General features: G+C 67.3%; 49 protein-coding genes (2 of these 49 cut by a window edge). 36 read left to right on the top strand and 13 right to left on the bottom strand.

From position 1 onward, the window contains the following. The 3 genes from ACW17Y_RS09725 to ACW17Y_RS09715 form a co-directional block, all read right to left on the bottom strand. On the bottom strand, positions 1–215 hold the 5' portion of the coding sequence (locus ACW17Y_RS09725; RefSeq protein ID WP_492038280.1) for a MaoC family dehydratase. 238 nt of this gene lie to the left of the window's left edge; the window shows 215 of its 453 coding nt (coding positions 1–215); the start codon lies at positions 213–215; the stop codon falls past the left edge of the window. Positions 216–256: 41 nt separating this feature from the next. Beyond that, complete coding sequence (locus tag ACW17Y_RS09720) at positions 257–1126, bottom strand: TIGR01459 family HAD-type hydrolase (protein WP_492038279.1); 870 nt, start codon at positions 1124–1126, stop codon at positions 257–259. A gap of 185 nt (positions 1127–1311) precedes the next feature. Then, entirely contained in the window at positions 1312–2415 is a 1104-nt protein-coding gene (locus tag ACW17Y_RS09715) for a DUF2855 family protein (RefSeq protein WP_492035514.1), read from the bottom strand. A 109-nt stretch (positions 2416–2524) separates the two neighbouring features. Between ACW17Y_RS09715 and lspA the strand changes: the two genes are divergently transcribed. From lspA to ACW17Y_RS09645, 14 genes are all read left to right on the top strand, one after another. Next, positions 2525–3031, top strand: a complete 507-nt coding sequence (gene lspA, locus ACW17Y_RS09710; protein WP_492035513.1) for a signal peptidase II — start codon at positions 2525–2527, stop codon at positions 3029–3031. A gap of 72 nt (positions 3032–3103) precedes the next feature. Beyond that, a complete protein-coding gene (locus ACW17Y_RS09705; RefSeq protein ID WP_492035512.1) occupies positions 3104–3670 on the top strand; it encodes a DUF3035 domain-containing protein in 567 nt (188 codons plus the stop codon). Positions 3671–3796: 126 nt separating this feature from the next. Continuing rightward, on the top strand, positions 3797–4246 hold the full coding sequence (locus tag ACW17Y_RS09700; protein ID WP_492035511.1) for a PaaI family thioesterase: 450 nt from the start codon (positions 3797–3799) through the stop codon (positions 4244–4246). Between the two features lie 75 nt (positions 4247–4321). Beyond that, positions 4322–5728 carry a serine--tRNA ligase gene (gene serS / locus ACW17Y_RS09695; RefSeq protein WP_492035510.1) on the top strand — a complete coding sequence of 469 codons (1407 nt, stop codon included), beginning with the start codon at positions 4322–4324 and terminating at the stop codon, positions 5726–5728. Between the two features lie 157 nt (positions 5729–5885). Continuing rightward, positions 5886–6257, top strand: coding sequence for a hypothetical protein (locus ACW17Y_RS09690; protein ID WP_492035509.1), 372 nt, complete (start codon positions 5886–5888; stop codon positions 6255–6257). A gap of 198 nt (positions 6258–6455) precedes the next feature. Beyond that, positions 6456–7247: a 5'/3'-nucleotidase SurE gene (gene surE / locus ACW17Y_RS09685; RefSeq protein ID WP_492035508.1), complete on the top strand. Its 792-nt coding sequence runs from the start codon at positions 6456–6458 to the stop codon at positions 7245–7247. Further along, positions 7244–7888, top strand: coding sequence for a protein-L-isoaspartate(D-aspartate) O-methyltransferase (locus ACW17Y_RS09680; protein ID WP_492035507.1), 645 nt, complete (start codon positions 7244–7246; stop codon positions 7886–7888). Before surE ends, ACW17Y_RS09680 begins: the two co-directional genes overlap by 4 nt. 102 nt (positions 7889–7990) lie before the next feature. Continuing rightward, a complete protein-coding gene (locus ACW17Y_RS09675; protein WP_492035506.1) occupies positions 7991–9052 on the top strand; it encodes a peptidoglycan DD-metalloendopeptidase family protein in 1062 nt (353 codons plus the stop codon). A gap of 113 nt (positions 9053–9165) precedes the next feature. Then, positions 9166–9483, top strand: a complete 318-nt coding sequence (gene yajC / locus ACW17Y_RS09670; RefSeq protein WP_492035505.1) for a preprotein translocase subunit YajC — start codon at positions 9166–9168, stop codon at positions 9481–9483. A gap of 31 nt (positions 9484–9514) precedes the next feature. Continuing rightward, on the top strand, positions 9515–11119 hold the full coding sequence (gene secD / locus ACW17Y_RS09665; RefSeq protein ID WP_492035504.1) for a protein translocase subunit SecD: 1605 nt from the start codon (positions 9515–9517) through the stop codon (positions 11117–11119). Then, positions 11116–12099 carry a protein translocase subunit SecF gene (secF, locus tag ACW17Y_RS09660; RefSeq protein WP_492035503.1) on the top strand — a complete coding sequence of 328 codons (984 nt, stop codon included), beginning with the start codon at positions 11116–11118 and terminating at the stop codon, positions 12097–12099. Before secD ends, secF begins: the two co-directional genes overlap by 4 nt. Before the next feature lie 47 nt (positions 12100–12146). Further along, positions 12147–12764 carry a hypothetical protein gene (locus ACW17Y_RS09655; protein WP_492035502.1) on the top strand — a complete coding sequence of 206 codons (618 nt, stop codon included), beginning with the start codon at positions 12147–12149 and terminating at the stop codon, positions 12762–12764. Continuing rightward, positions 12757–13389 (top strand): squalene/phytoene synthase family protein, encoded by a 633-nt coding sequence (locus tag ACW17Y_RS09650; protein ID WP_492035501.1) that lies wholly within the window; start codon positions 12757–12759, stop codon positions 13387–13389. Before ACW17Y_RS09655 ends, ACW17Y_RS09650 begins: the two co-directional genes overlap by 8 nt. Beyond that, positions 13389–14987, top strand: coding sequence for a phytoene desaturase family protein (locus ACW17Y_RS09645; RefSeq protein WP_492035500.1), 1599 nt, complete (start codon positions 13389–13391; stop codon positions 14985–14987). Before ACW17Y_RS09650 ends, ACW17Y_RS09645 begins: the two co-directional genes overlap by 1 nt. Here ACW17Y_RS09645 and ACW17Y_RS09640 read toward each other — a convergent pair. After that, positions 14959–15336, bottom strand: a complete 378-nt coding sequence (locus ACW17Y_RS09640) for a response regulator (RefSeq protein WP_492035499.1) — start codon at positions 15334–15336, stop codon at positions 14959–14961. The two genes, ACW17Y_RS09645 and ACW17Y_RS09640, sit on opposite strands and share 29 nt — an antisense overlap. Continuing rightward, a complete protein-coding gene (locus ACW17Y_RS09635; protein ID WP_492035498.1) occupies positions 15329–16840 on the bottom strand; it encodes an HWE histidine kinase domain-containing protein in 1512 nt (503 codons plus the stop codon). Before ACW17Y_RS09635 ends, ACW17Y_RS09640 begins: the two co-directional genes overlap by 8 nt. Positions 16841–16940: 100 nt before the next feature. Here ACW17Y_RS09635 and ACW17Y_RS09630 point away from each other — a divergent pair, with 100 nt between their 5' ends. After that, complete coding sequence (locus ACW17Y_RS09630) at positions 16941–18464, top strand: carboxylesterase/lipase family protein (protein ID WP_492035497.1); 1524 nt, start codon at positions 16941–16943, stop codon at positions 18462–18464. On the opposite strand, the gene ACW17Y_RS09625 is transcribed toward ACW17Y_RS09630, so the two are convergent. After that, positions 18461–19807, bottom strand: a complete 1347-nt coding sequence (locus ACW17Y_RS09625; RefSeq protein WP_492035496.1) for a GH1 family beta-glucosidase — start codon at positions 19805–19807, stop codon at positions 18461–18463. The two genes, ACW17Y_RS09630 and ACW17Y_RS09625, sit on opposite strands and share 4 nt — an antisense overlap. A 267-nt stretch (positions 19808–20074) precedes the next feature. Here ACW17Y_RS09625 and ACW17Y_RS09620 point away from each other — a divergent pair, with 267 nt between their 5' ends. The 8 genes from ACW17Y_RS09620 to ACW17Y_RS09585 all read left to right on the top strand — a co-directional run bounded on the left by ACW17Y_RS09620 (position 20075) and on the right by ACW17Y_RS09585 (position 32316). Continuing rightward, complete coding sequence (locus ACW17Y_RS09620; RefSeq protein ID WP_492035495.1) at positions 20075–21115, top strand: LacI family DNA-binding transcriptional regulator; 1041 nt, start codon at positions 20075–20077, stop codon at positions 21113–21115. After that, positions 21112–24135 carry a TonB-dependent receptor gene (locus ACW17Y_RS09615; protein ID WP_492035494.1) on the top strand — a complete coding sequence of 1008 codons (3024 nt, stop codon included), beginning with the start codon at positions 21112–21114 and terminating at the stop codon, positions 24133–24135. Before ACW17Y_RS09620 ends, ACW17Y_RS09615 begins: the two co-directional genes overlap by 4 nt. 98 nt (positions 24136–24233) lie before the next feature. After that, positions 24234–25676: a glucoamylase family protein gene (locus tag ACW17Y_RS09610; RefSeq protein WP_492035493.1), complete on the top strand. Its 1443-nt coding sequence runs from the start codon at positions 24234–24236 to the stop codon at positions 25674–25676. Beyond that, positions 25673–26935, top strand: coding sequence for an extracellular solute-binding protein (locus ACW17Y_RS09605; protein WP_492035492.1), 1263 nt, complete (start codon positions 25673–25675; stop codon positions 26933–26935). The genes ACW17Y_RS09610 and ACW17Y_RS09605 overlap by 4 nt, the downstream gene beginning before the upstream one ends. Next, positions 26932–27822, top strand: a complete 891-nt coding sequence (locus ACW17Y_RS09600) for a carbohydrate ABC transporter permease (protein WP_492035491.1) — start codon at positions 26932–26934, stop codon at positions 27820–27822. Before ACW17Y_RS09605 ends, ACW17Y_RS09600 begins: the two co-directional genes overlap by 4 nt. Then, on the top strand, positions 27819–28634 hold the full coding sequence (locus tag ACW17Y_RS09595; RefSeq protein WP_492035490.1) for a carbohydrate ABC transporter permease: 816 nt from the start codon (positions 27819–27821) through the stop codon (positions 28632–28634). Before ACW17Y_RS09600 ends, ACW17Y_RS09595 begins: the two co-directional genes overlap by 4 nt. 2 nt (positions 28635–28636) lie before the next feature. Continuing rightward, the gene (locus ACW17Y_RS09590; RefSeq protein WP_492035489.1) at positions 28637–31843 is read left to right on the top strand and encodes a discoidin domain-containing protein; all 3207 of its coding nucleotides are present in this window, start codon (positions 28637–28639) and stop codon (positions 31841–31843) included. A 38-nt stretch (positions 31844–31881) separates the two neighbouring features. Then, a complete protein-coding gene (locus ACW17Y_RS09585; RefSeq protein ID WP_492035488.1) occupies positions 31882–32316 on the top strand; it encodes a hypothetical protein in 435 nt (144 codons plus the stop codon). A 12-nt stretch (positions 32317–32328) separates the two neighbouring features. On the opposite strand, the gene ACW17Y_RS09580 is transcribed toward ACW17Y_RS09585, so the two are convergent. Then, on the bottom strand, positions 32329–33633 hold the full coding sequence (locus ACW17Y_RS09580; RefSeq protein WP_492035487.1) for a lytic murein transglycosylase: 1305 nt from the start codon (positions 33631–33633) through the stop codon (positions 32329–32331). Positions 33634–34014: 381 nt separating this feature from the next. Here ACW17Y_RS09580 and ACW17Y_RS09575 point away from each other — a divergent pair, with 381 nt between their 5' ends. Continuing rightward, positions 34015–34437: a cupin domain-containing protein gene (locus tag ACW17Y_RS09575; RefSeq protein WP_492035486.1), complete on the top strand. Its 423-nt coding sequence runs from the start codon at positions 34015–34017 to the stop codon at positions 34435–34437. Positions 34438–34452: 15 nt separating this feature from the next. Further along, complete coding sequence (locus tag ACW17Y_RS09570) at positions 34453–35556, top strand: acyltransferase family protein (protein WP_492035485.1); 1104 nt, start codon at positions 34453–34455, stop codon at positions 35554–35556. 36 nt (positions 35557–35592) lie between these two features. Here the strand turns inward: ACW17Y_RS09570 and ACW17Y_RS09565 are convergent, their stop codons facing one another. Together ACW17Y_RS09565 and ACW17Y_RS09560 are read right to left on the bottom strand one after the other, a co-directional pair. Then, positions 35593–37800: a methyl-accepting chemotaxis protein gene (locus ACW17Y_RS09565; RefSeq protein ID WP_492035484.1), complete on the bottom strand. Its 2208-nt coding sequence runs from the start codon at positions 37798–37800 to the stop codon at positions 35593–35595. A 75-nt stretch (positions 37801–37875) separates the two neighbouring features. Beyond that, positions 37876–38112 carry a hypothetical protein gene (locus ACW17Y_RS09560; RefSeq protein WP_492035483.1) on the bottom strand — a complete coding sequence of 79 codons (237 nt, stop codon included), beginning with the start codon at positions 38110–38112 and terminating at the stop codon, positions 37876–37878. Between the two features lie 90 nt (positions 38113–38202). Here ACW17Y_RS09560 and ACW17Y_RS09555 point away from each other — a divergent pair, with 90 nt between their 5' ends. Then, positions 38203–39189: a helix-turn-helix transcriptional regulator gene (locus ACW17Y_RS09555; protein ID WP_492035482.1), complete on the top strand. Its 987-nt coding sequence runs from the start codon at positions 38203–38205 to the stop codon at positions 39187–39189. 81 nt (positions 39190–39270) lie between these two features. Then, entirely contained in the window at positions 39271–40683 is a 1413-nt protein-coding gene (locus ACW17Y_RS09550) for a hypothetical protein (RefSeq protein WP_492035481.1), read from the top strand. Here the strand turns inward: ACW17Y_RS09550 and ACW17Y_RS09545 are convergent. Both ACW17Y_RS09545 and ACW17Y_RS09540 read right to left on the bottom strand, forming a co-directional pair. Further along, entirely contained in the window at positions 40677–43034 is a 2358-nt protein-coding gene (locus ACW17Y_RS09545; RefSeq protein ID WP_492035480.1) for a TonB-dependent receptor, read from the bottom strand. The two genes, ACW17Y_RS09550 and ACW17Y_RS09545, sit on opposite strands and share 7 nt — an antisense overlap. 141 nt (positions 43035–43175) lie before the next feature. Then, positions 43176–43862, bottom strand: a complete 687-nt coding sequence (locus ACW17Y_RS09540; RefSeq protein ID WP_492035479.1) for a DUF2306 domain-containing protein — start codon at positions 43860–43862, stop codon at positions 43176–43178. A 182-nt stretch (positions 43863–44044) separates the two neighbouring features. Here ACW17Y_RS09540 and ACW17Y_RS09535 point away from each other — a divergent pair, with 182 nt between their 5' ends. Beyond that, a complete protein-coding gene (locus tag ACW17Y_RS09535; protein WP_492035478.1) occupies positions 44045–45223 on the top strand; it encodes a helix-turn-helix domain-containing protein in 1179 nt (392 codons plus the stop codon). Positions 45224–45232: 9 nt separating this feature from the next. On the opposite strand, the gene ACW17Y_RS09530 is transcribed toward ACW17Y_RS09535, so the two are convergent. Then, positions 45233–46660, bottom strand: a complete 1428-nt coding sequence (locus ACW17Y_RS09530) for a helix-turn-helix domain-containing protein (protein WP_492035477.1) — start codon at positions 46658–46660, stop codon at positions 45233–45235. Positions 46661–46959: 299 nt separating this feature from the next. Between ACW17Y_RS09530 and aceA the strand changes: the two genes are divergently transcribed. Continuing rightward, positions 46960–48240 carry an isocitrate lyase gene (gene aceA, locus ACW17Y_RS09525; protein ID WP_492035476.1) on the top strand — a complete coding sequence of 427 codons (1281 nt, stop codon included), beginning with the start codon at positions 46960–46962 and terminating at the stop codon, positions 48238–48240. Between the two features lie 18 nt (positions 48241–48258). Then, positions 48259–48477 (top strand): hypothetical protein, encoded by a 219-nt coding sequence (locus ACW17Y_RS09520; RefSeq protein WP_309627955.1) that lies wholly within the window; start codon positions 48259–48261, stop codon positions 48475–48477. 102 nt (positions 48478–48579) lie between these two features. Here the strand turns inward: ACW17Y_RS09520 and ACW17Y_RS09515 are convergent, their stop codons facing one another. Continuing rightward, on the bottom strand, positions 48580–50871 hold the full coding sequence (locus ACW17Y_RS09515; protein ID WP_492035475.1) for a response regulator: 2292 nt from the start codon (positions 50869–50871) through the stop codon (positions 48580–48582). Positions 50872–51046: 175 nt separating this feature from the next. Here ACW17Y_RS09515 and ACW17Y_RS09510 point away from each other — a divergent pair, with 175 nt between their 5' ends. The 6 genes from ACW17Y_RS09510 to phoB all read left to right on the top strand — a co-directional run. Then, the gene (locus tag ACW17Y_RS09510; protein WP_492035474.1) at positions 51047–52447 is read left to right on the top strand and encodes a sensor histidine kinase; all 1401 of its coding nucleotides are present in this window, start codon (positions 51047–51049) and stop codon (positions 52445–52447) included. A 147-nt stretch (positions 52448–52594) separates the two neighbouring features. Continuing rightward, complete coding sequence (gene pstC, locus ACW17Y_RS09505; protein WP_492035473.1) at positions 52595–54037, top strand: phosphate ABC transporter permease subunit PstC; 1443 nt, start codon at positions 52595–52597, stop codon at positions 54035–54037. A 16-nt stretch (positions 54038–54053) separates the two neighbouring features. Next, entirely contained in the window at positions 54054–55343 is a 1290-nt protein-coding gene (gene pstA, locus ACW17Y_RS09500; RefSeq protein WP_492038278.1) for a phosphate ABC transporter permease PstA, read from the top strand. Between the two features lie 97 nt (positions 55344–55440). Next, positions 55441–56244, top strand: a complete 804-nt coding sequence (pstB, locus tag ACW17Y_RS09495) for a phosphate ABC transporter ATP-binding protein PstB (protein WP_492038277.1) — start codon at positions 55441–55443, stop codon at positions 56242–56244. Continuing rightward, the gene (gene phoU / locus ACW17Y_RS09490; protein WP_492035472.1) at positions 56241–56978 is read left to right on the top strand and encodes a phosphate signaling complex protein PhoU; all 738 of its coding nucleotides are present in this window, start codon (positions 56241–56243) and stop codon (positions 56976–56978) included. Before pstB ends, phoU begins: the two co-directional genes overlap by 4 nt. 13 nt (positions 56979–56991) lie before the next feature. Further along, positions 56992–57201 carry the 5' portion of a phosphate regulon transcriptional regulator PhoB gene (gene phoB, locus ACW17Y_RS09485; RefSeq protein WP_298161553.1) on the top strand. 480 nt of this gene lie beyond the right edge of the window, so 210 of the gene's 690 nt are visible here — the first part of the coding sequence; its start codon is at positions 56992–56994; the stop codon falls past the right edge of the window.

The raw sequence follows: 57201 nt of genomic DNA, 5'->3' as shown, positions 1-57201 counted from the left end.
GATCCGAACGAGGCCGAGAGCAGGCCGTGGGCGATGCGGCCGCGATAGGCGGTCTTCGACGCGAAGGCCTCGTCCATGTGGACCGGATTGAAGTCGTCGGAGGCCTCGGCGAACTGCTGGATGCGCTCTTCGGTGATGGTCACGTCCTTGACGGCCACCATGCCGGGCGAGAGTTCTTCGAGGATGTAGCCGCCCGAGGGGTGAGGTCCGGTAATCATGGCGTGGTGTTAGACGCGCTTCGCCGATTTGGCGAGAACTACCACTTCAGATCGAGCGCGGCGTAGCGGGCCCAGGCCGTCTCGGGCGTCAGAAGGGCGGCGGCGCGGGCCGGGTCGATCTGGCCGTCGTCGCCCCGGGCGGCGTCGCCGTGGATGCCCTGGGCGATGAACAGGCAGTCGAGCGCCTGCTGGTTGGCGCCGAGGACGTCGGTGATGACGCCGTCGCCGATGCAGAGGACGCGGGAGCGGTCGACCGGGCGGCCCATCAGTTTTTCGGCTTCGGCAAGAGACAGGGCGTAGATCGGACCATAGGGCTTGCCGGCCATGGTCACCCGGCCGCCGATCGATTCGTAGACATCGGCCAGGGCGCCGCCGCAGTAGATGATCCTGTCGCCGCGCTGGACGATGCGATCGGGGTTGGCGCAGATCAGCTCCAGGTCGCGGGCGGCGGCCTCGGACAGCTGTTCGACATAGTGCTGGGGCGTCTCGGTCTCGTCGTCGATCATGCCGGTGACGGACAGGAAGGCGGCGTCGGCGACTGTGTCCGCGCGCCGGAGGTTCAGACCTTCGTAGAGAGTGTCGTCGCGGGCCGGGCCGATGATCAGGGCCGGGCCCGGGGCGCGGCGGGCCAGCTCCATCCGGGTGGCGTCGCCCGAGGTGACGAAGGCCTTCCAGCTATCACGCGGGACGCCGAGGCCGTCGAGCTGGGCGATCACATCCGACGCCGGGCGGGGCGAGTTGGAGATCAGGACGACGTGACCGCCCTGTTCATTGAACTTCGTCAGGGCTTTGCAGGCCTCGGGCCAGCTCTCGCGGCCGTTGTGGATCACGCCCCAGACGTCGCAGAGCAGGATGTCATAGTCGGCGGCGACGGCGCCGAGGTTCGGCAGGGCGTGGGGCAGGGTCATGGCCTGCATATGGCGCGACGCGGACCCGAGGGCCAGCTTTGCCACCATCTCCGTGCACCCCGGCGAAGGCCGGGGTCCAGATCACGGACGCGGGGGCTGGGATCGCGCGCTGGTTTCAATGCTCGAACCAACGAGTCTTCCATCTGGACCCCGGCCTTCGCCGGGGTGCACGGTGGTAATGATGGCTAGCGCGCGATGACGCCGATCGCACCCTCCGCCGGGTCCGACGCCCCGTCAGCGAGGTCTCGGACAACTTCGGCGATGGCGTCGAAGCCGCGATGCTCGACGATGCGGATCCACGGCGAGGCCGGATCGACGACGCGTTCGAAGAAGGCGGCCTGGTCGGCGAGGAAGCGGTCGTAGAAGGCATGCAGCGTGTCGCGCTCGCGATGCTGGTCCAGGCAGGTGGCGGCGAAGAAGAAGACGGGTCTGGGGCCGACCAGAGCCGGATCGTTCATGGTGAAGCTGTCGCTTTGGGTCGAGCCGACAAGGCAGTCGTATTTCAGGTCATCGCCGAAATGCGCGTGGACGCGGCGGCGCAGGTCGGCGTCGCCGGCCAGGTCGAGATAGAGTGTCGGGACACCGATCGGCAGGCTCTCGACCTCGTCATAGCCGTGGACCGCATCGTAGGCGCCGAGGCCCTCGACGAAGGCGCGGTTGCGGGCGCCGGTCAGGGCGATGACCTCGACATCGTCTCCCGCCAGACAGTGGGCGGCGCCGTAGGCTGTCTTGGACGAGGCGCTGGAGACGACGACTCGTTTCGCGCCGAAGAAGCCGGCGTCCCGCAGGAAGTCGACGGCGGTGTAGGAGGTCACGAACAGGGGCCGGAACAGAGCCTCGGCGTTCTCCAGCGCCGGGGAGTAGTGGCGGTCGGCAGCGCACAGGACATAGCGGTTGTAGATGTCGGGCACGGCCTTTCGCCACGGCGAGGCGTCGGCGAATCCGCCCCGGCTGACCTTCTCGGCCTGGACCAGAAGCGTGTCGGCCATGGGGAAGTAGCCGAAGACCCGGGCCCCGACCTCCACGCCCGCTGCGCGGGAGGCGGCGACGTCGGCAAAGCCCCAGACGGGCATCATGCCGTGGGCGTCGTCGCCGGTCGGGAAGACCTTCCAGTAGCCGATGGCGTCGCCATAGGCGGCGTAGGTGATGTTGTTGGTGGTCAGGGAGAACCGGTCCAGCGCCAGGACGACCTCGCCCTCGGCCAGGTCGAACGGGGCCGGGTTCGGGGCGATCAGGGTCTCGCGCAGGGACGACTTCAGGGTCATCAGGCGGCGGTCGGTATCGGACATGGCGCTCTCCCGGTGGTTTGGCGGCGACCCTAGCGGCAAATCCGGTTGACGTAGGAGAAGGCGTGCGGCGGACGTTGGCGCGAGCGACGCGGCCTGCTAACCGACCCGCATGAAAATTCCTCGCATCGCCTGGGCGGCTTATGGATTCGCCCTCGCCGTCATCGTGCTGGACCAGCTGAGCAAGTTCTGGATCCTCGAAGGACTGGACCTGCGCGAAGTGGGCCGGGTGCTGATCGCCCCGCCGATCCTGAACTTTTCCTATGTCGAGAACGACGGCGTCAGCTTCGGCCTGTTCGGCGGCGGCTCCGGACGGTGGATTCTCAGCATCTTCCCCCTGGTCGTCGCGGGTTTTCTGGGCTGGTGGGCGTTGAAGGCCGAGCGGCGCACCCTGATCGCCGCGATCGGTCTGGTCATCGGCGGCGCGCTGGGCAACGCCATCGACCGGATCCAGTACGGCTATGTCGTGGACTTTATCGATTTTTCGGGCACCGGGGTCTTCCCCTGGGTCTTCAACGTCGCCGACAGCGCCATCAACATCGGCGTGCTGCTGCTGATTATCGACAGCGTGAGGTCGGAACGGAAGCAGGCCGTTGGCGCGGCCCACGAAAAGGCGTAATCACCCGCTCTTTCCTGCACTCAATACTCGTCTGACCTGGGCGCTGAATCCGCGCCGGAGCCGAACCGACCCATGCGAACCGCCCGTATCCTGACTGTTTCCGCCATCGCCGTCTCGGCCGTCGCCCTGACCGCCTGTGGGGGCCTGCGCCAGTCCATCGGCCTGACCAAGGTCGTGCCCGACGAGTTCCTGACCGTGGCCTCGGCCCCGCTGACCGTGCCGCCCGAATACGGACTGCGTCCGCCCGCGCCGGGCCAGCCGCGCCCGCAGGAGCTTGCTCCGGAAAGCGCCGCCCGCCAGATCCTGCTGGGTCAACGTCAGGCCGTGACCCGCACCCCGGGCGAACAGGCCCTGGTCGCCGCCGCCGGCGCCGACCGCGCCGACCCCCTGGCCCGCTATGTCGTCGACGATGAGTTCGGCGATCTGGCGCACAAGGAAGAAAGCTTCGCCAACCGCATCCTGTTCTGGCGTCGCGACGACTCGGCCACCCAGGCCCCGACCCAGTCGCAGACGGCCCGGGGCGCTGTGACCATCGACGCCGCCAGTGAAAACGCTCGCCTGCAGGCGCTGACCGGCACGACGAGCACGATCGTGATCGCGCCGCGCCGGTCGAGCGGCTTCAAGCTGCCGGGCCTGTAAGACCCCACTCTTCCAAGTCGATGAGGGGCGCGCCGGCGACGGCGCGCCCCTTTTCAATTCCAGCGTGCTTGCGTTGAGCGCGAGACAGTCCTTATTGTGAACTGACCTCTCCCCGGGACCTTTCGCATGACCGATCTCCGATCTCTCAGCCACCTGTCGGGTGTCGAACAGTTGCGGCTCAGCTTCCTGGCGGACCGCAACACCGCGCCGATCGCGCGGACGCTCGACTATCGGTTGACCGAGGTCGAGGAAGGGCGGGTGGTGTTCGAGGGCACGCCGACGCGGGCGGTCTACAATCCTATCGGCACGGTGCACGGCGGCTGGATGGCGACCCTGCTGGACTCGGCCTGCGCCTGTGCCGTGCATTCGATGCTGAAGCCGGGGCAGGCCTATACGACGCTGGAGATCAAGACCGTTTTCCACCGCGCCCTGACCGAGGGCGTGTCGGTCAAGGCCGAGGGACGGATCGTGCAGATCGGGCGGCGGGCCGGCTTCGCGGAGGCGGATCTGAAGGGCGTCGACGGCAAATTGTATGCGACGGCGACCTCGACCTGTCTGGTGATGGACGTCGGGTAGGCGGGGGCGTTTGCCCCATGCGGCGACGCCCGCTAGAGCATCCGCTCCCTTGAAGCCTGCCCAAAAGACCGCGCCATGCACGATATCCGAGCCCTTCGAGACAACCCCGGCCACTTCGTCGCCGGCTGGTCGTCGCGCGGCGTGGAGGATGCCCAGGCGCTGGTCGACGAGATCCTGAGCCTCGACACCGAACTGCGCGCCGCCCAGACGGCGGGGCAGGAGGCGCTGGCGAAGCGCAATGCGGCGTCCAAGCTGATCGGCGCCGCCATGGGCCGTAAGGACATGGAGGAGGCCGACCGGCTGAAGGCCGAGGTGGAGACGCTGAAGGGCGACATCGCCGGCCACGGCGAGGTCGAGGCGGCGAAGGGCAAGGCCCTGCGCGACCTGCTGGCGGCGCAGAAGAACCTCGCAGCCGACGACGTGCCGGACGGTGAGGACGAGGCGGGCAATGTCGAGACCTCGCGTTGGGGCAGGCCGCGCGCCGGCGGACCGGCCAAGGATCACGCCGACCTCGGCGAGGCCATGGGCCTGCTGGACTTCGAGGCGGCGGCGCGGATGTCGGGCGCGCGGTTCGCCGTGCTCAAGGGCGGGCTGGCGCGGCTGGAACGCGCCGTCGGCCAGTTCATGCTCGACGTGCAGACCACCGAGCACGGCTATCTGGAGGTTAATCCGCCCTATCTGGTGCGCGACGAGGCGATGTTCGGGACGGGGCAACTGCCGAAGTTCCAGAACGACCTGTTCTTCGCTTCGAGCTTCATTGATTTTGACACGTGGGACTTTTCGCAAGCGTCCAGCGGAGTTTATGCGCCGACGCTGACGAAGATCATCAACGAGGGCGGCGAAACGCTTCTTGGCGTGCCTTCCTATGAAGCGCTGGCTCGCCGCCACTGGCTCATCCCGACCGCCGAAGTCTCCCTGACCAACCTCGTGCGCGAGCAGATCACGCCGGAGGAGGAACTGCCGCTGCGGCTGACGGCCCTGACGCCCTGTTTCCGGGCCGAGGCAGGGTCGGCGGGGCGGGATACGCGCGGGCTGATCCGCCAGCACCAGTTCCACAAGGTCGAGCTGGTCTCCATCACCACGCCGGACCAGTCCGACGCCGAACACGAGCGGATGACGACCTGCGCCGAAGCGGTCCTCCAGAAGCTGGAACTGCCCTATCGCCGGATGCTGCTGTGCAAGGGCGACATGGGGTTCTCGGCGCGGAAGACCTTCGACCTCGAGGTCTGGCTGCCGTCGCAGGGGACCTATCGCGAGATCAGCTCGGTCTCGAACTGCGGGGACTTCCAGGCCCGGCGCATGGACGCGCGGTTCAAGCGCAAGGAGGGCAAGCCGGAGTTCGTCCACACCCTGAACGGCTCGGGCCTGGCCGTCGGGCGGACCCTGGTCGCGATCATGGAGAACTATCAGGACGAGAGCGGGAAGATCGCCGTGCCGGCGGCCCTGCTGCCCTATATGGGCGGGGCGACCCACGTCGGGTGAGTTTTCCTGTCCGCTCATTCCCGCAAAGGCGGGGACCCAGTGATTTTGCGGGTCACGGTGCATGGATCGGGCGACGGTGCGAATTCTGCCGCGTTGATCGCCTACAGAACTGGGTCCCCGCGTTCGCGGGGATGAGCGGAAACAAAGGGAGTCCCTGATGAAAATGATCCTTGCGGCCCTGGCCCTGTCGCTGGCCGCCCCTGTTGCGGCCGAGGTCCAGCCGGCCCCGACCCCGACCACCTTCGAAGGCTGGATCAATTTCTCGGGTGAGGAATTCCAGCTGGTCGAGAGCCAGAACCGCTATGTCGCGGGCACGCGCCGCCCCTGCGTCTCGGGCGCCCTGCCGCGCGACCTGCAACGGATGTCGGCCGCGACCATCGGCCGCCAGAAGGTGCGCGTTACCGGGACGACGATGGCATGGTCCGGCGACCTGCCGGGCGACCGCTATGATTACGAGGGATCGGTCCTGCGCAACGAGTGCGACGGCGCCTTCGTGATCCTGGGCACGGACATCGCCGTCATCCAGTAGGTTGTCGCCCTTGCGGATCAGCCCCGTTTTCGTCATTCCGGGCGCAGGCGCGCAGCGCCGCAGACCCGGAACCCAGCGGCGCGCAAGAGCGCGAAACTGTCGCGCACGCGCTCGCTGAGACATTTCGCCTTCGCTTCGCTTCGGCGCCGCTGGGTTCCGGGTCTCCGCTGCGCTTCGCCCGGAATGACGAAAGATAAAATGCGCATCCTGCTGACCAACGACGACGGCATCGAGGCCGAGGGCCTGGCCTGTCTGGAGCGGATCGCGCGCACCCTGTCGGATGACGTCTGGATCGTCGCGCCGCATGAGGAACAGTCGGGCAAGGGGAGGGGGATCACCCTGACCGAGCCGCTGCGGGTCAACCGGTTTTCTGACAAGCGGTTCTCGGTCACCGGCACGCCGACCGACTGCGTCGTTCTGGCCGTCAACGACCTGATGGACGCCAGGCCGGATCTGGTGCTGTCGGGCGTCAATCGCGGGCACAATGTCGGGGAGGACTGCTCCTATTCCGGCACGGTCGCGGGCGCCCTGCAGGGGATGGCGTTCGGCATTCGCTCGATCGCCCTGTCGCAGTCGCTGGAGCGGTTCCACGACGAGGTCAACGCCCACTGGGAGACGGCCGAGGCCTATGCCCCGCCGATCATCAGCCGCCTGCTCGCCGAGACCTGGCAGGACGGGGTGGTGATGAACCTGAACTTCCCGGCGCGACCGCCGGAGGAAGTGAAGGAGGTCGAGGTGACGGTGCAGGGCTTCCGGCAGGCTGGAGAGATGCATGCGGTCAAACGCACCGACCTGCGCGGGCGCGACTACTACTGGATGAGCTTCCGCGGGTCGAAACAGGACCATGCGCCGGGCACCGACCTGCGCGCCATGGACGACGGCAAGATCTCGGTCACGCCCCTGCATATCGACCTGACGCACAGGGCCAGCGTCCACGACCTGAAGGGCGTGCTGGGCGGGGCGCCGCCGAAGGCGCTGGTCGCCGAATGAACCTGAAGGACGACAGGGCGGGGCGGCTGATCCTGTCGCTGCGGCAGCAGGGGGTCACGGATCCCCGGGTGCTGGCGGCGATGGAATCGATCGACCGCGCCGTGTTCGTGCACGAGAAATTCCTCGATCAGGCGTGGGAGGATCAGGCCCTGCCTATCGACTGCGCCCAGACGATTTCCCAGCCCTACATCGTCGGCCTGATGACCCAGGCGTTGGAGGTTGAGCCGCGCCACCGGGTGCTCGAGATCGGCACGGGCAGCGGCTACCAGTGCGCGGTGCTGTCGCGGCTGGCGCGCTATGTCTATTCGGTCGAACGCTATCGCAGCCTGATGGTCGAGGCCGAGGCCAAGCTGCGGCGGCTGGAGATCGACAACGTCATCACCCGCCACTCCGACGGCGGGCTGGGCTGGCCGGAACAGGCGCCGTTCGACCGGATCATGGTGACGGCGGCCTCTCCGAACGAACCGACCGAACTGCTGAAACAGCTGAAGCCCGGCGGGGTGCTGGTCGCGCCGGTCGGGCGGACGTCCGTGCAGATGCTGCATCGCTATACGGGGCAGGAGGACGGGAGCTTCCGCCGCGAGAGCCTGTGCGAGGTGCGGTTCGTGCCCCTGGTCGAGGGGACGGCCAAGGAGGGATAGCCGGAGCCCCGTTAACCTCTCCGCCCCACTTTCGCGCGCTTTGGCGGGTTGGCTTATGAGCTTCGGCGGGGCATGTCGAACAAGGTGAACGGGGAGCGGCGGATGCGTCTTTCAAACTGGGTCAGGGCGGCGGCGATCGCCTTCGCGGGAATGGCGGCCACGGCCTGCGCCAGCTATCCGGAGGCTCCGCGCTATTCGACCCGGCCGATGGACGGCTATGGCGCGCCCGGCGTGCGCCCGGCCGATCCTTATGGGGCTCAACCCCAGCCCCAGCCGCCGGTCTATGAGGCGCCGCCGCCAATGACCGCGCCGACGGAGCGGATCGAGGGCGGAGCCCTGCCGCCGCCTTCGTCTATGCCTTCGAACAACTATCCGCCGCCACCGGCCTACAACCCGCCCCCGCCCGCGACCTCGCCCTCCTATGTGACGCCCAGCGCGCCGATGAGCGTCAATGCGGGCGCGGCCTATGTCATCCAGCCGGGCGACACGATTTCGGGCGTCGGGCGGCGTTTCCAGACGCCGGTGCAGATCCTGATCGACCTGAACGGCCTGGGGCCGCGCGGCGCGATCACCGTGGGCCAGTCGATCATCCTGCCCGACAGCGCACTGGACACCGGCCCGGATCCCTATGCGACCGGTCCCGCGCCCGTGGGCGTCATGGTGCCCGAGAACGGGGTGATTCCCCCGCCGCCTCCGCCGCCGTCCGGCAATCCGGCCGCGCCGCTGCCCGCGCGACAACCCGCTTCGACCGGATCAACGGGCGTAGCCCCCCCGGGACCCGCCGTGTTCCAGTGGCCGGTGCGCGGTGACATCCTCCGTCGGTTTGGCCCCGTCGGCATGGGCGAACGCAACAACGGCATCAACATCGGAGCTGCGGCAGGCGCCCCGGTGGTCGCGGCCGCCGGAGGTCGAGTTGCCTATGTCGGTGACGTCGTGGAGTTGGGGCTCACCGTCATCATCACGCACCGGGATGGCTGGCGCACGAGCTACAGCCATTTGGGCTCGGCCACGGTCGATGACGGCGACGACGTGCGGGCGGGCCAGCAAATCGGCACCGTCGGCCTGACCGCCGGCGACGGGCGGCCGTCGATGCATTTCGAGACCCGGCGGATGCAGGCCGATCAGCCGACCGCCATCGATCCGTTGACCGTTTTGCCACGGTAGCGACGTCGAACCATCACGCCGCGTTGCAATCACGGGGCCTCGGCCCTAGGTTCCGCGCCTTGTTTTAAACGGGCGCCCGGAAGCGGCTGCCTCATCCCCCGGGGAACGACCAAATGCAGCCCACTGGTGAAGGCGGCCTGATGGCCATGATCGTGCAGTTCCTGCCGTTCGTCGCGATCTTCGTCCTGTTCTACTTCCTGCTGATCCGTCCGCAGCAAAAGCGCGCCAAGGAACATGCGGCCCTGATCGCGGCCGTGAAGCGTGGCGACACCGTCGTCCTGTCGTCGGGCATGATCGGCAAGGTGACCCGCGTCGCGGAGACCGAGGTCAATGTCGAGATCGCCCCCAGCGTCAATGTCGCGGTGGTCAAGAGCATGATCGCCGAGGTGCGCAACCGCACCGCCATTGCCGCGAACGACGCCAAGGCCTGAGCCTCGGCTCGCTGAACCGGAACCACCGTCCATGATTCAGCTGTCGCGCTGGAAAGTCATCCTCGTCGTCCTGTCGCTCGTCTTCGGCGTGCTTCTGGCCTTCCCCAACGCCCTCAGCCCGTCGCAACGCGCGGCGCTGCCGGGCTGGCTTCCCAAGAACGCCCTGAACCTGGGCCTCGACCTTCAGGGCGGTTCCTATCTGCTGCTGGAAGTCGATGTGGAGGCGATGCGCACCAAGCGCATCGACAACCTGATCGAGGACGTCCGCGTCGCCCTGCGCGAAGGCGGCATCGCCACCAACCAGATCTCGCGTGAAGCGGGCGGCGCGACCATCACCCTGGCCGACCCGACCCGCCAGGACGCGGCCTATACGGCGCTGCAGGCCCTGGTCGGTCCGACGAACGCCAGCGGAGTTGCGGAACGCCAGGTCCAGCGTGTCGGCCCCGACCGCGTTCGTCTGGCTTTCACCGAGGCGACGCTGGATTCGATGGGCGCGACGGCGGTGGACCAGTCCATCGAGGTCGTGCGCCGCCGCATCGACAGCCTGGGCACCCGCGAACCCTCCATCACCCGTCAGGGCGCCGAACGCATCGTCGTCCAGGCTCCCGGCGAGAGCGATCCCGCCGCCCTGGAACGCGTCATCGGCCAGACGGCACAGCTGACCTTCCAGATGGTCGACAGCGAGAACTCGGTTCAGGACGCGGTCGCCGGCCGCGTGCCGCCGGACGCTCAACTGCTGCTGGGTCCGGACGGGATCACGCCCTATCTGGTCAAGAAGCGGATTCTGGTCTCGGGCGAGAACCTGACCCGCGCCGGCGTCGGCGCCGACCAGTCGGGCCGTCCCGCCATCGACTTCCGATTCGACGGCCAGGGCGCGCGCCGCTTCGGCGAAGCAACCGCCGCCAATATCGGCAAACCCTTCGCTATCATCCTGGACGGCAAGGTCATCTCGGCCCCGACGATCATCAGCCCGATCACCGGCGGTACGGGTCAGATCACCGGCAGCTTCTCGATCCAGGAGGCGTCTGAACTGGTGAACCTGCTGAACGGCGGCGCCCTTCCGGCCCCGCTGACGGTCGAGGAACGCCGGACCGTGACCGCTGAACTCGGCGCCGACGCCGTCAAGGCCGGCGCCCTGTCGACGATCATCGGCTTCGTCATCATCGTGCTGTTCATGCTGCTGGCCTACGGCTTCCTGTTCGGCGGCATCTCGGTGCTGGGGCTGATCCTGAACGGCATCCTGATCGTCGCGGCCATGTCCCTGACCCAGGCGACGCTGACTCTGCCCGGTATCGCGGGTCTGATCCTGACCTTCGCGGTGGCCGTGGACGCCAACGTGCTGATCTTCGAGCGGATGCGTGACGAGGCGCGGGCCGGACGGTCCGTGATCGCTTCGATGGACGCCGGATTCAACAAGGCCATGGGCACCATCATCGACGCCAACCTGACGACCCTTGTGGCGGCGATGATCATGTTCATCTTCGGCGCAGGCCCGGTGCGCGGCTTCGCCTGGACCCTGACCATCGGCGTGTTCACCTCGGTCTTCTCGTCGGTGCTGGTGGCGCAGATCCTGCTCGCCTACTGGCTGAAAATCGCCAAACCCAAATCCCTTCCGATCGCGGAGTCCGCCCGATGACCTGGTGGCCCCTTATCAAGGTCCTGCCGCAGAAGACGAACTTCCACTTCGTCAAATACGCGCGCCTTGCGGCCGCGCTGTCGGTCGTGCTGTGCGTGGCGTCCATCGTCGCCTGTTTCTATCCCGGGCTGAACATGGGCATCGACTTCCGGGGCGGCGCCTCGATGGAGGTCGCCAAGCCTGCCGGTCAGACCATCGACCTGGAGGCTGTGCGCAGTTCGGTCGGCGAGCTGGGACTGGGCGACGTCGGGGTGCAGGGCATCGCCCGACGCGACACGAACATCGAAGACGGCTCGACCGCCGTGCTTCGTTTCCAGATTCCGGAAGGCCAGGACCAGACCGCGGTTGTGAACCAGGTCGAAAGCGCCATCACCGGCGCGGTCGGCGAAGTCACCTATTCCGGCGTCAGCGTCGTCGGCTCAAAGGTCTCCGGGGAGCTGTTCACCTCCGGTTTGCTGGCCCTGGGTTCGGCCATCGTGCTCATGTTCGCCTACATCTGGTTCCGGTTCGAGCCGCAGTTCGGCTTTGGCGCCGTGGCCGGCCTGCTGCACGACGTGATCCTGACCTTCGGTCTGATCGTGCTGTTCAAGCTGGAGTTCAGCCTGAACATGGTCGCGGCCATCCTGACGGTCATCGGCTATTCGATGAACGATACGGTCGTGGTGTTCGACCGTCTCCGCGAGAACCTGCGCAAGTACAAGACCATGCCGCTGCGCGAGGTGATCGAATTGTCGCTGAACGAGACCCTGTCGCGAACCATCATCACCGGCATCACCGCCGTCATGGTGCTTGCGGCCCTGGCCTTCTTCGGCGGGGAGGCCCTGTTCGGCTTCTCGATCGCCCTGATGTTCGGGATTATCGTCGGCACCTACTCCTCGATCTACGTCGGGGCGCCGATCATCCTGCTGTGGGGCGTGAAGCGCGGCGAGATCGCCGAGGACGCCAAACCGGTCAAGCTGGGCATGGCGTCTCGCCCGTAGTCAGCTAGAGTTCGCCCCTTCACGATTCCCTGGGGAGGGGCGAACACATGGCCAATCTGCTTTCGAATTTCAGGAACACACTGATCCTCAGCTTCGTGCTGGCGGCTGTGATGATCTTCGCCTTCTTCCGTATCGCGGAGGTGGACGCGATCCAGTTCTGGCAGGCGGTGGCCCGCTGGTTCCACGTCGGCTTCGGCATCCTGTGGATCGGGCTGCTGTACTATTTCAACTTCGTCCAGATCCGCGTCATGCCGACCATCCCGGGCGAGCTGAAGCCGGCAGTGTCGAAATATATCGCGCCGGAGGCCCTGTTCTGGTTCCGCTGGGCGGCTCTGTTCACCGTTCTGGCGGGCCTCGCGGTCATGCTCCTCAAGGGCCACGCCTATTCGATGGAAGTGATGAGCTTCGGCTTCGCCGGAGGTCTGGTCCAGGGCGACCAGGGCTTCACCCTGATGGGCGTCGGCGTCTGGCTGGCCATCGTCATGTTCCTGAACGTCTGGGGCATCATCTGGCCGAACCAGAAGCGGGCGCTGGGCATTGTGGTCGTTGACGACGACAAGAAGGCTAGGGCCGCCCGCGTCGCCATGCTGGCCAGCCGCACCAACCTGTTGCTCAGCCTGCCGATGCTGACCTCCATGGCGATGTACCAGACCCTGTTTGGCTGAGCCGGCCACCAGTCTCGACGATCAGGTCCGCGCGGCCGATCCCGACCGCTGGCTGTCGAGCCGGTTCGTCGGCGATGCCCGGGCGCGCGCAGACCTGATCGCCCTCTACGCTTTCGAGGCGGAGCTGATGGGCATCCCCACGCGAGTGACCCAGCCCCTGCTGGCCGAGATGCGATACGCCTGGTGGCGCGAGCAGATGGACGGGGTATTCGCCGGGACCGCGCGCAAGGGCCATCCGGTGCTGGAGGCCCTGACGGATCTGGTCGCGCGCCGCAGTCTGGATCGCGCGCCGTTCGACGAGCTGATTGAAGCCCATATCGACCGGGTCCATGGCGAGCCGCACGATCTGGACGCCTTCTACCGGGGACCGATGCAGGTCGCCGTGCAGATATTGGTCGGCGCCGGGCACGATGCGACGGTCATCGAGGCCGGCCGTGTCTGGGGGCTCACCCAGGTGGGGCGTAGCGACGAGGCGGAGGCGTTGCGGGCAAACGCCAATCGCGAGCTGAAATCCCTGCCTGCGAATGCCTTTCCCGCCGTGGTCCACGCAGCGCTGAAGGTCGACACGCCCGAACCTGTGAAGCGTCTACGATTGATCTGGGCGACGCTGAGGGGCCGCATCTGATGGCCGTAACCCTGACCGATGTCGTCATCCTGGGCGGGGGGCACAACGGGCTGGTCTGCGCCTTCTATCTGGCGCGGGCGGGGCTGAAAGTCACGGTTCTGGAGCGGCGCGGCGTCGTCGGCGGGGCGGCGGTGACGGAGGAGTTCCATCCTGGCTTCCGCAACTCGACCGCCAGCTACACCGTCAGCCTTCTGAACCCCAAGGTCATCGCCGATCTCGACCTGGCCCGGCATGGGCTGAAGGTCGTCGAGCGGAAGATGTCGAACTTCCTGCCGCTGGACGGGAACTATTTCACCGCCGGCGAAGGGCGGACGCAGGGGCAGGTGGCGAGGTTCTCGGCACGGGATGCGGAACGGCTGCCGGACTATGAGGCGCGGCTGGAGGCGGTGGCGGCGGTGCTGAGGGCTCTTGTGCTGGAGACCCCGCCCAATCTTCCGACCGGCGGCTGGCTCGAGGCCCTGCCGGAGATGCTGAAGTCAGCGTCGCTGGCGAAACGGTTGGGCGGGCTGAACCTGACGGGGCGGCGCGATGTGCTGGACCTGTTCGCGAAGTCGGCGGGCGACTGGCTGGACGGCTGGTTCGAGAGCGACCCGATCAAGGCCCTGTTCGGGTTCGACAGCATCGTCGGCAACTATGCGTCTCCCTATACGCCCGGGTCCGCCTACGTCCTGCTGCACCATGTCTTCGGCGAGGTAAACGGGCGCAAGGGCGTTTGGGGGCACGCCGTCGGCGGCATGGGGGCCATCACCCAGGCGATGGCGGCTGCGTGCCTCGAACAGGGCGTCGACATCCGGCTTGAGGCCGACGTCGCGGAAGTCCTTACCGAGAAGGGCAGGGCGGTCGGGGCGGTGACGACGGCGGGCGACACGGTGCGGGGCCGCGCCGTCGTCTCGAACCTGCATCCTCGCCTGCTGTTCGACCGGCTGGTCGATCCAGCGGTCGTACCCGCAGACTTCACCGAACGGATGAGCCGCTATGCGTCGGGGTCGGGGACCTTCCGCATGAACGTGGCCCTGTCGGAATTGCCGCGGTTCACGGTCTTGCCGCAGCCGGGCGATCACCACACGGCGGGCATCATCATCGCGCCGAGCCTCGGCTACATGGACCGGGCGCATGCGGAGGCGCGGCTGAACGGCTGGTCGTCAAAGCCGATCGTGGAGATGCTGATCCCCTCGACCCTGGATGACAGCCTCGCGCCACCCGGACAACACGTGGCCAGCCTGTTCTGCCAGCATGTCGATCCGACGCTGGGCGACGAACATCGCGAGACGGTGGCGGACCTGATGATCGAGACGGTCGACGCGCACGCACCCGGCTTCAAGGCGTCGGTGCTGGGACGACTGGCGCTGGGGCCGCGTGATCTGGAGCGGCGGTTCGGTCTGGTCGGCGGCGACATCTTCCACGGCCGGCTGACGCTGGATCAGTTGTTCAGCGCCCGGCCGGTGCTCGGGCATGCCGATCACCGGATGCCGGTGCCGGGCCTCTACCTGTGCGGATCAGGAGCCCATCCGGGCGGCGGAGTGACCGGCGCACCGGGACACAATGCGGCCAGGGCGATCCTGAAGGATCTCAGACCTGGGCGACGCCCAGGGCCTTGAACAGGGCCGCTTTCACCGCATCCTCGGTGAAGGGCTTCTGGATGGTGGCCTGGCCGCGCCAGTGGTCGGGGAGGCCGCCCTCGCCGTAGCCGGTCGAGAAGACGAACGGTATGCCCTTGGCCTTCAACGCCTCGGCGACGGGGAAGACCTCCTTGCCCGCCACATTCACGTCCAGCAGGGCGGCGTCCAGCAGGGGATCGTCGGCGACGACGACCAGAGCTTCGTCCACGGTGGCGGTCGCGCCGACCGGGATCGCGCCCATGTCCTCGAGGATAGTCTCGAGCAGCATGGCGACCAGGGACTCGTCCTCGACGACGAGGATGCGGCGGCCCGTCAAACCTTCAGACATGCTGTTGCGTATCCTTATCAAGCGGGATCGAGAATTCCGCTATAAATCCGTCGCTTGGGTAGCTGAGTTTGGCCTCGCCCGCCAGATCGTGACGCACATTCCGTTCGATCAGCCGGCTGCCGAATCCGCGCCGGATCGGCGCTTCGACCGGCGGTCCGCCGATCTCGCGCCAGACGACGCCTAGCGTCCGGCTGGTCTGGTTGGCCACGGTCCAGTCGACGAAGATCCGGCCATCCGGCGCCGACAGGGCGCCGTATTTGGCGGCGTTGGTCGCCAGTTCGTGGAAGATCATCCCCAGCGACAGGGCCGCCGCAGGGCCGAGCGCCAGCGGGGGTCCGTTCAGGACGATGCGGGTCGGGCCATGGGCCGCGGTCTCATGCTCCAGCACGGCGCGCAGATCGGCGCCCTCCCAGTGGCTGCGGGTCAGAAGGTCGTGAGTGTGGGACAGGCTCATCAGCCGGGCCTGGAAGCTCTCGGCGAAGGTCTTGGGGTCCTCGTGCGAGCGGGCGGTCTGCATGGCGATCGACTGGATCGTGGCCAGGGTGTTCTTCACCCGGTGATTCAGTTCGTCGATCATCAGCTTCTGGCGCTGGGCCGCCTGAACGGTCTCGGTGACGTCATGACCCTGGACGAAGATGCCGACGACGGCGCCGTCATTGTTCCGGACCGGTTGATAGATGAAGTCGACGTAGCGACTCAGTGCGTGGTCGGCGCCGGCGGGCCGGAATGTGACGGAGACGCCCTTGCCTTCATAGGGCTCGCCTGTCGTGAAGACGGAATCGAGAAGTTCGTAGAAGCCCTGCCCCGCGAGGTCGGGAAGGGCGTCGTGGATCGTCTTTCCAGCGATGTCGTTGCGACCGACGATGCGGGCATAGGCGTCGTTGTGCATCTGAAAGACGTGGTCGGGGCCGGACAGGATGGCGACGAAGCCGGGCGCCTGCATGAACATCTCGACCAGGCGGTTTCGCTCGGTTTCGAGGCGGCGATTGTCCTCCTGGACCGCATGGGCCCGGGTCATGACGCCGCCGCCGAGGATCATGTCCAGGGCGCTGACCGTCGGTGCGTCGTCGCGCGCGCGACGCAGCAGTTCCAGTTCCGTGATGTCCGACGTGTGCTGGAGGATCAGCACGATCCGGCCTTCGGCGTCGTGCAGCGGCGTGTGGCTGGCGCTCCAGTAACGGTCCTCATGGCTGACCGTCCCGTCAGGGCGCGTGACCGGTATGGCGAAGTGGATCAGCGCCAGATGGTCTCTCTCGCCCGTCGTGAGCACCTTTTCGAAGGAGGCCCGAAGCTGTCGGACATTCTCGGCCGCCTCGGGGCCGTCACCTCCGGTGAAGATGTCGAAGATCGGTTGCCCGATCAGCCTGTCCCGCGGCATGCCCACAGCGGCGAGATAGGCGGCGTTCATTCCCGCGTAGCGCAGGTCCGGGGTGAGCAGCATGTAGGGGTTCGTGGAGGCCTCGAACGCCGCCGCGAGGTCGATCGCCTGTTCAAGTGCCTGCACGCGTGCCGTCTCCCCCGATCCGGGCGAGCGCGCGACGCAAAGAATGGTTCCCGACGACAGTGAAGTTTGTTTCACGGGCACGTCCCGCTAGGATCGGCTCATGTTCCTCGCAAGTCTTGCCTTGGCCGCCCAGATGACCCTGTCGCCCGTCCCCTCGGCCAATCCGCAAGTCCAGGTGGCGCAGGGACTGCTGGTCGGACGGCAGGCCGACGACATCGAGTCTTTCAAAGGGATTCCGTTCGCCGCGGCGCCCGTCCGGGACCTGCGCTGGCGCCCGCCTCAGCCTCCGGGCGCGTGGACCGGGGAGCGAGATGCCAGCCGCGTCGGGGCGATCTGCATCCAGGCGCCGGCCAACGGCGATCCGGGCGTGGGGCCGGGACCGGCGAGTGAGGACTGTCTGACGCTGAACGTCTGGCGGCCGTCGGCGCGGGCGGAAACGCTGCCGGTAATGGTGTGGATTCACGGGGGCGGATACAACAACGGGTCGGGCACGCCGCCGCTCTATGACGGGACGAATCTGGCGCGGCGCGGCGTGATCGTGGTGACGATCAACTACCGGCTCGGGCGGCTGGGCTTCTTCGATCATCCGGCGCTGGCGTTCGAGCGCGGCCCCGAGGAGCCGGCCGGGAACTACGGCGTGATGGACCAGATCGCGGCCCTCGAATGGGTCCGCGACAACATCGCGACCTTCGGCGGCGATCCGCAACAGGTCACGATCTTCGGCGAGTCGGCGGGCGGGGCGGCCGTGGCGCAGTTGATGGTCGCACCGGGAGCGCGGGGTCTGTTCCAGCGCGCCGTGATGCAGTCGGGTCTGGGGAGGCAACGGTCGGCCCTGCTGGACGACGACCGTCCGGCACGACCCTCGGCCCAGTCTCTGGGCGTGGCCTTCGCACGGTCGGCGGGGCTGCCGAATGCGACGGCGGACGACCTTCGCGCCTTGCCCGCCGAGCGGTTGCTGTCGCCCATGCCGGCCTTCTACAGCGACAACCTGGTCGTCGACGGCACGGTCGTGCCCGAGGATGTGGTCGAGGCCTTCGCGGCGGGGCGGCAGGCGCCCGTGCCTCTGGTCATCGGCACCAACAGCGCCGAGTTCTGGTGGATCCGGCCGACGGAGGCCGGCGCCTACGGCCGGACCGACGACGTGATGACCGACGCCGAGTATGACGCCCTGGTCGCGGCCTATTCGGGCCAGGCGGGCTACGACGCCAATGTCATCAGCGACCTGATCTTCAACGAACCGGCGAGGCATCTGGCGCGACTGCACGCGCGGGCCGGACAGCCCACATTCCTCTACCGGTTCGATGTCGTGCCCGAGTCGAACCCGGAGCCGAGCGGCGGCGCGACCCATGCGTCGGAGCGACCCTACGTGTTCGACAATCTCCACACCGTGGGGCGGCCGATGGGCGAGCGGGACGACCGGGCGGCGACCGCTATGGCCGATTACTGGACCACCTTCGGCAAGACGGGCGATCCGAACGGCGGCGACCGTCCGGCCTGGCCGGAATTCGGCGCCGCGCCTGACCGGTTGCTGGAGTTCACCAACGACGGGCCGGTCGCGAAGCAGGTCCCGTTCCCGGAGCGGCTGGACCTGATCGAGACCTTCTACGGACGGGTCAGGCCCTAGAGGCAGGCCCCGTTCGTGCTGATGACCTCGGCGTAGAGCAGACCCGAATCCTTGATCGTCCGCTCCTGGGTCAGGAAGTTGACGTGGGTGATGCCGAACCGCTTCGAATAGCCGAGCGACCATTCGAGATTGTCGAGCAACGACCAGGCCATATAGCCCTCCAGCTTCACGCCCTTGCCGAGGGCGTCATGCGCCGCCTTCAGATGGTTTCTCAGGTAGTCGACCCGCATCGGATCGTGGATGCGACCGTCGATGGCGTGGGGCGGGTCGTACCAGGCCGAGCCGTTCTCGGTGATCATCAGCGGCAGGCCGCCAGTCTGCTCATGCAGCCAGACCAGGGTGTCGGTCAGGGCAGGGGGGTAGACCTCCCAGCCGGTCTCGGTGTGGGCGTGCTGGACCTGTTTCACCGGCCGGGCGCGGACGGGCCAGGCGTCGGGCGCATTCTCGGGCACGGCGCGGGTGTACCAGTTCAGCCCCATCCAGTCGGTCGGGGTGGCGATCAGGTCGAAGTCCTCGGCCGGGAAGTCGCGCATCGCGTCGCCGTAGACCTCGTTCAACTCGGCCGGATAGCCGCGCCCCATCAGGGGATCCAGGAACCAGCGGTTCATCTGGGCCTCGGCGCGCTTGCGGGCGGCCTCGTCCTCGGGCCTGTCACTCGCCGGGTATTTGGGCTCGATGTTGAGGACGATGCCGATGCGGCCCTCGCCCACCTCACGGAAGCGGCGGACAGCGGCGCCGTGGGCGCGCAGGACGTTGTGGCCGGCGATCACGGCCTCGTAGTGGGACCGGTGGCCGGGGGCCAGGACCCCGTGCAGATAGCCGCCGTCGACGATGACCCAAGGCTCGTTGATGGTGCCCCAGGTCTTCACCCGACCCTTGAACCGTTCGAACAGAACCTGGCCGTAGTCAGCGAACCAGTCGGCGATGTCGGGGTTCAGCCAGCCGCCGCGGTCATCGAGCGCCGCCGGAAGATCCCAGTGGTAGAGGGTGCACAGCGGCTCGATGCCGGCCTCGATCAGGGCGTCGATCAGATCGTCGTAGAACTTCAGCCCCGCCTCGTTCAGCCGGCCTGTGCCGTCCGGCATGACCCGGCTCCAGCTGACCGAGAATCGGTAGGCCGTCAGACCCAGCCGCTTCATGATCGCGACGTCCTCGCGCCAGCGATTGTAGTGGTCGCAGGCCACATCTCCCGTATCGCCGTCCTTCATATTGCCCGGGATGTGGCAGAAGCGGTCCCAGATGGATTCTCCCGCCCCGTCGGCCATGGACGAACCCTCGATCTGATAGGCCGCCGTCGCCGCGCCCCACAGAAAACCGTCTGGAAACTGGTAGTTGGCGGTCATCAGAAGGCTTTCATCAGTGGTCGGAGCGAATGCGTCGGCGGGGCGGCGAGAAGCGATGCAGTGAGGTCACGCAGGCAGGATTCCGTCGTGTGTCCAAACTACGGCACTTGCGGGGCGCATTACCAGTGTGCGATGTAACCGATTACAGATTTTTGTCGACGGACCTTCGATAAAAGGAGGCCGGTACGATCGGGACGTTCAGGACACACGCGTGCATCGCATCTTGACCCACAGCTCAGACGGCCGGGCGCCGATCGGACGCGCGGCATGAAGCCGGCGACGATCCGTGATGTGGCGGAACGCGCCCGGGTCTCCGTGGCCTCGGTTTCGCGGGTTCTGACGGGCGCGGGCGCTGTGACCGAGCCCACGCGGCTGAAGGTTCTCGAGGCCGTCGAAGCCCTGTCCTATGTCCCCCATTCGGGCGCCCGCAGCCTTTCGACCAGCCGGACCGACACCGTCGGCGTGATCCTCCCGGATCTGTTCGGCGAGTTCTTCTCGGAGCTGATCCGGGGCATGGACGTGGCCGCGCGCGCCAACGGCCTGCATCTGATCGTGTCCAGTTCGCACGACGACGCCTCGGAAGCGGCGGCCGCGATCCGCTCCATGCGCGGCCGGGTCGACGGGCTGATCGTGCTGTCGCCCCATCTCGATTCGGCCAATCTGGCGCACAGTCTGGCGGGCCGCCTGCCGGTGCTGCTGATGAACGGCGGGGCCAACGACGCCGGGCGGCCGTCCATGGTCGTCGACAACGTCGGCGGCGCGGTCGCGGCGGTCGAGCATCTGCTGGCCCAGGGCCGCGAGCGGATCGTCCACATCGGCGGCCCGTCGGGAAACCTGGAGGCGCGCGAGCGTCAGGCCGGCTATGTCCAGGCCATGACGGCCGCCGGGCGGCAGCCGACGGTCGTCGACGGCCAGTTCACCCAGGCCTCCGGCCATGACGCGACGGCTGTTCTGCTGGCCGAGGGCGTGCGGCCTGACGCCATCTTCGCCGCCAACGACATGATGGCCATCGGCGCCCTGCTGGCCCTGCAGGACGCGGGCGTCCGCTGTCCCGAGGACGTCGCCGTGGTCGGCTTCGACGACGTGCCGATCGCCGCCCTGATGCGACCCGCCCTGACCACCTTGCGTATCGAGATCGCCGAGACGGGCCGCCGCGCCATGGACCGGCTGGTGGCCCTGATCGCGGCCTCCAACGACCCGCAGGCGACGCCCGACGCCGCCTGCGAAACCATTCGACCCCAACTCGTCGTCCGCCAGTCGTGCGGCGGCGCCTCATCCAGCATCGCCCTCAACGGAGAAACCCAATGACCCGCATGACCCTGCGCACCCGTGCGCTGGGCGCCGCCTCGGCCCTGGCCGTCGCGACCCTGCTGACGGCCGGAGCGGCCTCGGCGCAGTCGACCACGTCGACGCTGCGAGGCACTGTGTACGAGGGCGCGGCCGTCGAAGCGGGTGGCTCGATCGTGCTGCGCGACGTCGACAGCGGCTTTACGACGCGCGGCCAGATTTCGAGCACCGGCTCCTATGTCATCAACGGTCTGCGCCCCGCGACCTACGAGATCACCGTCACGAGCGGCGATGGTCAGACGGCGACCGACACCGTCACTCTTTCCGTTGGCCAGGTCGCCACTCTGGATCTGGACGTCGCAAACGCGACGTCCACCGTCGAGGCCGGAGAGGGCACGGACCTGGGAGATATCGTCGTCACCGGCCGTCGCATCTTTGAGGTTCGTACCTCGGAAGTCGCCACCAACGTCAGCCAGCAGCAGATCAACAACCTGCCCCAGGTCGATCGTAACTTCCTCAACTTCGCGGCCCTGGCCCCCGGCGTCGTCGTCAGCCAGGATCCGGCCGAACGTACGATTTACGCTGGCGCCCAGTCGGCGAACGCGATCAACGTCTTCATCGATGGTCAGAGCCAGAAATCCAATATTCTGGACGGCGGCTTCGCGGGGCAGGACGACAGCCGCGGCAACCCGTTCCCCCAGGGCGCGGTGCAGGAATTCCGGGTTCTGACCCAGAACTTCAAGGCCGAATACGAACAGGCCTCCTCGGCCATCATCACTGCAGTGACCCGTTCGGGCACCAATGAGTTCCGCGGCGGAGCCTTCGTCACCTATCAGGACTCCGACTGGCGCTCGCAGGACATCTTCTCGGAGCGTCGGGGGCAGGCGAAGCCGCAACTCGACCGGATGGAATACGGCTTCGATCTGTCCGGCCCGATCATCCAGGACCGTCTGCATTTCCTGCTGAGCTATGAGCGCAAGGACGAGACGCGTTCGAACGCCGTCTTCCTCAACCAGACGCAGTACACACCCCTGTTCGAGAACGAACTCGGCGTGTTCGAAGCGCCGTTCGAGCAGGACCTCTATTTCGGCAAGTTGTCCTGGCAGATCGATGAACGCCAGATCGTCGACCTGTCGGTCACGTATCGCACCGAGCAGGACATCCGGGACTTCGGCAACGGCGGCAGCGCCTTCTCGCGTGCCAATGCGGTGAACGTGGAAGATCGCAAGGTCGTCCTTCGTCACCAGTTCCAGGGCGACACTTTCCTCAACGAGTTCGCTGTCGACTACCGCGAGAACACCTACAATCCGCAGGCCCTGAACTTCGACACCCCCGGCACCCGGTTCATCGCCTATCGCGATGCCAGCACGACCATTCCGGGCTTCCAGTTCGACTACAATCAGGGCGACCAGATCTTCACGGGCGGCGGCGGGACCAACAACCAGAACATCCAGGACTCGGTCGTCACGATCAAGAATGACCTGACGTTCAACGCCCTGGAGTTTTACGGCTCGCACACGGTGAAGATGGGCGTGCGCTACGCCATGCACGACTACTTCGTGCAGAAGTTCTTCAACCGGAACCCGCAGTTCACCTACGACGTGACCGGGACCATCCTGGGCAGCACCACGATCCCGACGCGGGTCAGTCTGAACCTGCCGACCGATCCGGCCGATGTCTCCAACAACACCCTGGGCCTCTACATTCAGGACGACTGGCAGATCACTGACCGGCTGGAGCTGAACCTGGGTCTCCGCTGGGATTACGAAGACAATGCCGTGAACAACGACTGGGTGACGCCGACGGCCATCCGTCGCGTCCTGGCCGCGTTCCAGGCCACGCCGGGCTTCGTCTCGCCGGTTGACATCAACAACTATGTCTCCGATGGCGACCGGGAGGCGTTCAAGGGAGCCTTCCAGCCGCGGATCGGCTTCTCCTACGACCTGTTCGGCGATGAACAGTCCGTCCTGTTCGGCGGTGCGGGTCGCTACTACGACCGGATCGGCTTCAACTTCGCCTTCTCGGAGCGGTTCTCGCCCTTCAACCGCAGCCGCGACATCTTCTTCTCGCCGAACGGCGGGGCATTCGGCGGACGCACCGACACCATCGCCTGGCGTCCGGAGTACAATACGCCTGCGGGTCTGGACGCCCTGCTGGGCGGCACCCAGGGGCGTGGCGAGATCTTCCTGGTCCGCAACGACGCTCCCGTGCCCTACACCGACCAGTTCAATCTGGGCCTGCGCCAGAAGTTCGGGGACATCCAGACGGCGGTCACCTTCTCCTACGCCAAGACCAAGAACGAGTTCGGCTGGTACCGGATCAACGTCAACTCGGCGAACAGCGTCGTGGTCCGTCCGTCGCAGTTCACCGACCCGGCGACCGGCCAGCCCTTCGCTTTCAATGACGGCGTTTTCTACTCGGACCACGGTCGCGAGCGGACCTACAAGGCGATGTACGTCACGATCGACCGTCCCTACACCGAAGACAGCGGCTACGGCTTCAACGTCGCCTACACCCTCGCTGACGGCGAACAGAACGGCAGCCGCGACCAGGGCCTGTCGTCCTTCGACTTCGACTATCCGAACATCGCCGCCAGCCCGTTCTTCAACACGCCGGGCGTTGAACGGCACCGTGTCGTGGCGTCGGGCACCCTGCGTCTGCCCTATGACTTCCGTCTGTCTTCGGTGATCACCCTCGGGTCGGGCCGCCCGTTCACGATCAACAACGTGGGCGCCGGAGCCAAGCCGGACTGGTTCGCCGGCTACCCCGACCGCCGCGCCTTCCTGCCCGGCCTGAACTTCGCCACCCGTCAGGTCGATCTGCGCCTCAGCAGGGAGTTCACGATCTTCGGCGGGCAGACGGTCGAGGCGATGGTGGACGCCATCAACGTCTTCAATTTCCGGAACTATAACGGTTACAACACCAGCCTGAGGCTCAACAACAACACGCCGCTGGCGGACTTCAATCCGCTGTATGGCGCGCCGACCTCGCAGGCCTTGCCCACGCGTACGATCCAGCTTGGGCTGCGTTACCGCTTCTAGAAACCTCTCCTGAGACTGGCCGCCCTCGCTTCGGCGGGGGCGGCCAACTTTTTATTGGGGCATGATCGTCCCGACAGTTCCGAGTAAGAGGTGGTCCCATGGATCGTCGCAGCTTTCTGATGGGTTCCACCCTGGCCGGACTGGTCGCCGCCGCCGCATCGCCCGCCCTTGGCCAATCTGCCGCCCGACGCGGGTCCAGGGTCAACCCTGTGGATCCCGAGGTCGATGAGCTTCAGCGACGGACCTTCGACTGGTTCGTCCATGTCACGGACCGCGAGACGGGCCTGACGCCGGATCGCTGGCCGACCGAGTCCTTCTGTTCCGTCGCAGCCGTGGGCTTCGCCCTGACCTGCTGGCCGGTGGGGGTCGAACGCGGCTGGATGACGCGGGCCGAGGCGCGCGAGCGGACCCTGATCACGCTGCGCTTCTTCGCCGCCCTGCCGCAGGGCCCTGAAGCGACGGGCATCGGCGGCTACAAGGGCTTCTTCTACCACTTCCTCGATATGACGACGGGTCACCGGTACCGGACGACCGAACTGTCGACCGTCGACACCGCCCTGCTGCTCGGCGGCATGCTGTTCGCGGCGCAGTTCTTCGACGGCCGCCACGCGGAAGAGGTCGAAATCCGCCAGATCGCCCAGACCCTTTACGAACGGGTCGAGTGGGACTGGGCCGTGGTGCGGCCCAACCGTATCTCGATGGGCTGGCATCCGGAGACGGGCCACATCCCGCACGACTGGAACGTCTACAACGAAGGCATGCTGGTCCTGCTGCTGGCGATCGGCAGTCCGACCCATCCGGTCCCGACCGGGGTCTGGGACGAATGGGTCCATGCCTATGAGCAGAGCTGGACCGACCGCTGGGGCGACTGGCATCTGCAGTTCGCGCCGATCTTCGGCCACCAGTACAGCCACATGTTCATCGACTTCCGCGACATCCGCGACGCCTGGATGCGGGGCCAGTCGATGATGACGAACCAGTCGCTCGACTATTTCGAGAACAGCCGCCGCGCCGTCCACGCCCAGCGCAAATACGCCGTCGATAACCCTGGCGGCTGGGACGGTTATTCGGCCGATGTCTGGGGCCTGACGGCCTGCGACGGGCCGGGCGATTTCAAGCAGATCATCGACGCAAGGGAGCGGGAGTTCTTCAGCTACTCCGCGCGCGGCCCGGGCGACCGGGACGACGGCACGATTGCGCCCACGGCGGCCATGGCCAGCTATCCGTTCGCCCCGGCCGAGGTGACCTCCGCCCTGAAGACGATGAAGGCCCGCTATGGCAGGGACATCTACACCCAGTGGGGCTTCCTCGACTCGTTCAATCCGACCCTGACCGAGCGGGAAGGGCCACTGCAGCACGGCCGCATCGTGCCGGGCCTGGGCTGGGTCAATGGCGACTATCTGGGCATCGATCAGGGGCCGATCGTGGTCATGATCGAGAACGGCCGGTCCGAACTGGTCTGGCGCCACATGCACGGCGAGCCGAACCTGAAGCGCGGCCTGCAACGGGCCGGGTTCACCGGCGGCTGGCTGGACGCATGATCCATCGCCGGTCCGCGCTGGGACTGATGGCCGGGGCGGGCGCCGCCCTTGCGGGATGCGGCCGCGAGGACGGGATCACCCGGCTGACCTTCTGGGCGATGGGTAACGAGGGCACGCACGTGCCCCGGATTCTGCCCGCGTTCGAGGCGGCCAATCCGGGCATCAAGGTCGTCGTCCAACCCCAGCCCTGGACCGCCGCCCATTCCAAACTTCTGACCGCCTATGCCGGCGCGTCGCTTCCCGATGTCAGCCAGATCGGCAACACCTGGGTGGCGGAGCTGGCCGCGATCGGCGCCCTGTCGCCGACGCCAACGGCCGCCGCGGACCTACTGACCGATCAGTTCCCGGCGGTCCTTGAGACCAACGCCATTGCGGGGCACGCCATGGCCACGCCCTGGTATGTCGACACGCGGTTGATCTTCCTGCGCACCGATATTCTGACGCGCGCGGGCTTCGACGCCATGCCGACCGACTGGGCCGAGTGGAAGCGGGCGATGCACGCGGTCAAGCGCGTATCGGGCGACGGAAACTTCGCAATCCTGTTGCCGGTCAATGAGTTCGAGCAGCTTCTGACATTCGGTCTGCAGGGCGATCAACCATTGCTGCGGGATCAGGACACGCGCGGCAACTTCTCCAGCGAGTCGTTCCAGGCGGCGCTCGCCTTCTACAAGAGCCTGTTCGACGAAGGCCTCGCACCCCTGGCCTCGGCGGCCCAGATCTCCAACGTCTGGAACGAGTTCGCCAAGGGGTATTTCACCTTCTACTTCTCCGGCCCCTGGACCATCGGGGACATGAAGACCCGATTGCCGCCAGAGGTTCAGCCGCACTGGACCACGGCCGGCGTGCCCGGACCGACTGGCCCCGGCGCATCGGCGCCCGGCGGATCGTCCCTGGCCGTGTTCAAATCCTCACCGCATCAGGAGGCGGCCTGGAAGCTGGTGCGCTATCTGTCCGATCCGGCGGTGCAGGCCGAGTTCAACGTCATCAGTGGCGATCTGCCCGCGCGCCGCTCCGCCTGGGCCGCGCCCCGGGTGGCGTCCGACCCCTATGTCGCCGCCTTCAACGGCCAGCTGGCGCGCGCGAAAGCCGTGCCCAAGGTCCCCGAGTGGGAGCGGATCGTCACCGAGATGCAGATCGTCGCCGAACGGATGGTGCGCGGCGAGTTCACCGTGCAGCAGGCCGGCGCCGAGATCGACCGCCGCGCCGACCGCCTGCTCGAAAAGCGCCGCTGGATGATCGAACAGGGGCGGGCGGCATGATCTCTCGCCGGGAACGCGCCGCCTGGGGCTTCGTCGCCCCGTCGCTGATCGCCATCGCGGTCTTCTTCGTCATTCCTGTCGTGTCGTCATTGCTGCTCAGCCTGACCGACTTCGACATCTATGCGCTGGCCGACCTCGGCAATATGCGGTTCGTCGGTCTGCAGAACTACGAGCGGCTGCTGACCAATCCGCTGTTCTGGCAGGCGATGAAGAACACCGTCTGGTTCAGCGTGCTGGGCGTGCCCCTGTCGATCGTCGCGTCGCTCGCAGCGGCGGTGATCCTGAACGCGCGCACGATCAAGTGGCGACCGGTCTGGCGGGTCATGTTCTTCGCCCCCTATGTCACCACGCTCGTGGCCACAGCGGTGCTGTGGAACTACCTGCTGCACACCCGCTACGGCGTCATCAACTGGATGCTGACCAGCGTGGGCCTGCCCGCCTTCGACTGGCTGGGCAATCCCGACACCTCGATCCCGGCGATCCTGATCTTCGTCGTGTGGAAGATCTTCGGCTACAACATGCTGATCTTCCTGGCGGTGCTGCAGACCGTGCCGGACGACCTCTATGAGGCCGCGAGGATCGACGGCGCCGGGCCGTGGGCGCGGTTCACCAACGTCACCCTGCCGGCCATTGCGCCGACGCTGCTACTGGTGTCGATCATCTCGGTGGCGGGCTTCTTCCAGCTGTTTGCCGAGCCCTATGTTATGACGCAGGGCGGCCCCGCGCAGTCGACCGTGACCGTGCTCTACTTCATGTACGAAGAGGGCTTCAAATGGTGGAACCTGGGATCCGCCTCGGCCGTCGCCTTCATCCTGTTCCTGTGCATCTTCGCGGTGACCATGGTGCAACTGGCCGTGTCGCGGCGGCTCGGCGGAGAGCACACGTGAAGCCGCGGACCCTCCTGCTGAATATCGGCGTGGCCCTGATCGGGCTGATCGTGCTGTTCCCGCTGCTGTGGATGCTGTCGGTCAGCTTCATGGCGACCGGGGAGGCCGCCGTCTTCCCGCCACCGTTGCTGCCCAGCCGGCCGACGCTGGAGCACTATCGCGACCTGTTCGTGAACCAGGGCATGGGTCGCTACATGTGGAACAGCCTGGCCCTGGCGACGCTGGCGACCGGGCTGGCTCTCCTGTTCACCGTCCCCGCCGGCTACGCCTTCGCCAAGCTGACGTTCAAGGGTCGCGACCGGCTGTTCCAGCTGTTGATCGGCGCACTCGTGATTCCGGCACAGATCGGCACCCTGCCGCTGTTCCTGATGCTGAAGTCGATGGGGCTGGTGAACACCTATGCCGGCGCCCTGGTGCCGTGGCTGGCCTCGATCTTCGGCCTGTTCCTGGTGCGCCAGTACGCCCTGTCAATCCCGGACGAGATGCTGGAGGCGGCGCGCGTCGACGGCGCGACCGAAGGCCAGATCTTCCGCCGCATCGTCCTGCCGACCCTGACGCCGATCCTGGTGACGCTGGGCCTGTTCGTCTTCCTTGGCAGCTGGAACGACTTCCTGTGGCCGCTGATCATCCTGACGGACCAGTCAAACTATACGCTGCCGGTCGCGCTGGCGGCCCTGTCGCGCGAACATGTGCAGGATGTCGAGCTGATGATGGCGGGCGCCGTGATCACCGTGGCGCCTGTACTGATCCTGTTCCTGGCGCTGCAGCGGTTCTACATCCGCGGCATGCTGGCGGGCAGCGTAAAGGGTTGAGTATGCGTGTGTTCCTCGGGCTGATCGCCGCCTTGCTGTTGGCCGGTCCGGTTCAGGCCCAGTCGACCCGGACGCTGGATACGTTCGAGGACCTCGCGCCCTGGACCGCCGACGCCTCGACTGATGTGACCTCCACCCTGTCGAGCGCGCCCGGTCATCGCGGACAGGCGCTTCGGCTCGACTATGATTTCAATGGCCGGTCCGGCTACGCCTTCGCCGCGCGCGATCTGTCGTTCGAAGCCCCGGAAAACTACGAGATCCGCTTCCGGGTCCGGGGCGCGGGGCCGACCAACACCTTCGAGGTCAAGTTCACCGACGCCTCGGGCGAGAACGTCCACTGGCGCCAGACCACCCGCTACGATTTCCCCGACGGCTGGACCCTGTTCACGATCAAGAAGCGTCAGGTCGCCTGGGCCTGGGGCCCGAACGCGGATCGCACCTTCCGGGGCGCCGAGCGGGTTGAGTTCGTGGTCACGGCCGGAGAGGGCGGCCGGGGCTTCATCGAGATCGACGACCTGACCCTGCGGACCCTGCCGCCGGAGCCGTCGGTTCCGCCGCGCCCGGTCGCCGAGGCGACGAGTGAAGATGGAAACTCGGTCGCGTCCCTGAGTGTGGATGATGACCCTCTCAGCGCATGGACCACGATCGGTGCGGGCGAGCAGAGCCTGACGCTGGATCTCGGCTACGAGCGCGAGTTCGGCGGCCTGACCCTGCGCTGGACCGAGGGCCGGGCGGCGTCCGCCTATCGCGTCATGGCGTCCGGAGACCGCCGCCAGTGGCGTGAGATCGCCAGGGTGCAGCACGGCGACGGCGGGACGGACTGGCTCAGGACCCGCGAAGCGTCGGCTCGCTGGCTGAGGCTGGATCTGACCGCGCCCCAGACGGCTCCAGGATCGGGCCAGATGGGTGCGGGCTTCGGCACGACAGGGGCGGCGGCGACCGCCTATTCTCTGGCTGACCTGCGCATTGAGCCGTTGGCGTTCGGAGAAGACGAGACCGCCTTCCTGACCGCCATTGCGGGCCAGAGTCGGCGTGGTCTCTATCCGCGCGGCTTCCGGGGCGAACTGCCCTACTGGACCCTGGTCGGGGTCGATGGAGGCGGCGAGAGCGGCCTGATCTCCGAGGATGGCGCCATCGAGCTGAAGCGCGGTGGACCTTCGATCGAACCCTTCGTGCTGGACAACGGCCGGCTGGTGACCTGGGCCGATGCCCGGATTGAACAGGCCCTCGTCGAGGACGACCTGCCGATCCCGACGGTGACATGGATCCACGAGGACTGGAGGCTGAAGGTCACGGCGATGGCCGAGGGTTCGCCCGACGCGGCCGCCCTCTACGGTCGCTACGACCTGACCAACACCTCGTTACAGGAGCGGAACCTCACGCTGGCGCTGGCGGCGCGACCGATGCAGGTCAACGGGCCGGTGCAGTTTCTGGCGGTGCCGGGCGGCGCGAGCCCGATCCGACAGATGCAGTGGCACGGCGGAGAACTGGTGCTGGACGACGGGCTGCGGGTCCATCCGCTGGTGGCGCCCGACGCCGTGCGCACCGCGATCTTCGACGCCGGGGCCGATCCCCAGAGTCTGATCGCGCGGGCCGGCGAGGGCGTTCGCGATGGAGCCCTGACCGCAGACGCCACCGGCCTGATGGCGGGCGCGATGCTCTACACCGTGACCTTGCGGCCGGGCGAGACGCGGACCTTCGGCTGGGTTTCGCCGCTCGACGGGCCGCGACCGGCCCTGCCGGCGACGGCCTCCGTGGAGGCGGCGCTGGACACGATCCAGACCCGCGTCGCCGCCGGCTGGCGCGAGAAGCTGGACCGGTTCGACCTGACCACGCCGCCGGAGGGCCAGCGGATCGAGGACACGATGAAGACTTCGCTGGCCCACATGCTGATGTCGCGCCAGGGCCCGGCGCTGCAGCCCGGCACCCGCAGCTACAATCGGTCGTGGATCCGCGACGGCGCCATGATGGCCGAGGGATTGAACCGCCTGGGTCATGCTTCGCTGTCGCAGGACTATCTGCGCTGGTACGCACCCTATGTCTTCGACAACGGCAAGGTCCCCTGCTGCGTCGACAGCCGGGGCGCCGATCCGGTGCCAGAGAACGACAGCCACGGCGAGTTCGTCTTCCTCGCCGCCGAGACATACCGCTACACCGGCGACCTGACCCAGTTGCGCGCCGTCTGGCCCCAGGTGCAGGCCGCCATCGGCTATATGGATACACTGCGCGCCTCGACCCGCACCGAGGCGAACCGGACGCCGGCGACGCGCCACTTCTACGGCCTGTTGCCGCCGTCTATCAGCCACGAGGGCTATTCGGACCGGGCGGCCTGGTCCTACTGGGACGACTTCTGGGGCCTGCTCGGCTACCGCGACGCCATCGAGATCGCAGAGGCCCTGGGCGAGACCGAGGCGGCGGAGCGGTTCGGGGCGGCGCGGGAGGAGTTCGCGGCCGACGTGACCGCCTCCATCACCGGCACGGCCATCCATCACCGCATCGACTGGATCGCGGGCGCGGCCGACCGGGGTGATTTCGACGCCACCTCCACGACCATCGGCCTGTCGCCGGGCGGCCTTCAGGGCGAGCTCCCGCAGGGCCTGCTGATCCGGACGTTCGAGAAGTACTGGGAGAATTTCACGGCGCGCGCAGCGAACCGCACGGCGTGGCGCGACTATACGCCGTATGAGCTCCGCACCGTCGGCGCCTTCGTGCGGCTGGGTCAGCGCGAGCGGGCCATGGCGGCGCTGGACTTCTTCTTCGCCGACCGCAGGCCGCAGACGTGGAATGGCTGGGCCGAGGTGGTGGGGCGCGACCTGCGCGAGCCGCGCTTCATCGGCGACATGCCGCACGCCTGGATCAGCTCGGACTATATCCGGTCGGCGCTGGACCTGTTCGTTTACGACCGTGACGAGGATCATGCGCTGGTCCTCGCGGCGGGGCTGCCGATGAGCTGGATCGACAGCGCGACGGGCGTCGGAGTGCGCGAGGTGCGAACGCCCTACGGACCGCTGACCTACGCCCTGCGTCGCCGGGGGGACCTGACCACCCTGACGCTGTCGCCGGGCGTGACGCCACCGGGCGGCTTTGTCTTGCAATGGCCGGAGGGGGAGACCCTGCCCGCGCGCATTCGCATTGATGGGCGAAGCGGAGAGTGGACGGGGCGCGAACTGGTCATCCCGGCGGGGGCGCGGCGGGTGGAACTGCGCTGACGCTTTTCGGGAGGCCGGGGAGGGGATAGATCGTCGCCATGACCCAGACTCTCCGCCGCCTTCTCGACCTGCCCGGCGTCGCCGACCTCGAAGCCAAGGCGCTGATGAAGCCCGGCTATGCGGATCCGTCGCGCCGCGACGAGTTTCCCGAGGTGGACGAAGTCTTGGTCGCCGTCTTCGGCCTGACCGCCGAACAGGCGGAGGACACGGCGCGTCCCGAAGACTGGGACGGGGTCGAGCGGCTGTCGCCTCAGGATCAGGCGGACCTCTTCGAGGCCGAGGGCTGGGACGTTCGCGACGCAAAGCGCAAGCCGCTGCGGATGCTGGCCGTGATGGCCGAGCCGCTCGCCCTGGCCATGCGCGGTGTGGCGGGAACGCTGCCTGAAGCGGCCTTCGTGCCCGAGCCGGCCGTGGAGCAGAGCGACTGGGGCTCCGGCATGGCCGCCGAGGCGGCGCGGTTCAGGAAACGCTGACCACGGGTCTGGCTACATCCCGCGCATCAGCTCGTCGGCCAGGGCCGCCGTCAGATAGCCGTCGGCGATGCGGCCGTGGGCGATCTGCCATTGCTTGAGGGCGCGGCGGGTGCCCGAGCCGATGACTCCGTCAATGACGCCGGGGTCGTATCCGGCGCGGGCCAGGGCCGTCTGGGCGCCGAACCGCTGCTCGCGCGAGATCGGACCGTCATTGGGCCAGGTTCCGACCAGACCCGGACGTCCCGCGATGCCGTCGGCGGTCAGACCGATGGCGAGGGCATAGCTGACCGAGTTGTTGTAGCGGCGGATGATGTAGTGGTTGGGCAGGGCCAGGAAGGCCGGGCCGCGCGCGCCCTGGGGCAAGAGGATCACGCCGTTCTCGGCGGCCTCGTCCGATGACGGCGCGCCGCCGCGAGCGAGGCTGACGCCACGCTGGGCCCAGAAGCTCCACGGGCGGCCGTCGGCTTCGGCGAGGGTGTAGTCGAAGTTGGCCGGCAACTGGATCTCGTAGCCCCAGGCCTGGCCGCGCTTCCAGCCTGCCTGGGCCAGCAGGTTGGCGGCGGAGGCGAGGGCGTCGGCGTCCGAGCCCCAGATGTCGACATGGCCGTCGCCGTTCTGGTCCACGCCGAGCCTCAGATAGTTGTCCGGCATGAACTGGGTCTGGCCCATCGCGCCGGCCCAGCTTCCCAGCAGGCCCGACCGCTCGCGGCGGCCGTCGATGACGATGTCGAGCGCGTTCAGCAACTGGAGCTCGGCCCAATCGCGGCGGCGGCCTTCGAACGCGAGAGTGGCGAGCGAGCGGATCACGTCCTTGTCGCCCTGGACCTGGCCGAAGCTGGATTCATTTCCCCAGATGGAGACCAGGATCTCGGCCGGCACGCCAAACCTCTGGATCACGGCCCACGGAACGGCGTCGATGCGACGACGCGCTTCGGCAATGCGGGCGGCGGAGGCGGCGTTCGAGATATAGGCGCCGGCCGGGCGGCTGAACTCCGGCTGGTTGGTATCCAGGCGGATCACCTCCGGGTCGAACGTGAGACTGGCCAACTGCTGTTCATAGAGGGCGCGACGGGCGCCGCCCTTGCGGGCGAGGAAGCCCTGCTTCCAGGCTTCGAAACCGGCGGCGTCCTGCGAATAGGCGGTTGAAGGCGTCCCTGCGGCGTTGAGGCCCGGCGGCGGCGTCATGATCATGGGGCTACCGCCTTCAGTCCGCGGTGGAGGCGTCGTAGCCGCGCCTGCTACCACCGGCGGCGGCGGCAGCATCGGCGCGCAGGCCGAAACGCAGGCGATCAGGGCGAGGCGGTAGTCGAAACGCATGAGCCTAGGGTTTCCCGAATAGATCCGGCCGGATCAAGAGCCTGCAATTAGCGCGCGAGTATGGCGTGGCGTTGCGGCGAAAGGATGAATGCGGCTTCAACCGTGTTCGATTCCACGATCTTAGGAAATCTGCGACATTCTGTCATCGCTCTCGGACACGGCCTGGTGGCGGAGGGGCGACGCAACGGGTGTGCAAACCCGTAGACCCTCCGTTCAACTCGGAGGCCAGGCCTCCAAGCGCCTTTTTAGTGCGCTAACCCGAGCGACGCGGTCGCTCGCTGCTTGAGCTACTTTGTAGGGCGCTACCGTTCGACGCGCGGCGTCTCGCTGCTTGAGCGCGGACTCCCTCACATTCGACGATGAACGCGCTACGGTGCGGGCATGCTAACTGCCGCCGAAATCATCGCCCTGCTGGATCTGAAGCCCCACCCGGAGGGCGGTCACTATCGCGAGACGTTCCGCGATCCGCGCGAAGGCGACGGTCGGTCCGTTGGCACAGCGATCTATTTCCTGCTGGCCGAGGGCGAGAGTTCGCACTGGCACCGCGTCGATGCGGGGGAGGTCTGGCACTGGCATGCCGGCGCGCCGCTGGAACTGCGGATCGCTGATCCCCTCGAGCGCACTGTCGCGTTGGGGCCTGACCTGATCGCAGGCGAACGGCCGCAGGCCGTCGTGCCGACCGGCGCCTGGCAGGCGGCGCGCAGCCTGGGGCCGTGGACGCTCGTGGGCTGCACAGTCTCGCCGGGATTCGACTTCGCCGGGTTCGAGATGGCGCCGGAGGGCTGGTCGCCGAAGGGAGTCTGACTGTATCACGGCGTCGTGACCACCACCGCTCCCTCCGCGACAGCCGCGCCGCGCCGTTTCGAGGCGCTGGATTCCCTGCGCGGCATCTGCGCCGTGCTGGTGGTGATGTTCCACATGCCCGTGGCCAGCCACTGGCGCGACTGGGGTCTGGTCCAGCACGGCTATCTGTTCGTCGACTATTTCTTCGTGCTGTCGGGCTTCGTCATCGCCCACGCCTATGCCGAACGCCTGAACACCCCGCGTGAAGCGGGACGGTTCATGGTGCGCCGTCTGGGGCGCGTCTGGCCGCTGCATGTGCTTATGCTGGGCGCCTTCATCGGGCTGGAGCTGGCCCGGCTGTGGTTCCAGATCGACTTCGCCACGCCGTTTACGCGCGACCGGTCTGTGGAGGCGATCTTCGCCAACCTGCTGCTGATCCAGGCCTGGCATATCCTGCCGTCCCTGACCTGGAACGGACCGGCGTGGACGCTGAGCGCCGAGGTGGCCTGCTATCTGATTTTCGCCGGACTGGTGCTGGTCGCGCCGAAGCGGTTCCGCTGGATCGGTGCGGTGCTGGCGGTGATCGGCGGGATCATGGTTCTGATGTTCGCTCGCCGCTGGATGAACACGACCTACGATTTCGCCGTGCCGAGGGCGGTCTACGGCTTCTTCCTGGGCTGTCTGTTGCAGGGCGTCTGGATGGGAATTCCCCGCCTGAAGGGCTGGGCCGCGACCGCGCTGGAGGTGGCGACCGTCGTGGCGATCTGCGTCTTCATCGGCTGGGCCGAGGGGCCGGTCACGGTGGCCGTGACCCTGCTGTTCATCGGCGTGGTCTGGGTTTTCGCGGGCGAGGACGGCGCCCTGTCCAAGGGGCTGGACCATCCGGCGCTGGTGACTTTGGGACGATGGTCGTTCGCCATCTACATGGTGCACATGTTCCTGTTGACGGTGATGATGATCATCGCCCGCAAGCTGGACTGGATGCCCGGTGGCCGACGGATCGACTTCGGCTCCGTCTGGCTGAATGATCTGTTCGCCGTCGCGATGTTCGGCCTGATCGTCGTGGTGGCGGTGGCCGCCCATCGCCTGGTGGAGCGGCCGGCCCAGAGGCAGATCGATCGCTGGACGTCGAGCCGCTGAGCCTGGAGCCGGCGGAGTGACGGTCTGGCCTGTGTCTCAGGCCGCCAGACGCGCCGGGCGGGACGCGATCTTGTCCACGCGGAAGCGCGACACCAGTTCGCTGAGCTGATCGGCTTCTCCGGACAGGGCGTGGCTGGCGGCGCTCGTCTCCTCGACCATCGCGGCGTTCTGCTGTGTCACGGAGTCCATCTGGGTCACGGCTGTATTGACCTCATGCAGGCCGGTCGCCTGCTCCTGGGCCGAGGCGGCGATGGTCTGGATCAGGCCCTCGATACGGGTGACATGGCCCGCCATGGCCTTCAGCGTCGTGCCCGCCTGACCGACCAGGTCCACGCCGCTGGCGACCTGACTGGTCGATTGGTGGATCAGTTGCTTGATTTCCTTGGCCGCCTCCGCCGACCGCTGGGCCAGGCCGCGAACCTCCTGCGCCACGACCGCGAAGCCGCGACCGGCGTCGCCGGCCCGGGCGGCCTCGACCCCGGCGTTGAGGGCCAGCAGGTTTGTCTGGAAGGCGATTTCGTCGATCACGCCGATGATCTGGCTGATCTGCTCGCTGGACTTCTCGATGTCGGCCATGGCCTCGACGGCCTTGACGACTACAACGCCGGAAGTTTCGGCGGCGACACGGCTCTCGGTGACGACGCGACGAACGTCCTCCGCGCCCTTCGCCGTCTGGCGAACCGTGGCGGTGATTTCCTCCAGGGCGGCAGCCGTCTCTTCAAGGTTGGCGGCCTGCTGCTCGGTGCGCCGCGACAGGTCGTCGGTAGCGCCGGTGATCTCGCCCGCGCCGGACTTCACGGCCCCGGCGCTTTCAACGATGACCCGCATGGTGGCGCCCAGGTCGTTCACCGCCGCGTTGAAGTCCGCCCGCAGGGCCTCGTATTCCTCGGGGAAGACATCGTCGATCCGCGCGGACAGGTCACCCGCAGCCAACTGGCCCAGACCGGTCCCCAGCGTCGTGATGATCTTCTGCCGCGACGCCTCCTGGCTCTGCCGCAACTCCTCCTGGGCGCGACGGTCGCGTTCGATGGCGGCGGCCTGCGCTTCCTGGCGGTCGCGGGCCTGGCGGCGATCCAGGATGGCGCCGCGGAACACCTCGACCGACTGGGCCATTTCGCCGATCTCGTCGCCGCGCGCGGTGTAGGGGACGGGCTTGTCGTAGTCGCCGGCCGCCAGTCCGCCCATGTAGCGGGTCATCATCCTTACGGGCTCGACGATCAGCCTGGAGCCGAACCACAGCAGCGCACCCGCCAGCACGAGCAGCAGGAAGGCGGTGATGAGCATCTGGTTGAGGGCCTTGTTCGCCCCTGCCATCACGGCGCTTTGCGGCGCCTCGATGATCACCCACCAGCGGTCGGCCGTGCCGGGAATGACGATGGGGGCGGCGGCGCGAAGCAGCTTGCCGTTCGGGCCGGCGATGACTTCCTGGGCATAGTCGTCCTGGGCGGCCCGTGCGATCAGGTCCGTCAGGGTCTTGTCCTCGACGGGCTTGCCGAGCTTGGAGGCGTCGGGATTGGCGACCCACAGTTCGCCGCCGCCGATGATGCTGACCACGCCCTCGCCGAAGGGACGCAGCTGACTGGCGCGCGTCGACAGTTCGTCCAGAGCCACGTCGGTGGTCACCACTCCGATCGGGGCGCCGTTTCGGTGCACCACTGCGACGGCCGACGTCATAAGCACCGGCTCTCCGTTGACCGGATACACATACGGCGCCGTCAGAAGGGTCCGATCCTCGGTCATGGGCCTGGTGTACCAGGAGTCGATGCCGGACTCGGCGGTCATCACCAGCTTGTCCGTCAGCACCGTCCTGTCGGGACCCCAGTAGAAATAGGGCACGAAGCGGCCGGAGGCGTCGGAATACGGATGGGCGGTGAAGGCGCTATCACGGCCGTCCAGACCGTTGGCCTCGAACACGGGCGTCATGCCCAGGATATCGGGATTGCTCTTGACCAGATGGGTGAAGATGCGGCCGATCTCATCCCGATCGACGCGCGCCGGATTGGCGACCATGCTTTCGACGACGGCGGCGCCCACCGACACGTTCTTTACCGCCTGACCGATCTCCTTGCCGATCCGTTCGCCATAGCCTGCCATCAGGGCCTCGCCCTGATCGGAGGCGTTGCGCTGGGCTTCCGCTCGCATGGTGGACCAGCCGACCAGGGTCACGCCGACGCCGGACGCCAGAAGGACCGCGCCGACCGCCAGGACCAGAGTCAGGCGAAGCGAAAGTTTGGGCCGTAGCATCGAAATCCCTCTGAGATGTTCGATGGGTCTACGGCGCAGCTGTTAACGTTAAGTATGTCGCCCGACCTGACGTGATCAGGCCGCCATGCGGAAGTCGTCATAGCGGGCGTCCGCGGCGCGGGCCTCGTCCCACAGGGCGTCCTCGTCCGAGTAGCGGGCGCTGGCGCTGGCGCGGGCGTCGATGACGTCGACCACCTGTTCCTCCAGCCGATCCCAGATCACGGCAAGGTCGCCGCAGCCGTCGGCCTCGCACGGGACGATCAGGTAGCGCGAGGCGTTGGTCCGGGTCTGGGGAGCGAAAGCGCGGGCCATGGGGTGTCTCCGGTCTCGAAGCGGTTGCTGTTGATCCTGAGATAGGACAGTGTTGCGTCAGTTTCGGACGTACCTTTTGGAGGCGGGCGCTTGCGGCACGACAAGGCGGTGATGGTCATCGAACTGGCGCGGCGCATGGCGGCGTCGGCCGAGGGGCTGACGCTGGACGAGATGGCGTTCGAGACCCGCGTCGGGCGACGCACGGCCGAGCGGATGCGAGACGCCGTGATCCTGCTGTTCCCGTCGGTGGAGGAGGTTTCGGATCCGCCGACCAAACGCTGGCGCATCCGGGGCGGCCTGTCGGCCTTCGAACAGGCTCCGACGGCCACCGAACTGCTGGAACTGTCCAAGGCGGCGCAGGGCCTGCGGGCGGCGGGCGAGCCGGGCCGGGCGGCGGCGCTGGAGGGGCTGGAGCGCAAGCTGAAGTCGGCGATGCGATCGACGACCCTGAACCGTCTGGCGCCCGATCTGGAGGCCCTGGTCCGGGCCGAGACCATCGCCGTGCAGGCCGGCCCCCGGCCTCACGCCGACGAAGCCATGCTGGCCACCATCCGGGGCGCGGTCCTGGCCCAGTCGCCGCTGGGTTTCACCTATTCACGGCCGGGGGCGGAGGCGCGCCGGCGTTCTGTCGCGCCCTGTGGCGTCATGTTCGGTCGCGCCAACTATCTGGTCGCCGCGGATCGGGAGAGCGGGCGGATCCAGACCTTCCGCCTCGACCGGATGAGTGCGGTGGAGGCGCAGGACGGCTTCGCCCCGCCGCCGCCGGAATTCGACCTGTCCGGATTCGCAAGCCAGTCGTTCGGCATCTATCAGGACGAGATCGAGGACGTGGTCCTGCGCGTGTCGCCCGAAGGGGCGGCCGAGGCGCGGGGCTGGCGCTGGCACCCGACCCAGACGCTGGAGGATCAGGCGGACGGCGGCGTGGTCGTGCGCTTCCGGGCCTCGGGCATGCGCGAGCTGGCCTGGCACCTGTTCACCTGGGGCGAACAGGTGACGATCGTCTCGCCGCAACGGCTGAAGGCGGTCATGGCCGGGGAGCTCGCGGCGGCGCAGAGGGCGGTGGAAGCGGCGCCGTAAAATCGTCGGCTGAGTGAGCAAACCTTAAGGTGACCGCGTTCGCCAGCGCCGATACCCATTCGACGAAGCGAGGGGATAATCATGCGCGGACTTCTGGCGGCTACGGCCCTCATATTGGCGTTGGCGGTCTCTCCGACGCGGGCACAGACGAGCGATCCGGTCGCCGTGACGGTCGTGCGGGATGGCGACCGCTGGAGCGTCGAATACGTCCTGAACGCCGACGCGCCGGTGTGGATGTTCCAGCATTCGGCCCTGTTGCGGGTCGGGCGTGCAGCGTGGCGGCCGTCGCGCTGGTCGGTCGAGACGCCGGGCGTGATTCTGGATCGGCAGGGAAACTACGACGTGTTGCGAACCGCCGACGGCGGCTCCGTACCGCGCCATCTCCGGATCGCGATGCGGCCGGAGCCGGGCGATCTCGAGGCCGACTACGATCCGGCCCTGGTCTTTTCCGACGGAACTGTGGCCCTGTATTCGGACCAGTTCGATGCCAGCCCGCTGGTCTCACTGGCTCAGGTCCGCGCCCTGCCGATGGATCTGAACGGGATCGACCTGCCGGGAGCCCCGGCGGCGGTCACCTATCGCGACCGCGCCGGACCGGTGTTGTTCCGCGGCGAACGGTTGGCCGAGGTGACGGCTGCGGACGCCGGAACTTATGTCCTGTTCGGGGAGGCCAAGGTCGAGATTGGCGAGGGCGTCACCACGGTGATCGATCCTGGCCTGCCAGTCTGGCTGGGCGCGCAGCTGGCCGATTTCACGCCCCGGATCATGGAGTTCTACGGCAGCCGGCTCGGCCCCAATGAAGGCGGGCAGCCGACCCTGATGGTCAGTTGGACCGGCCCGACCGAAAGTCTGTCCAGCATGGGCGGGAGCGTTCTGCCGGGCATGATCTCGATGAATTTCGAGGGCGAGGGCGTTCTGGATCCGGAGCCGGCGGCCCTGGCGCGGGCGCGCTGGTTCATCGGTCACGAGAGCGCGCATTTCTGGATGGGATCGAACGGGCTGAAGTATGAGCGCGCCCGCGACGCCTGGATCACCGAGGGCGGCGCCGACCTGATGGCCGTGAGGGCGACCAAGGCAGTCGATCCTTCTTATGATTCGACAACCGAGCTGCAGCGCGAGGTCGACGATTGCATCGCCATGGCGACCGGCAAGCCGATCGCGACCGCCGGGGAGCGGGGCGACAATCGCGCCTACTACGCCTGCGGTGCCGTCTGGAGCCTGGCGCTGGAAGGGGCTCAGCGCGAGCGGACCGGCGGCGACTTTCTCGACGTCGTCGCCGAGTTCCAGCGCCGCAATGCCGACGACAAGACGGTCACGCGCGAAAAGTGGCTGACCCTGCTGACCGACCTGTCGCGCGATCCCTCGCTGCGGATCGGCATCGAGCGGATGCTGGACGAGGGAAGCGACAATCCCGCCGCCGAGATCGCGCGTCTGTTCGAACGCACCGGCGTGGATTTCCGCACGGAGGGCGACCGGCTCGTACTGGCTCAGTAGCGGGCGCGCAGGGTGACCCCGATCGTGCGCTCGTCGCCGGGGGCGCCGATGACGAGGCCCGAGTTGCCGGTCTGGACGCTGACGAACTGGAGGTACTCCTCGTCGAGGGCGTTCTTGACGAAGACCGACGCCTCCCAGCCGGTGTCGGACCGGAAGCCGGCGCGCAGGTTCAGCAGGCTGTAGCCCTCGATCTCGGTGTAGCGGGACACCGCGGCGTCGGAGTTGTAGGTCGAGCGATAGCTGGCATCGGCGCCGACGAAGACCTCGCCCGACAGACCCAGCGCACTGCCGGGGCCATGCAGTTCACCTCCCAACGCCACGGCCCAGGGCGAGACGCCGGGCAGGGCCTTGCCGCTGAGATCGCACGCTGCGGTCGAGGCGCCGACCCGTTCCAGCGGGCAGGGGCCGTTCGTGAACGACGTATACTCGCCATCGGTCCAGGCGACGTTGGCGTAGAGGTCGATCGCATCGGTCGGGCGGGCGTTGAGGTCCAGTTCGACGCCCTTGATCTCGACCCGTTCAACATTGGCCAGATAGCCGCGCAGGGCGCCGGGACCCGCGTCGACGACGTTGGCCTGGAAGTCGGCGATCCCGGTCGAATAGGCCGCGAGGTTGGCGGTCAGGCGTCGGTCGAAGGCCTGGGTCTTCAGGCCCAGCTCCCAGGTCGTGACCTCCTCGGGCCGGACCTCGGCGGCGGTCAGGGCCGGGAGCCCGGCGGCCGTGGTCGGCAGGCCCGCCATGTTAATGCCGCCCGATTTGAAGCCGCTGGCGTAGCTGACGTAGGTCAGGACGTCGGGCGTCAGTTCGTAGGAGACGGCGACCTGGCCTGACAGGCTGCCGTCCGAAATCTCGGCGGCGTACTGCTGGGGCCGCGCGATGCCGAGGCGGCGTGACAGCAAGGTCGCGTCGTTGGTGACGAGGCCGCCGGCGACGGTCGCCGTGTATTCGCCCGACTTCTCCTCGTGGGTGTAGCGCAGGCCGGGCGTGATCTTCAGCCGGTCCGTGACGTTCCAGGTCAGCTGGCCGAAGGCGGCGTAGCTGGTGGTCTCGATCGAGGAGACGTTGAAGACCTTGTAGCCGTCCAGCAGGGCGGCCGGCGTGCCGGCGGCCAATAGCCAGTAGGAGGCGTCGCGGCCGTATTCGGTCACGCCATTGGTCGCGACCGTCTGGTTGAAATAGTAGAGCCCGCCGACCCAGTCGATGCGGTTGTTTCCGACGGACGACAGGCGGAATTCCTGCGTCGTCTGGTCCTGATGCGAGGGGTTGGCGGACTGCCGGACGATATCGAGGCCGATATAGTCGCGGTCGTTGGCGGGCTCCCAGTCCCACTCGCGGTACGCGCTGATGGAGGTGAACAGCAGGTCGCCGAAGTCGTAGTCGACGATCAGCGATCCGCCCGCCTGCCACTGGTCGGCCTGGATGTCGCCGTCGACGTCGGCCAGCCGGTCATACGGGTTGGCGCCGGGCGCCGCATAGCCGCGACCGGCGGCGAGGGCGGCATACTGCTGCGCGAGGGGCTTCAGGGTCACGCCGGCGGTCACGAACACCTGGGTGCAGCACTCCAGAAGCTGGCGGTTCCAGTCGCCATAGGCCCGTACCGTCAGCTGTTCCGTGGGCTGCCACAGCAGCTGGCCGCGCAAAGCGAAACTGTTCTGGTCGTTCTGGGTGCGGCCGATGCGGACGTTCTCCAGCGTGCCGTCGCGGCGGGTCGAGACGATCGACAGACGCCCGGCCAGGGTGTCGTCGATGATCGGGCCGGTGACGGTCGCCTTGGCCTGGACGAAGCTGAGGCTGCCGACCGTGACCTCGGCCGTGCCCGACGGGGTGAATGAGGCGTCGCGGGTGGTGATGTTCAGGGCGCCGGCGGTGGTGTTCTTGCCGAACAGGGTGCCTTGGGGTCCGCGCAGGATTTCGATCCGCTCGAGGTCCACGAAGTCGAGCGTCGCCGTCGCCGGGCGGGCGTAATAGACCTGATCGACATAGATGCCGACCCCCTGTTCCAGACCGTCATTGGCCAGGCCGTAGCTGGCGCCGATGCCGCGGATGGTGATGGCGGTGTTGCGCGGGTTCGACGACAGGAGCTGAACACTGGGCGCCTGCTGGGTCAGCTGGCCGACGTTGTAGGTATTGGTGTCTTCCAGCTGTTGGCCGCCGATGACGGTCAGGGCGACCGGAACCTCCTGGGCGCGTTCCTCTCGCCTGCGGGCGGTGACGACGATGTCGCCGAGCTGGGCTACGCCGGGGGTCTGGGTCTGTGGCGCGCCGGCGGGCTCCTCCGCATGGACCGCAGTCGCGCCGCAGCCGAGGACGAGCGCCAGCGCGCCGGTTCGCAGTAAATGTTGTTTGGTCATGACTATCCCCAGTCGTGCAGTTTGACTGCAAGCTGGGCGATGTGCCCACCAGCGCCAAGCGGGATTTCCTGACGGCCGGTGGTAGATTTTCTATCGCGACGTCGGCCGGTTGCGAACGGAGAGGCTGACCGACGCGTTGCGTCAGGCCGCCGCTTTCGGCCCGCCGTACCAGCGGGTGAACAGGACCCGGGTCAGCCAGAAGATCATCAGGATAAGGACCAGGAGCGTGGGCAGGGGCAGAACGCCCGATTGACGGATCAACTCCGGAAAGGCCTTGGCTCCCGGACCCTCGAACAGCGATCCCGCCGCGATGAACAGGGCGCAACACATGCGCCATAGATGGCGGGCTATCCTTTGCCGGCCCGACAGGCCGCGGCGCAGCAGCGTGGCTGCGTCGAGAAGGGCGGCGAGCACGGCCACGCCGCCGAGGAAGAAATAATCAGACGCGGGATAGCCTCTGCTCAGGCCGGTTTCGCTGGCCAGCGCCTGAAATCCGAGACCGACCAGTCCGGCTCCGGTGGCGGCGATGGCGAGAAACAGGACCTGTTCCGACAGGCCGACGCGGCCCTCGGCCCGGCGCACCGTCAGCCAGGACGTGGCGGTCAGATAGAAGGTCAGCACCCCCGCCAGGAAGGCGATGAACTGATGGGGGATGAAGAAGGCGATCCAGGCGCCGGCCGCCGCCGACGTCAGCATCGAGACAAAGAAGGCATGACCCGCCGCGCGGTGCACCGGTCGCCCCTTGGGGGCCAGAAGCGCGATGAAGCCTGCAAGCACGGCGACCGTTCCGGTCCCCACATGGAGCATCATCAAGGGCGACATCGACATCAGGCTTCTCTGGGACGTAGTTGGCAAACGGTCGGACTGTTCTGCCGCATCCCCGCCGCGCGATCGTCCGGGCGGGGCGGCGTGGACACGGCTGCCTGTCCACGCCTGTGGGATCGGACACGGCCGGTTGCCATAACCGGCGGCGACCGGTCTGATGGCGGGAGCTGGAGGGATTATCGTTGGTGGACACCGCCGTCCTCGCCCTGGCTATGGCCGCGCTGGGCCAGATCGCCCTGTGCGTCATCATCCTGCTGATGCGGGGATTGAGAACGCAGGCCTATCTGCCGCTGGCGGCGTTTTTTCTGGCGGCCGGAGTCGTCGTGGCGGGTCCGGCGGTCGCCGCCTTCGCCCCATCGTTCGAGCCCCTGTTCGTCGCTCTGACCCTGCCTGCATGGCTGCTGCTGGGGCCGACCCTGTGGCTGTATGTCGAGGGTCTGACGTCGGAAGCGGCATGGCGCCTTCAGCCCCGGCACGGCCGGCATTTCATTCTGTTCGGGCTGGGTCTGGTCGCCGTCATCCTGCTCGCGGGTCTGTCCGAAGAGGCTCGCCGGATGATGCTGGTCGAGGGCGAGGAGGTCGGGACAGCCTATGCCTCCGCCGTGGTGCTGTTTGTCTTCGCCCTCATCCTGGCCTGGGTGGTTCAGTCCGGCTGGTATGTCGTGTCGGTCTTCTTGCTGCTGGCCCGGTATCGTCTGCGATTGAGGGATCTGTTCGCGAGCAATGAGGACCGCGAGCTGCGCTGGATCGGCGGGCTGCTGGCCGTTGTCGTCGGCGTTTGGACCCTGGCGGCGGCCACCGTCGTGATCGAGAATTTCTTCGGCGGCGTGTTGGTCACGCGGCGCGGGGGTGCGGTCATGGCGCTGCTGCTTGTCTGTTCGCTGGCAGTCTGGGGACTGCGGCAGAAACCGGGCTTCGAGGGCCGCTATCTTGAGGCGGCGGGTGATGCGGACCCGTCCGGTCTGGATCCGGTCTCGCCCGGTCAGAAATACCAGAGGTCGGCCCTTGGGGCGGATCAAGCTCGCCGCATCGCCGTCAAGATCGAGGCGGTCATGGCGCGGGATCAACTGTTTCTCGATCCCGCCCTGTCGCTGCACAAGCTGGCGCGGCATCTGTCAGCGTCGCCCAGCCACGTCTCCCAGACGTTGAACGAGACGATCGGCGTCAGCTTCTTCGACTATGTGAACGGCTGGCGCGTGCGCGCGGCCGAGCCGAAGATCATCGAAGGCCGCGAAACCATCCTGGCCATCGCGCTGGGCGTCGGATTCAACACCCGCTCGTCCTTCTACAAGACGTTCCGCCGCGTGACCGGCCTGACGCCCAAGGCGTTTCGCGCGGCCCGGCTGAAGGGCGCGGGCGTATGACCCTGGTTCTCATCCCCCCGCGAATGGATAGGGGCTGACCGACTTCGACCAGTCGTCGACGCGCAGCGGCCGGTCGACCGGCGGGGCGGCGCGCTCGGCGCAGGGGTGGCGGTGGCACAGGCGACAGGCCGGGCCGATGGGGGTGACCTCGGGCGCCGTCAGGTCGAGGCCGCGGGCGTAGATCAGCCGCGCCGCATCTTTCAGTTCGCAGCCCAGACCGATGGCGAGGTCGTGGGGCTCGCCGTAGCCGTCATGGCCCTGGCGATCGACGGTGCGGGCCAGGGTGAACCAGCGGTTCCCGTCAGGCGTCTCGATGATCTGGGTAACGAGGCGGCCGGGCGTGCGGAACGCCGAATGCAGCCGCCAGCGCGGGCAGGCGCCGCCGAAGCGGGCGAAGGGGAAGACGCCCGAGGCATAGCGTTTCGACACGTTTCCCGCCTGGTCCACCCGCATCAGGAAGAAGGGCACGCCGCGCGCGGTCGGGCGCGACAGGGTCGTCAGCCGGTGGGCGACCTGTTCGAACGAGACCGAAAACCGGGTCTGGAGCCGGGCGATATCATGGCCGGTCGCCTCGGCCGTGCGCTGGAAGGCCGCGTAGGGCATCAGGATGGCGGCGGCGAGGGTATTGGTCAGAGAGACCTTGAGCAGGGCGCGCGTCGTCTCGTCCGGCGGCCGGGCGGCGTCGGCCAGGGCTGTCAGCTCGGCCTCGTGCTCGGACAGGGCCAGTTGGTAGGCGATGGCGAAGGCGCGCGACGACGGGCCCAGTGTCTCGGACAGCAGCAGGCGGCGGCGGTGCGGGTCGAATCGGCGGGTCCATTCGACCATGACCTCGGCCGGCATGACGCGGACCGACAGGTTGTGACGGCTCTGCAGGCGGACGCGGGCCAGGCCCTCGAACCCGTCGCCGGTCTGGTTGGCGTCGAGGGCCGCGTGCAGGGTCTCGCCCAGCGTATCGAGTTCGGGGAAATGGTTGGCGCGGGACTGGATATGGTCGCGCACCCAGTCGGCGGGGGAGGGGCCGCTCGCGGCCTCGCCGCCGTCGATCAGAGCGGCGCGGGACCGGTCGCGCTGTTCGGCGAAGGCGCGATACAGGCGCAGCAGGGCCTCGGCGGCGCCCGGCGCGTCGTCGGCCAGTTGCAGAAGTTCGTGGCGCGGCACCTCAAGGCCCTGGAACAGGGGGTCGGCGAGCACCTCCGACAGTTCCGCCTCACCGGCCGCACCCGACTGACCCAGCTGGCGCAGGTCGACGTCATAGGTCTGGGCCAGACGCAGCAGGAGCTGGGCCGAGACCGGTCGCTGGTTGCGCTCGATGTGGTTCAGATAGGAGGGGGAGACGCCGAGGTCGCCAGCCATGGCCGTCTGGGTCAGGCCCCGGTCGCGCCGCAGCCGCTTCAGACGGGCCCCGAGGAACAGCTTGCGATCGGCCGAGATGTCCATCGATCTCTCCCTCCGTGCACCCCGGCGAAGGCCGGGGTCCAGATCACCAGCGTCGACCTGGAAAGTGGTTCACCGCGCGAGCTCCCCCACGACCGGTCTCGCCTCTGGACCCCGGCCTTCGCCGGGGTGCACGGTGATGGGGAGGAATTGTCATATAATGACAAAAATAGCAAGGTCATATCATGACAACATGACACGAACTAACACGCTCGACCTGTATCAGAAATGACAGCGGCGTGTTCTCTGTCCTGACCGAACCGAAGCGACGTTCGCCTCGGTCAGATCCTGAGCAGAGCGCCATGACCACCTTCGCCGATCTCGTTCCTTCGCCCAAAGGCCGCTTCGACGGTATCGAGCGCCCTTACACGCCTGAAGATGTCCTGAAGCTGCGCGGCTCCGTGCCGATCACCCACACCCTGGCCGAACGCGGCGCCAATCGTCTGTGGGAGCTTCTGCACACCGAGCCCTTCATCAACGCCCTCGGTGCCGTCACCGGCAACCAGGCGATGCAGATGGTGCGCGCGGGTCTGAAGGCCATCTATCTGTCGGGCTGGCAGGTCGCCGCCGACGCCAACACGGCCGGGGCCATGTATCCGGACCAGTCACTGTATCCGGCCAACGCCGCGCCGGAACTGTGCCGCCGCATCAACCGCACCCTGCAGCGCGCCGACCAGATCGAGCATGCCGAGGGCGGCGCGAAGCGCGACTGGTTCGCTCCCATCGTCGCCGACGCCGAGGCCGGTTTTGGCGGGCCGCTGAACTCGTTCGAGATCATGAAGGCCTTCATCGAGGCGGGCGCCGCCGGCGTCCACTTCGAGGACCAGCTGGCGTCGGAGAAGAAGTGCGGCCACCTGGGCGGCAAGGTTCTGATTCCCACCCAGGCCCATATTCGCAATCTGGTCGCCGCCCGTCTGGCCGCCGACGTCATGGGCACGCCGACCATAACGGTCGCCCGCACCGACGCCGAGAGCGCCCAGCTGATCACCTCGGACATCGACGAGCGCGACCAGCCCTTCATCGACCGCGAGAACCGCACGCCGGAGGGCTTCTTCCGCCTGAAGGAAGGCACGGGTCTCGACCACTGCATCGCGCGCGGCCTGTCCTACGCCAACATCGCCGACCTGCTGTGGTGGGAAACCAGCCATCCGTCGCTGGAGGACGCGAAGAAGTTCGCCGAGGCCGTGCAGAAGGAGCATCCCGGCAAGCTGATGGCCTACAACTGCTCGCCGTCCTTCAACTGGAAGGCCAAGCTGGACGACGCCACCATCGCCAAATTCCAGCGCGAGCTGGGGGCCATGGGCTACAAGTTCCAGTTCGTGACCCTGGCGGGCTTCCACAGCCTGAACAACTCGATGTTCGAGCTGGCGGACGGCTACCGCGATCGCGGCATGGCTGCCTATTCCGAGCTGCAGCAGCGCGAGTTCGCCAATGAGGCGGCCGGCTACACCGCTACGCGCCACCAGCGTGAGGTCGGCACCGGCTACTTCGACACCGTCGCCACCGTCATTTCCAACGGGCAGTCGTCCACGACCGCCATGAAGGAATCCACCGAGACCGCACAGTTCGTCGCGGCCGAATAGTCAACCGGAGAAACACCCATGGAACCGCTGAGCCGCCCCCAGGCCATCATCGACTTCTGCCTGGCGCCCCTGGCGCTGGATTCCGGCTCCGAGGCCGAACGTGAAGTCCGCCGCCGTCTGGAGCATGTGATCAAGACCTACCAGACCAAACTGGCTGTAGCCTCCGCCCCGACCACGGTCGACTTCAGCCAGATGCCGTCACAGGTGATCAACGAAGCCGCCCACGGCTACGAGTAGAAAGAACAGGCCGCCGGCACTTCGCAGTGTCGGCGGCTTTTGCTGTTCGAGACGTCCTGGATTGGCGGCGATAGCCCGTTCACGTCGCCGCGAGTTTGCAGTTCACGCAGCCGCGGCTTTTTGCTGGTTCTCACCGCCTAGCTCGGCCACCAGAGCCAGCAGTTCGGCGGCGTCGAATGGTTTGGCCAGGTGACGATCGGCGCCGGCGGCCTGGGCCGCCGCGACGTGGTCGGGCAGGGCATTGGCCGTCAGCATGACGATCGGCGCCCGTTCCCGGTCCATGGCGAGCTCGTGCAGACGGATTTCCCGCACAGCGGTCAGACCGTCCATGACCGGCATCTGCATGTCCATGAGGATCATGTCGAAGCTCTGGGCGCGGCAGGCTTCCAGAGCCTCTGCGCCGTTCTCGGCCTGAACCAGATCGATCGGAGCCTGCGACAGGATCAGTTCAACGACCTTGCGGTTGGTGGGATGGTCGTCGGCGACCAGGACGCGCAGACGCTGGGCAGAGGTGTTCCCGATTGTCGTTGCGGTCGCGACCGGCGCAGCAGGAGCCTCGGCGACGACGAGGGGCAGGGTGAGGATGAAGGCGGAGCCGCCGTCGGGCTCGCTCTCACAGTCCAGTTCGCCGCCCATCATGTCGGCCAACTGCCGGCAGATGGCGAGGCCCAGACCGGTGCCGCCAAAGCGGCGGGTGATGGTGCCGTCAGCCTGTTCGAAGCGGGTGAACAGGCGCGCCTTGGCTACGGCGTCGAAGCCGACGCCGGTGTCCTCGACCGTGAATCGCATGATGGGCGCGCCGGCCCGGTCCTTGCCCACGCAGGCGGTCAGGCTGACGAAGCCGGTGGTGGTGAACTTGACGGCGTTGGAGACGAGGTTGGTCAGGATCTGCTTGACGCGCACGACGTCGCCGCGGACCCAGACATTGGCCTCCGGCTCGATCTCGACGAAGAACTGCAGGCCCTTGGCCGAGGCCGGCTCCCGATAGAGCTGGGCCGCGTCATTGACCGCGCGCGACAGGTCGAACACCTCGTCAGCGATCTCGAGGCGGCCGGACTCGACCCGCGCCAGATCCAGGATGTCGCTGAGCAGGGTCTGGAGCGTGTGGCCGGACGACTGGATCAGATCCAGCATTTCGCGCTGATCGGCCGCCAGGGGGGTGCGGGCCAGGGCCTGGGTCAGGCCGATGACCCCGTTCAGGGGCGTCCGGATCTCATGGCTCATGTTCGCCAGGAACTCGGACTTCGCTCGGTTCGCCGCCTCCGCCGCATCCCGCGCCTCGGCCAGCGACTTCGCGTCGCGCTTCAAGTCACTGATATCGTTGACGACGGTGACTATGCCGCCGTTTGAGGTGCGACGGTCCTGAACACGCAGCCAGCGGTCGCCGGCGATCTGTTGCTCCATGGTGTTCGACAGACAACGACGGGCGGCGAGGCGTTCCTCGATCCACTCCTGTTCGCGGCCGATGGCGTCTGGATACAGTCCGTTGTCGACGCCAAGCTGGAGCATGTCGCGGAAGCGGACGCCGACGGCCAGTGTGTGGGCCACCTCGGGGTTCACCTCGGCATAGCGGGCGTTCCAGATCAGCAGGCGATCGTCAGCGTCATAGAAGCCCAGGCCGTCGGGCATGGTGTCGATCGCTTCGCGCAGATGGTTCAGGGCGGTGGAACGACCCCACAGGCCCAGACTTGTGACGATCGAGGCGACGATGACCACAACGGTGGCCCCGCCGACGACCCAGAGCAGCAGCCCCGATTCCGAGATCAGACTGGCCGACAGAACCGAGGACGGGTCGGGAGCCACTGCCATGGCCGACATGCTGCCGAAATGCAGGGTGACGACGCTCAGTACCGCAAAGGTCGTGTTTGCGGGAATGCGCCACCAGCCGTCGCGCTTGACCCAAAGGGCAGTGCAGAGCGCGAGGAGGATGCTGAGGCCCACGGCCGCGGCCGCGCCGCTAGAGTTCCAGGCCAGAGCGCCGCCCTCAATCCGCATCGCGGCCATGCCGACGAAATGCATCGCGGCCAAGCTGGTCGCCGCCAGCGCCGCGACCAGGCCTCTTGTCAGCCGCGAACTGCCGTTCAGGGCGACGGCGACGCCCAGGATCATGCCGATAATGACAATGCCCAGTGACAGCAGCGTCTCGCCCGCAGCGTAGCGGATCAGGGCATCGGACCGGTAGCCGAGCATGGCCAGGAAATGGGTCGCCCAGACGGCGAGACCGCCGACCACGCCGGCCGCGGCGCCATTAAGCATACGCATGCGCGCGGTGCTGTTGCGCGCCATGCCGATCAGGGTGATGCAGGTTGCCAGACCGACCACGCAGACGGTCGCCGCCAGCAGCGTGAGCCGCCAGTCGTGCTGCACCACCAGGCAGTTCAGTATCCAATTCAAAGCTGCGTCTTCCCCGACATTCGCGATCACTTTGAACGCCAGAGGTAAAAAAACAGGTCAACGAGTGTGGCAGTGCCCTGAGACCCGAATCCGCTCGCCTTTCCGGCGTGTCTCGTTCTAGGAAAAGTAGAGACGTCGGAGGGGCCGCGCGTCGGACAGAAGGCGCGACGACACCATGCCGTTCGATGAGTCTCCGTCTCCTGTCGCCCCGCTTGCAACCTCGAGACTCTGGACCAACGGCGCCACCGGCGGGGTCGCCGTCATCATCATGCTGGCCCTGGCGTCCGCACGACCGGACGCGGCTCCGTGGTTGCTCGCCGGCGCCGCGGTGATCGGCTTCATGACGCTGATGGGCCTTAGAGCGCCGCGGAAGGTCGCGGACGAGGCATCGGCAGTGGTCGCCGGAGTCAGCCTGTCGGCCCCCGAGGATGCTGGTCTGCTGGACAGTGTGTTCGAGGCCCTGGACGACCCGGTCATGATCGTCAGCGGCGGGGAAGCGGACGATATCGCCGGCCGGCGGATTGTGCTGGCCAACCGCGCTGCCCGAGACCTTCTGCGAATCCAGCGTGAAGGCGCCCTGCTGGTCTCGGCCGTGAGGGATCCGAATGTGCTGGAAGCCGTCGACGAGGCCCTGTTCGGCGGGGTCAGCCGGACGACGGACTACAACGCGGCAGGTGCGCGGACCCGCCACTGGAAGGCCTGGGTGCGACCGCTGCCTTCGCCGGACACCGCGACCATGGCCCTGCTGGGTCTGCGGGACGAGACCGACGTGCGGCGCATGGAGCTGATGCGCGTCGACTTTCTGGCCAACGCGAGCCACGAGTTGCGCACGCCCCTGGCCTCGCTCAGCGGCTTTATCGAGACGTTGAAGGGACATGCCAGGGAGGATCCCAAGGCGCGCGACAAGTTTCTCGACATCATGGCGGCCCAGGCGGACCGGATGGGGCGACTGGTCGCGGATCTGCTGTCGCTGAGCCGGATCGAGCTGAACGAACACATTCCACCGTCAGGGAAGGTCGATCTGCCCCGGGCGGCCTCGGACGTGGTCGATGCTGTCAGCGTGCTGTCGCAGGAGAAGGGCGTCACCGTGTTGCTGGACGTCCAGCCGGGCGACGCGCGGATCATCGGCGATCGCGACGAGATCGTTCAGGTGATTCAGAATCTGACGGATAACGCGATCAAATATTCCCCGGTCGGCGGCAGGGTCGATCTGACGGTGCGGCACGGGCTGGATGTCGAGGCGGCGGCCGGGGCGCGGGTGCCGGGCGCAACGCGGCTGTCGCTGCTGACGCCCGATCGTGAGGCAGGCGCGCGCTATGTGGTCGTGACCGTGCGCGACTATGGCCCAGGCATGGCGCGCGAGCATTTGCCGCGGCTGACCGAGCGGTTCTATCGCGTCGAGGGCCAGAAGAGCGGGGAGCGTCCGGGAACGGGCCTGGGGCTGGCGATCGTCAAACATATCGTCAACCGCCATCGCGGCGGACTGACGGTCGAAAGCGCCCCGGGAGATGGATCGCTGTTCAACGTCTATTTCCCGATGGCGCCCGCGTCCACGAGTGCATCCGAGCCGGCTTGACCGTTGAAAAACACCGGTCGTTTACGGCGTTGCAGAACTGTCATCCAGTCGTCGTAATCCGCTGACGATCCGAGGGCAGGTTCCGCGCCGAGACGGGCCCGGACTTCCGCGCACGCTCTGATTCTTGCGTGCGCGCTCCGGGGCCTGATGATCTGGCTTGTTATTCCTGTCGTGGCGGTGTTCGCCGTGCTCGCCTATCTGGCCGGGCGCGGTCAGGCGCAGCGTCGCGCTGCGGCCCTGGAAGGTCGCCAGCAGGCGCACTCGCGCCCCGAGCAGCACGGCTACTACGCCATGATCTGGGTCGCTGTGCCCGCACTGGTCGTGACGATCCTCGCAGGCGTCTTCTCCGGCCCGGTCGCGCACAACCTGCTGGCGGCCGGCGCGCCTCCGGCGGTGCAGGAGCTCGAACAGTTCCGTCGCGAAGCCTTTTTCAATGACGCGCGCCTGACCGGCGAGGGCCAGCGGGCCTTCCAGGTCTGGCCGGGCGAGCTTGGAGAGGCCCTGCCGCAGGAAGCGGCGCGGTCCGCCCGCATCCAACAGACCCTGACCTGGGGCGGCGTCGTCGCCGCGATCCTGGCGGCGGTGATGGGCGGCCTGTTCGCCTGGAGCCAGATCCGGCCGACCCTGAGAGCACGCAATCGGGTCGAGGGCTGGATCGGCGGCCTGCTGTTCGCCTGCTCGGCCGTGGCCATCCTGACCACCGTCGGCATCGTCTTCTCCCTTCTGTGGGACAGCCTTCGCTTCTTCCAGGCCGTGCCGGTGACCGACTTCCTGTTCGGGACCCAGTGGAGCCCGCAGATCGCCATCCGCGCCGACCAGGTCGGGTCGTCGGGCGCCTTCGGAGCCGTGCCGCTGTTCGCAGGCACCTTCCTCATCATGCTGATCGCCATGGTGGTGGCCGCCCCGGTCGGTCTGTTCTCGGCCATCTATCTGTCGGAGTACGCCAGCGCCCTGTCGCGCGGGATCGTCAAGCCGGTGCTGGAGATCCTCGCCGGGGTGCCGACCGTGGTCTACGGATTCTTCGCCGCCCTGACCGTGGGTCCGGCCTTCCGCGAGTTTTTCAACGGCATTGGCGCGCTTCTGGTCGGCGGACCGCTGGATGGCGTTGGCCAGTATCTGATGCTGGTGCAGAACCAGATGGCGCTGGTGGCCGGGGCGGTCATGGGCATCATGCTGATCCCGTTCGTGTCGTCGTTGTCCGATGACATCATCAACGCCGTGCCCCAGTCGCTGCGCGACGGCTCCTACGCCATGGGCGCGACCAAGTCCGAGACGGTGAAGCGGGTGCTGCTGCCCGCCGCCCTGCCGGGCATTGCGGGCGCGCTGCTGCTGGCCATGTCGCGTGCGATTGGCGAGACCATGATCGTGACCATGGCGGCCGGTCTGGCCGCCAATCTGACCCTGAACCCGCTCGACACCGTGACCACGGTGACCGTCCAGATCGTGACCCTGCTGACGGGGGACCAGGAGTTCGACAGCCCGAAGACGCTCGCCGCGTTCGGCCTCGGACTGACGCTGTTCCTCGTGACCCTGCTGCTCAACATCGTCGCCCAGCGGATCGTCCAGACCTATCGGGAACAGTATGACTGACACCGGCGCCGACAAGATGTGGGGCCGTCTGGCGGCCGAGGACCCCGCGCGCGCCGCACGGCTGCAGCGCGGTCTGAAGAAACGCTATGCCCGCGAGGGACGGTTCAAGCTGTACGGTATTCTGGCCGTCTCAGTGGCCATCGGTTTCCTCGTGCTGCTGCTCGGCCGGATCATCGAACAGGGCCACACGGCCTTCTACGCCAACCAGCTCACCGTGCCGGTCTATATGGACCCGGCGCGGATCGACCGCGCCTATCCGCAGGGCACCAATTTCCAGCAGATGGTCGCCCAGCAACAGCTGACCCGGCTCGGCGAGACCGACGACGCCCAGGGCACGAAAGCTTCGGCCTATCGCTCGCTTCTGTCTTCGGAACTGAAGTTCCGCGCCGCCGACCTGATCCGCAACGACCCGTCTCTGATCGGCCGGACAGTCGAGATCACCGCCCCGGTCTCGGATGAGGCGGACCTCTATTACAAGGGCGAGATCACGCGCGAAACCGCCGCCGACCAGCGCCGTGTCAGCGACGAACAGATGGCCTGGCTGGACGACTTGAAGCGCGACGGCCACGTCTCGACGACCTTCAACGCCCAGCTCTTCACCAACGGCGACTCGACCGAGCCGGAGCTGGCGGGCGTGCTCGGCGCCGTCGTCGGTTCGGCGCTGATGCTTCTGGTCACAGCCCTGATAGCCATCCCGCTGGGCGTCGGCGCTGCGGTCTATCTGGAGGAGTTCTCGAGGAAGGGCCGGATCACCGATCTGATCGAGGTCAACATCAACAATCTCGCGGCCGTGCCGTCGATCGTCTACGGCCTGCTGGGCGTGGCCCTGTTCATCAACTGGATGCACCTGCCGCGCTCGTCGCCGCTGGTCGGGGGGCTGGTTCTGGCCCTGATGGCCCTGCCGACCATCATCATCGCCACCCGCTCGGCGTTGAAGGCCGTTCCGCCCTCGATCCGGGAGGCGGCCCTGGCCATGGGCGCCAGCCGGACCCAGACAGTGTTCCACCACGTCCTGCCGCTGGCCATGCCCGGCGTCATGACCGGCACCATCATCTCCATGGCGCACGCCCTCGGCGAAACCGCGCCCCTGTTGCTGATCGGCATGGTCAGCTTCGTGCCGGGTATTCCGGGTGCGATCGACGAACCGGCCGGCGCCCTGCCGTCGCTGGTTTACATCTGGGAGAACGCCTCGGAACGCGCGTTCCACGAGCGGACGGCCGCGGCCATCCTGGTTCTCCTCGCCTTCATGATCGTCATGAACGCCGCCGCGATCCTTCTGCGTCGTCGCTTCGAACGTCGGTGGTAAGTCTATGAAATTCTCCGTTTTCCGCAGCGCCGACAATCGTGACGGCGGTGAGCCGACCGACACCCCGATGACGGGCGGTCAGGTGCTGCCCGGCGCCATGGCCAACAACGTGCCGCCGGTGAAGTCGCCCGCCGCGCCCGTCGGCCCGACCAAGATCGCCGCCCGCGACGTCTCGGTCTTCTACGGCGAGAAACAGGCCCTGTTCGACGTCTCCCTCGACATCCCGGACAAGACGGTCACGGCCTTCATCGGCCCGTCGGGCTGTGGCAAGTCGACCTTCCTGCGCACCATCAACCGGATGAACGACACCATCCAGGGCGCCAGGGTGACTGGCAAGATCATGCTGGACGAGCAGGACATCAACGCCAGGTCGGTCGATCCCGTGCTGCTGCGCGCCCAGGTGGGGATGGTGTTCCAGAAGCCGAACCCCTTCCCCAAGACGATCTACGAGAACGTCGCCTACGGCCCCAAAATCCACGGTCTGACCACCTCGAAAGCCGAGCTGGACGGCATCGTCGAGAGCTCGCTGAAGAAGGCGGGGCTCTGGGATGAGGTCGCCGACCGTCTGCACTCGGCCGGCACCGGCCTGTCGGGCGGCCAGCAGCAGCGTCTGGTCATCGCGCGCGCCATTGCGGTGAACCCCGAAGTCATCCTGATGGATGAACCCTGCTCGGCGCTGGACCCCATCGCCACGGCGCGGATCGAGGAACTGATCGACGAACTGCGCGAGCGCTACTGCATCGTCATCGTCACCCATTCGATGGCCCAGGCGGCCCGGGTGTCGCAGCGGACCGCCTTCTTCCACCTCGGCCGCCTCGTCGAGCACGGCAATACCGAGGAAATCTTCACGAATCCCCGCGAACGGCGCACGCTGGACTACATCACGGGACGCTTCGGTTGAACCAGCATACGGTCAAGGCCTACGGCGACGAACTGAACCAGCTGACCGCGGAGGTCGCCCGTATGGGCGGTCTGGCCGAGGCCCAGGTTGCGGACGCGGTCGAGTCGGTCGCACGCCGCGACATCGCCCTGGCGCGGGCGGTGGTGGAGCGCGACGCCAAGGTCGACGCGATGCATCGCGACATCGAGAAGAAGGCGATCCGCCTGATCGCCCTGCGTCAGCCGGTGGCGTCGGACCTGCGCAAGACCCTGGCGGCGATGAAGCTGTCGGTCGATCTGGAGCGCACCGGCGACCTGGCCAAGAACATCGCCAAGCGCGCCCTGTCGCTGGCCGAGACCGAGCCGATGCAGCCCCTGACCCGTTCGATCGAGCGAATGGGCAAGCTGGTGTCGATGCGGCTGCGCGACGTGCTGGACGCCTATACGGCCTCGGAGATCGACCGGGCCATGGCTGTCTGGGCCTCCGACGACGAGGTCGACGAGCACTACAACGCCCTGTTCCGCGAACTGCTGACCTACATGATGGGCGATCCGCGCACGATCAGCGCCTGCACCCATCTGCTGTTCATGGCCAAGAACCTTGAGCGGATCGGCGACCACGCGACCAACATTGCGGAAGTCATCCACTACGAGATCACCGGCGACGAGATGACCGGGGAGCGTCCGCGCTGGACGCCCGCGCCGGGCGACTGGGATGCGGATTCGGGGCATCTGCCCACGCCGCCGACGACCTGACGGAGACTGAGACGTGCAGCCTTATATCCTGGTGATGGAAGACGAGGACGCCCTGGCGACCCTGCTTCAGTACAACCTCGAAAAGGAGGGCTACGACGTCGTCGTCGCCGCCGACGGGGAGGAGGGGCTGGTCCAGATCGACGAGCGCCAGCCGGACCTGGTCCTGCTGGACTGGATGTTGCCCAAGGTGTCGGGCATCGAGGTCTGCCGTCGCATCCGCGGG

It is taken from the genome of Brevundimonas sp. AVps7, from assembly GCF_058681545.1.
The sequence above is the reverse complement of the archived record's forward strand: the minus strand, read 5'-3'. Positions and strand labels throughout refer to the sequence as shown.

Excerpts from the sequence above, each read along its gene's own strand:
- ACW17Y_RS09720 (WP_492038279.1), bottom strand. The coding sequence starts at position 1,126 with ATGACCCTGCCCCACGCCCTGCCGAACCTCGGCGCCGTCGCCGCCGAC.
- ACW17Y_RS09715 (WP_492035514.1), bottom strand. The coding sequence starts at position 2,415 with ATGTCCGATACCGACCGCCGCCTGATGACCCTGAAGTCGTCCCTGCGC.
- lspA (WP_492035513.1), top strand. The coding sequence starts at position 2,525 with ATGAAAATTCCTCGCATCGCCTGGGCGGCTTATGGATTCGCCCTCGCC.
- ACW17Y_RS09705 (WP_492035512.1), top strand. The coding sequence starts at position 3,104 with ATGCGAACCGCCCGTATCCTGACTGTTTCCGCCATCGCCGTCTCGGCC.
- ACW17Y_RS09700 (WP_492035511.1), top strand. The coding sequence starts at position 3,797 with ATGACCGATCTCCGATCTCTCAGCCACCTGTCGGGTGTCGAACAGTTG.
- serS (WP_492035510.1), top strand. The coding sequence starts at position 4,322 with ATGCACGATATCCGAGCCCTTCGAGACAACCCCGGCCACTTCGTCGCC.
- ACW17Y_RS09690 (WP_492035509.1), top strand. The coding sequence starts at position 5,886 with ATGAAAATGATCCTTGCGGCCCTGGCCCTGTCGCTGGCCGCCCCTGTT.
- surE (WP_492035508.1), top strand. The coding sequence starts at position 6,456 with ATGCGCATCCTGCTGACCAACGACGACGGCATCGAGGCCGAGGGCCTG.
- ACW17Y_RS09680 (WP_492035507.1), top strand. The coding sequence starts at position 7,244 with ATGAACCTGAAGGACGACAGGGCGGGGCGGCTGATCCTGTCGCTGCGG.
- ACW17Y_RS09675 (WP_492035506.1), top strand. The coding sequence starts at position 7,991 with ATGCGTCTTTCAAACTGGGTCAGGGCGGCGGCGATCGCCTTCGCGGGA.
- yajC (WP_492035505.1), top strand. The coding sequence starts at position 9,166 with ATGCAGCCCACTGGTGAAGGCGGCCTGATGGCCATGATCGTGCAGTTC.
- secD (WP_492035504.1), top strand. The coding sequence starts at position 9,515 with ATGATTCAGCTGTCGCGCTGGAAAGTCATCCTCGTCGTCCTGTCGCTC.
- secF (WP_492035503.1), top strand. The coding sequence starts at position 11,116 with ATGACCTGGTGGCCCCTTATCAAGGTCCTGCCGCAGAAGACGAACTTC.
- ACW17Y_RS09655 (WP_492035502.1), top strand. The coding sequence starts at position 12,147 with ATGGCCAATCTGCTTTCGAATTTCAGGAACACACTGATCCTCAGCTTC.
- ACW17Y_RS09645 (WP_492035500.1), top strand. The coding sequence starts at position 13,389 with ATGGCCGTAACCCTGACCGATGTCGTCATCCTGGGCGGGGGGCACAAC.
- ACW17Y_RS09640 (WP_492035499.1), bottom strand. The coding sequence starts at position 15,336 with ATGTCTGAAGGTTTGACGGGCCGCCGCATCCTCGTCGTCGAGGACGAG.
- ACW17Y_RS09630 (WP_492035497.1), top strand. The coding sequence starts at position 16,941 with ATGTTCCTCGCAAGTCTTGCCTTGGCCGCCCAGATGACCCTGTCGCCC.
- ACW17Y_RS09625 (WP_492035496.1), bottom strand. The coding sequence starts at position 19,807 with ATGACCGCCAACTACCAGTTTCCAGACGGTTTTCTGTGGGGCGCGGCG.
- ACW17Y_RS09620 (WP_492035495.1), top strand. The coding sequence starts at position 20,075 with ATGAAGCCGGCGACGATCCGTGATGTGGCGGAACGCGCCCGGGTCTCC.
- ACW17Y_RS09615 (WP_492035494.1), top strand. The coding sequence starts at position 21,112 with ATGACCCGCATGACCCTGCGCACCCGTGCGCTGGGCGCCGCCTCGGCC.
- ACW17Y_RS09610 (WP_492035493.1), top strand. The coding sequence starts at position 24,234 with ATGGATCGTCGCAGCTTTCTGATGGGTTCCACCCTGGCCGGACTGGTC.
- ACW17Y_RS09605 (WP_492035492.1), top strand. The coding sequence starts at position 25,673 with ATGATCCATCGCCGGTCCGCGCTGGGACTGATGGCCGGGGCGGGCGCC.
- ACW17Y_RS09600 (WP_492035491.1), top strand. The coding sequence starts at position 26,932 with ATGATCTCTCGCCGGGAACGCGCCGCCTGGGGCTTCGTCGCCCCGTCG.
- ACW17Y_RS09590 (WP_492035489.1), top strand. The coding sequence starts at position 28,637 with ATGCGTGTGTTCCTCGGGCTGATCGCCGCCTTGCTGTTGGCCGGTCCG.
- ACW17Y_RS09585 (WP_492035488.1), top strand. The coding sequence starts at position 31,882 with ATGACCCAGACTCTCCGCCGCCTTCTCGACCTGCCCGGCGTCGCCGAC.
- ACW17Y_RS09580 (WP_492035487.1), bottom strand. The coding sequence starts at position 33,633 with ATGCGTTTCGACTACCGCCTCGCCCTGATCGCCTGCGTTTCGGCCTGC.
- ACW17Y_RS09575 (WP_492035486.1), top strand. The coding sequence starts at position 34,015 with ATGCTAACTGCCGCCGAAATCATCGCCCTGCTGGATCTGAAGCCCCAC.
- ACW17Y_RS09565 (WP_492035484.1), bottom strand. The coding sequence starts at position 37,800 with ATGCTACGGCCCAAACTTTCGCTTCGCCTGACTCTGGTCCTGGCGGTC.
- ACW17Y_RS09560 (WP_492035483.1), bottom strand. The coding sequence starts at position 38,112 with ATGGCCCGCGCTTTCGCTCCCCAGACCCGGACCAACGCCTCGCGCTAC.
- ACW17Y_RS09550 (WP_492035481.1), top strand. The coding sequence starts at position 39,271 with ATGCGCGGACTTCTGGCGGCTACGGCCCTCATATTGGCGTTGGCGGTC.
- ACW17Y_RS09545 (WP_492035480.1), bottom strand. The coding sequence starts at position 43,034 with ATGACCAAACAACATTTACTGCGAACCGGCGCGCTGGCGCTCGTCCTC.
- ACW17Y_RS09540 (WP_492035479.1), bottom strand. The coding sequence starts at position 43,862 with ATGTCGATGTCGCCCTTGATGATGCTCCATGTGGGGACCGGAACGGTC.
- ACW17Y_RS09530 (WP_492035477.1), bottom strand. The coding sequence starts at position 46,660 with ATGGACATCTCGGCCGATCGCAAGCTGTTCCTCGGGGCCCGTCTGAAG.
- aceA (WP_492035476.1), top strand. The coding sequence starts at position 46,960 with ATGACCACCTTCGCCGATCTCGTTCCTTCGCCCAAAGGCCGCTTCGAC.
- ACW17Y_RS09520 (WP_309627955.1), top strand. The coding sequence starts at position 48,259 with ATGGAACCGCTGAGCCGCCCCCAGGCCATCATCGACTTCTGCCTGGCG.
- ACW17Y_RS09510 (WP_492035474.1), top strand. The coding sequence starts at position 51,047 with ATGCCGTTCGATGAGTCTCCGTCTCCTGTCGCCCCGCTTGCAACCTCG.
- pstC (WP_492035473.1), top strand. The coding sequence starts at position 52,595 with ATGATCTGGCTTGTTATTCCTGTCGTGGCGGTGTTCGCCGTGCTCGCC.
- pstA (WP_492038278.1), top strand. The coding sequence starts at position 54,054 with ATGTGGGGCCGTCTGGCGGCCGAGGACCCCGCGCGCGCCGCACGGCTG.
- pstB (WP_492038277.1), top strand. The coding sequence starts at position 55,441 with ATGGCCAACAACGTGCCGCCGGTGAAGTCGCCCGCCGCGCCCGTCGGC.